Here is a 57,671-nt window from a genome sequence, read left to right as displayed (position 1 = left end):
CTATAGCCTTAAAATACTTTTAAGTGGTTTTTTCATCATTAAATATATTACGTTAAACTTAAAATGTGTTTTCATCATGGAAACTACAAAATCTATTTAATTTTACAAAGATACACTTTTGATTTGAATAGACAAATAGTTTTGTGAAAAATGTATGTGTTATCATTTATCATATCATCTTTGGCTCTACAGGAGAATTTGTTTTTTAAGCTACGTTATCTACGGTGTTGCTGAAATGCCTTTAAGTAAAGGGATTAATGCACAACAAGACTGTTTCTTTAGCTCCGGTAAGCTACGTATGCACTACGTCTTTTTTCACGTTTTACGATACGTCAAAGTGCAAATAGGCGAAAATAGACTGTAAATATTAACTATAAACTGGTCCCATTTTCAACTGTAATGTACAAAAAATGAGCAATATACTTTTCAATGTTATCCAAATACGGTCCAATCGTTATGCACTCCAATTTTCACCACTTTGCATTGCATTCCTTCGTAAAACGCAAGAAAAGACGTAGTGAATACGTAGCTTAACGCAGCTAGAATATGCAAAACGAGTTTGTAAAGCTTGATATACTTGCAGATAACAAGAGACGTAGCTGCGTAGCTATTTGTTTTATTAACGCTAGCGGTGCTTCCCCTATCTCCACCCACTGCATGGGTATCTTACTGCATATTTCGCCCAAGCATACAACGAGATAACGCCTGCTTATCATACAAAGTGGCACTAACAACGTTACGCCTATTTGCAGCCGTTCTGTGCACGTATAATTTGACCTAAGTAAGAATACCACATACGTATCTTTGCGCTCACCATCGGCACGTAATGCGGCGAATAAGCATTAACCACATGCTTTAGCTGTATCGCTTTGTATCAATATTGTCAAAGATCGAAAAACATGACTTCATTATACTGCTATTTTTGCACTAAATTTCCCTTTTTTGTCTTGTACAAAACCATGCTTTTGGATAATTATATCCACTCTTTCATTTTCACCTCACCGAAAGTCCATTAAAATGGCATTAAATCCGCATTTTTGATGATTATTTGCGTTTCTACGATAAAACGTTTGCGTTATTACGTGGAAACGTTTCTATTCCTACGATGTAAAGTTTCCATTTCTACGATGTAAAGTTTGCATTTCTATATAGAAACGCAAATACAAATTGACATTATGCCGACACTATGTTTTTGAAAAAACTGCATCTAACGTATTGATAGCCAGTAGATAGACACTTCGACACAAGTATATTTGCAAACCCTATGTAGAGTTTTCATGTTCTTTGCGATGTGAACACACAGACTTCGCCAGTCTAGTCTCCGCAGCTTAATGCCTCCGAGTCATTTATTGAAACCACCTTGCATTTGCGAACTCACTGTATCAGCAGTCTATCAGGCATCCCAAGACGTCTGCGTGCAAGCATTTCCTCTTCAAAATCCCAACAATCAGGAGCTACCCATTTATTGCGGATACAGCTCCAACGCCTAAATACAGTCTCCTGTGGGGGTGCAGACATGGGAACGGATTCTTTGCGTCGAGCATAGCGCACACCATTTACAACCGTCTCATATTCACTTGGTCCCGAAGTCTGTTCTTCTTGCGGATTCATCAGTTGTTTTCGCTTGACCCATTCAGCATGACGCCTCACGAGATCATTAAATTCATTCAGCGTCTTGCGTCCCGGCAGCAACAGATTGCGAAGATATTTCTTGGCGTCACGAGGCTTATAGCCCTGCTCTTCATCGCATGCGCTCATGATAAGCCGTTTGTCAAACCAACTAATGAGTTGCTTGCGTATATTCATGTCAGAAAACAGTTTAACCCCAGTCTGCCCTTCCAATGTTTTCAACCAGTTTTCATCATCGAAAATAGAATTCATCTTCGTCAGAAAGACTGATGGTGCTGCTGCCTTTACTACAGCGGTAGCAGTAGTTTCACTGTCGTTATCTTTATCTATATCTTTATCTATATCTTCGCGCGGTTGCGCATGCGTGTACGTATTATGCATATTAGCGTTTCGTTGATTTTGAAATGATTCATGATTCAATTTAGATTCATTTCTAATTGATTTGTGATTCATTTTAGAATCATTTTGCGTTGATTTTGAGTTAGGCTCAGAATCGTCTTCTGTCGACTCGGCAGCCACAGAATAATCAATGTGCATACTCTCGCAAAGTTGCGTACTAAAAAATCTGTTTCCCTCTACAACAAACAAACCATAGTTGTTGATAATCTTACTGATATAACTTGAAGACTTGTGGGCTTGAGCTGACAACACGCGTAGTTTATCTTTGCTGTAACGCCCCACACAGTCGGGACACTCTGTGAGATAAAGCAAAATCATGATGTAAGTTCCGAAGCCGGTACTACCCTCTTCAGCGAGTAAATCAGCTGTTTCTGGCAGTGTTGTGATATTACGTCGTACTTTGATGAATGGCGAATTCTGAGTTAGTTTGGTTGAATAACACATAGTTGGTCTTATTTAATGGTTTGTATAATATTCTTTCAATAAAATGTTTTGATTCACATCGTCACGTTTTCGTGTCACGTTAAGCGATAAAGTAACAGTAACGTAGCGAACAGCTCGGCAACTAAATCCGGATATTGCATCAAATAGGTGGTGCAACGGTTCAAGGATGATTTTACGTGAAATATTGAAATTGTTAATCAGTGTTTGATCAGGCATATTGTCAGTCGTGTGGTTGGCAGTAGTATCTGAAAGCATCGTTATATGATGAGAAAAGTACTTTAAAAGTAACTCGTCTCTTCTTGTTTTTAGTGTCATCTTATTTTCTTAAAAAGGCGAAGCAACCGCTGTAGTGATTAATTGCAAGTCATTAGAAAGCGGTAAATAACTAAGTCGTGGTTTATTTTTGTTTTGATACTTCAAGCATCGCTATATTTCTATTCATTATCTTTACCCCTACCTTTTGCAGTAGGGGTAAGTATAATCTTTCATAAGTTTTTGTTGTGCTATTAATCATATTTTACTGACTGTTTAGTTTGCATGTACAAAAGTACTAAAAAAATATGAAACATAAAAATATAATTTATTAATATGTAAAAATATATAGTGTTTTTTAAACTGTTTAACGGTTGAGCGTTTTATCAACAAACGCAATCTACATGCAATTATCACAAGCTACCTAAGATAAGATTTTATTGAGTAGCATCAACCTTAAATAGAAAGAGAAAATACTGTAAGTCAACCGCTTTTAGGATAATTTCCGCTAAAAATTTAATAATACGAATTATTTTACTTACCTTTGCACCCGTATTATAAAAAGAGGAAAATAAGAAATGATAACAGTTACAAATCTTGCGATCCAATTCGGAAAGAGAGTGCTTTACAAGGACGTAAACATTAAGTTTACACGCGGTAATATTTATGGAGTTATCGGTGCCAACGGTGCTGGAAAATCCACATTGCTACGTGCAATAAGCGGTGACTTGGAACCAAATCACGGCACCATTGAGTTAGGCCCTGGCGAGCGTTTGTCTGTATTGGAACAGGATCACTTCAAATACGATGAATTTCGTGTTATAGACACTGTACTAATGGGACATGAGCCTTTGTGGGATAATATGAACGAGCGTGACCGCTTGTACTCAAAGGCTGAAATGACCGAAGAAGACGGTAACCGTGCAGCTGAGCTTGAAGAAAAATTCGCAGAAATGAATGGTTGGGAGGCTGAAAGTAATGCCGCACAGCTATTGCAGAATCTTGGCATTCCTGATAAAATGCATCAGAAGATGATGTCTGAACTTAGCAATAATGAAAAGGTACGCGTAATGCTTGCCAAAGCTTTGTTTGGAAAGCCAGACAACCTCCTACTTGATGAGCCTACCAATGACTTGGACTTGGACACAGTAGAATGGTTGGAGGATTATCTTGGAGAGATAGATGAAAGTCAGACTGTACTTGTTGTAAGTCACGACCGTCACTTCCTTGACTCTGTTTCAACTCAGACTATAGATATAGACTTCGGAAAGGTAACAGTGTTCTCTGGTAACTACTCTTTCTGGTACGAAAGTTCACAGCTTGCATTACGTCAGGCACAGAACCAGAAGATGAAAGCTGATGAAAAGCGTAAGCAATTGGAAGAGTTCATTCGCAGATTCTCTGCCAATGTAGCAAAGAGCAAGCAGACAACCTCAAGAAAGAAAATGCTTAACAAGTTGAATGTTGAGGAAATACGCCCATCAAGCCGTAAATATCCAGGAATTATCTTCCAGATGGAACGTGAACCGGGTAACCAGATTTTGGGAGTTGAAAAGCTAAAAGCACAAGATCCAGACGGAACAGTTCTGTTTGATGACATAAACTTTAATATCGAGAAGGGACAGAAAGTTGTATTCTTGAGCCACAACCCTAAAGCAATGACTGCATTGTTTGATATTATCAATGGTAATCGCAAGGCTGATGCTGGAGAATATAAATGGGGCGTGACAATCACTACAGCCTATCTCCCACTTGACAATACAGACTTCTTCAAGAGTGACGAAAATCTTGTTGACTGGCTAGGAAAATATGGTACAGGCAATGAGGTTATGATGAAAGGATATCTTGGTAGAATGTTGTTCAGTGGTGAGGAAGTTCTTAAGAAGGTGAACATTCTTTCAGGAGGTGAAAAAATGAGATGTATGATTGCAAGAATGCAACTTCAAAATGCAAACTGTCTTATCCTTGACACTCCTACAAACCATTTGGACCTTGAAAGTATCCAAGCATTCAACAATAATCTTGTACAATTCCAAGGCAACATTTTATTCTCAAGTCATGACCACGAATTCATTGAGACTGTGGCTGATAGAATAATAGAATTGACACCAAACGGAACCATCGACAAGTTGATGCCTTATGATGAGTTTATTCATGACGAAGGTATCAAGGAACAGAGATTAAAAATGTATGGTGAGCAATAAAAATATTGCAAACATGAAATAAGCTAAAGGTCTTCTCCCATTTAAAAATAGAGAAGACCTTTTCCTATGGCATGATTATTGCACATACCATATAAAAAAATATTATTATTATGGCAAAACAAGAAAATAACGTAAATACAGAGAATTTGGACAAAGAAACTCTTGACGGTAATACGGCTTGTAACACACAAACTGACAACGATACTGCCAAAGAGACTGACAAAAATGCAGATTGCGCAGAAGATAATGACAAAGAAGAAGAAACAGAAACTGTTGAGGAAAAAGATCCTGTAGAGCTTCTTAAAGAGGAAAACGCAAAACTTAAAGATCAATTATTACGCACTATTGCTGAATTTGATAACTTTAGAAAGCGTACAGCAAAAGAAAAGTCAGAGCTGATACTTAATGGTGGTAAAAGAGTGATAAAAGAAATTCTTACTGTAGTTGACGACTTAGAGCGCGCTGCTATGGATAAGAGCGAGGATCCTACTGCCATAAAGGAAGGCGTAAAAATGATAGATAATAAATTCATTAAAACTCTTGAAAGTTTAGGCGTAAAGAAGATTGAAACAGAGGATGCTGATTTCAACACTGATTTTCATGAAGCTATTGCTATGGTTCCAGGAATGGGTGATGACAAGAAAGGTAAAGTCATTGACTGCGTTCAAAGTGGATATACAATGAATGACGAAGTTATCAGACATGCTAAAGTAGCCGTAGGACAGTAACATATAAACAGAAATAATCAATGGCACAAAAAAGAGATTATTACGAAGTTCTTGGCGTTCAAAAAACTGCCACAGATGATGAAATAAAAAAGGCATATCGAAAGATTGCTATCAAATATCACCCAGACAGAAATCCGGGAAATAAAGAGGCTGAAGAAAAGTTCAAAGAGGCAGCCGAGGCTTATGATATACTTCATGACCAGCAGAAGCGTTCTTCTTACGACCAATTCGGTTTCGACGGTCCACAAGGAGCTGGTGGATTTGGAGGTGGATTCAGTGGCGGAGGCATGGACATGGACGATATATTCTCTATGTTTGGTGACATATTCGGTGGACACGGCGGTGGATTCGGAGGTTTTGGTGGCTTTGGAGGAGGTCAGCAAGGTCACACAAGACAATATCGTGGTAACGACTTGAGATTGAAAGTAACTCTTTCTCTTCAGGAAATAGCTACAGGTGTAACTAAGAAATTCAAGCTAAGAAAGGATGTAGAATGCAGCCATTGCCATGGTACAGGTGCTGAAAACGGAAGTTCAAGCGAGACTTGTAAGACTTGTGGTGGACGTGGAGTCGTTATGAAGACTGTACGCACAATGCTAGGTATGATGCAGACACAGACTGAATGTCCTGAATGTCACGGAGAAGGCACTGTTATAAAGAACAAATGTAAAGAGTGTGGCGGTTCTGGCGTTGTAAAAGGTGAAGAAGTTGTTGAAATACAAATTCCAGCAGGCGTAGCTCAGGGTATGGTAGTAAATGTACCTGGCAAGGGAAATGCCGGTCCTCGCAACGGAGTAAACGGAAATATTCAAGTATATATAGAGGAACAAGATAACGATATATTTATTCGTGACGATAAAGACTTGATATACAACTTGTTGCTTGACTTCCCTACGGCAGCACTTGGAGGTGAAGTTGACATTCCTACCATTCAGGGAACAAATGTTAAAGTGAAGATTGACGCTGGAACACAACCAGGAAAGACTCTTAGATTAAGAGGAAAAGGTTTGCCAGCTGTACAAGGATATGGCAGCGGCATGGGAGACTTGGTAGTCAATATAAGTGTATATGTCCCTAAGACTCTTGAAAAAGAAGAAAGAAAAGAAATAGAAAAATTCAAGGATAGTGATAACTTTAAGGGTGATGCTAGCACAAAGCAAACTATCTTCCAAAAGTTTAAAAACTATTTCAATTGATTATGAATTATAAAGAAACTGTAAATTACCTATTTGATAGCACCCCTGTTTTTGAACATGTGGGTGCTTCTGCTTATAAGGAAGGCCTGTATAATACTATTGCGCTGGATGAACATTTCGGACATCCTCACAAGAAATTCAAGACTATTCATATAGCTGGAACAAATGGTAAAGGCTCTTGCTCACATTCATTGGCTGCAATGCTGCAATATAAGGGGTATAAAGTTGGACTTTACACATCACCACATATTGTTGACTTTCGTGAGCGCATAAAGGTTAACGGAGAATGTGTCAGCGAAGAATACGTGATTGACTTTGTAGAGAATGAACGTTCATTCTTCGAGCCACTCCACCCTAGTTTCTTTGAACTCACAACAGCGATGGCTTTCAAATACTTTGCACAGCAAAATGTAGACATCGCTGTAATTGAAGTTGGACTGGGAGGAAGACTTGACTGTACAAACATTATCAATCCGATATTGTCGATAATTACAAACATAAGTTTGGATCATACGCAATTTCTTGGAAACACATTGGCTAAGATAGCAGGAGAAAAAGCAGGAATAATAAAGCCGAATACTCCTGTTGTAATTGGAGAAGATGTGCCCGAAACGTATCCTGTATTTGAGAAGAAGGCTGCTGAAAACAATTCTCCAATAACATTTGCACAGAAATCAAATGAGATTATATCAAGTGAAGCCGACGAATTGGGTGGAAGAATATATGTAACAAAGCATTTTGGAACTTTTCATAGCGAACTCGGCGGTGACTATCAGGTCAGTAATATGAATACCATTCTTAACGCTATTAACATATTGAAAAATAACGGATTGGATATAACAGACTGCATTAAAGCTCTAGATAATATTGTTGAATCTACAGGTCTTATTGGTAGATGGATGGAGATAAACAAGGAGCCGTGTGCAATATGCGATACAGGGCATAATGTAGGTGGATGGCAATATCTCTCTAAGCAAATCAAAGCGCAGAAATGTGACAAATTGAGAATAGTGTTTGGAATGGTTGACGACAAGGATATTGACAGCGTAATGGATATGCTGCCACAAAACGCTGTATACTATTGGACGCAGACAAAAAACAAAAGAGCTATACCTGTTGAGACTGTTGCGAAAAAAGCTCTTATCCATCATTTAAACGGTAATATATATAATAATGTAAAAGAGGCATATAAAAATGCACTATCTGAATCAGGCAAAGATGACTTTATTTTCGTGGGAGGATCAAGTTATATCGTTGCCGACCTGTTAAGTTAGGTTTATACATTGCATAAAAAACTTAATACGGATGAACTTTTTTGGTGTATAATTTGGGTTATTCATTTTTTTTCAGTTACTTTGCAATATAAATATTGTAACTAAAAACTTAAAACATATTATGAACTCAGATCCAAATGAAAACGTCTGTGGCTTAAAGCGTGAAAACTTTCAAGCCACAATCAATGGAAAGGAAACTGACTTGTTCATCCTAAAGAATGCTAATGGAAATGAAGTAGCCATAACAAATTATGGTGGTGCTATCGTTGCTATTATGGTTCCTGACAAAAATGGCAATCATGCCAATGTAATTCAAGGACACGATAACATTCAGGATGTAATTAACTCTCCGGAACCTTATCTAAGTACTCTTATCGGTAGATACGGCAATCGTATTAACAAAGGTAAATTCCAGTTACATGGAAAAGAGTACCAGTTGGCAATCAACAACGGGCCAAATGCTCTTCATGGAGGACCAACAGGTTTTCACGCAAGAGTCTGGGACGCACAGTTGATGAATAGTCAGAGCCTTGTTCTACACTATGTAAGCGCATATGGTGAAGAAGGTTTCTCTGGAGAACTGAAAACAACCGTAATTTATACATTTAACAATAATGACGAGTTAGTAATTGACTATTTAGCATGCACTAACAAAAAGACCATTATCAATCTTACAAATCACGGTTTTTTCTCTTTGGCAGGTATCGCCAACCCAACCCCAACAATAGACAATATTATTTGCGAAATCAATGCTGATTATTATATACCTGTTGATAATACAAGCATTCCTACAGGTGAAATTTTGAAGGTAGATAACACACCTTTTGATTTCCGTACTCCAAAAGCTGTTGGTAAGGATATTAACGCAGACAATGAGCAAATAAAGAACGGTGCAGGATATGACCATTGCTTTGTACTTAATAAAAAGGAAGAAGCCGAACTAAGTTTTGCAGCCAGAATTGAAGAGCCAGTAAGCGGTAGAACAATGGAAGTTTATACCACAGAACCAGGAGTTCAGGTATATTCAGACAACTGGGCTGACGGATATAAGGGACAAAACGGGGCGACATTCCCTCGTAGAAGTGCAATATGCTTTGAGGCACAGCACTTCCCTGACAGTCCGAACAGATCTTACTTCCCATCGGTAATATTAAATCCTGGTGAACAGTACAAACAAGAAACAATTTATAAATTTGGAGTAAAAAAATAACTATAAAAAATGGAAAATAACAATACACAACACGGGAATATCATTGCAATCATAACAATGATGTTCTTGTTTGCAATGATCTCTTTCGTAACCAACTTAGCAGCACCTATCGGCGTAATCTGGAAAAATGTATTCAATGGCACAGGTAGTGCTAACATGATTGGTATGCTTGGTAATGCAATGAACTTCCTTGCATATTTGTTTATGGGCATCCCTGCTGGAAAACTACTCACAAAGATTGGTTATAAGAAAACTGCTCTTGCTGGTATCGCTACAGGTTTTGTAGGTGTTTTCATCCAGTTTGTTTCAGGAAGATTCGGCGCTGACATCAGTGGATTCGCTATATATTTATTTGGTGCATTCATCAGCGGTTTCGCTGTTTGTATTTTGAATACTGTTGTAAACCCAATGCTTAACCTTCTTGGTGGCGGTGGTAACAGAGGTAACCAGCTTAATTTGATTGGTGGTACTCTTAACTCACTTTCAGGTACATTGACTCCTATGCTTGTTGGTGCATTGATTGGAACTGTAACTGCTAACACAAAGATGGCAGATATCAACCTTGTTCTTTTCATCGCTTTGGGCGTATTTGCAATGGCATTCATCGTATTGCTGTTCATCCCTATTGCTGACCCAGAAATGGGTAAGACAACAAGTAATACTGTATTTGAACATAGTCCTTGGGCTTTCCGCCACTTTGTTTTGGGTACAATAGCAATCTTCGTATATGTTGGTGTTGAGGTTGGTATTCCAGGAACATTGAATTTCTATATTTCTGACGCTTCAGCAAAAGGTGCAGGCTTAGTTGGTAACGCAGCTGCTGTTGGTGGTTTCGTTGCTGGTACATATTGGTTGTTGATGCTTGTTGGTCGTTTCATCGGAAGTTTTATTGGTGGAAACGTATCAAGTCGCTCTATGATGATTGGTACAACAACTCTAGGTATGGTACTTATCATCGCAGCTATGATTCTTGGTAAGACAACAACCGTATCAATGCCTGTATTCACTGGTTCTTCATTCACATTGGTAACTGTTCCTATCGCAGCATTATTGCTCGTTCTTTGTGGTCTATGTACTTCAATTATGTGGAGTAGTATTTTTAATCTTGCAACAGAAGGATTAGGTAAATATTCAGCAGCAGCATCAGGAATTTTCATGATGATGGTTGTTGGTGGAGGCCTTCTTCCATTGGTACAGAATTTCATTGCTGACCACTCTAATTATATGGTTTCATATATTGTTCCATTGTTGGCTATAGCGTTCATGTTATACTACGCACTATTTGGAAGTAAGAATGTAAACAAGGATATTCCTATTGATTAAAACCTAAATAAATAAGCTCCAACCTGGATAAGGAAGGAGCTTTTTTATACATAATAACAACATTTATAACTATCAAGACTATGGATATTGAAAAAGTAAGAAGCCGTTTCATTAAACATTTCGACGGACAAACAGGTAACGTATATATGTCTCCTGGACGTATAAATTTGATTGGTGAACACACAGACTACAACGGTGGTTTTGTTTTCCCAGGTGCTGTAGATAAGGGTATTATGGCAGAAATCCGCCCTAACGATACCAATACAATACAACTATACTCTATCGACTTAAAGGATCGCGTTGAATTTGACATTGATGATCCAGAAGGTCCTAAGGCTAGCTGGGCACGCTATGTATATGGTGTAGCCAAAGAGATGAAGGCTTTAGGAGTAGATGTAAAAGGATTTAATGCTGCATTCTATGGCGATGTTCCATTGGGAGCAGGTATGTCTTCAAGTGCTGCTTTGGAAAGTTGTTTCGCTTTTGCAATCAACGATTTGTTTGGTGACAATAAGGTTGCTAAATGGGATCTTGTTCTTGCAGGTCAGGCAACAGAACATAAGTATATTGGTGTAAACTGTGGTATAATGGATCAGTTCGCAAGTGTTTTCGGTCAGGAAGGCAAATTGATGCGCCTTGATTGCCGTAGCCGCGAATTTGCTTATTTCCCATTTAATCCAGAAGGATATAAATTGGTTCTTATAAATTCAAAAGTTAAGCATGAGTTAGCTGGTAGCCCATACAACGACCGTCGTAATAGTTGCGAGAATGTTGTTAAGCAGATTGCAGCAAAACATCCTGAAAATAAATATGAGACTCTTCGTGATTGCACATGGGAAGAACTTGAAGAAGTTAAGGCAATCGTTGGCGAAGAAGATTATAACAGAGCTCACTTCGTTCTTGGAGAGAAAGATCGTGTACTTGCAGTTTGTGACGCTTTGGAAAAGGGCGACTACGAGACTGTTGGACAGAAGATGTTTGAGACTCACGAAGGTCTAAGCAAGGAATATGAAGTTTCATGTGAAGAACTTGACTTCTTGAATTATATAGCACGCATCAATGGTGTAACAGGTAGCCGTATCATGGGCGGTGGCTTTGGTGGATGTACAATAAACCTCGTTAAAGATGAGATTTATAACAAATTCATTGCCGACGCAAAAGTTAAGTTTGCCGCTAAATACGGTCATGAACCTGAGGTTTATCCTGTAGTTATCAGTGAGGGTTCACACAAGGTTTGCTAATATTCTGACATAGAATAGATAATACATATTCCCCATAATCAGCTGAGAAATACTGATTATGGGGATATATTTTATAGGTTTACTCCACTTGTAATTCACGAAGTATTGTAAAGTATTTAGCGTTTATATGTTGATTGACATAAATCAACTGCTTAAAAGTGTTAATTTTACACTTTAGCTAAAAAAAAGAGTCCGCAAACGATACGAGTTATTACAAAAAGTAGTAAATTTACACCCATAATATTAATTTACCTAATAATCACTCAGTTATGAGAACCCTAAAAGGAATTTTATTGGGAGCAGGAATGGCGAGCATTCTTCTCTCAGCTTGTGGCACAAACAAAGGTGCACAAATGACAGTATCTGGTCTTAAACCTACTAACTTCGATTCAATCATTGGTGGAAAAAAGACAGAGTTGATTACTATCAAAAATCATGCAGGTATGGAAGTATGCTTGACCAACTATGGTGGCCGCGTTGTTTCTCTATCTGTACCTGACAAGAGCGGCAAGCCTACGGATGTCGTTCTAGGATATGACAATATCTCACAATATGCTGATACAGCAAGAACTCCGTCAGATTACGGTTCTTCTGTTGGCCGTTATGCTAACAGAATTAAGAATGCTACAATAAATGTAGAAGGCAAAACTTACAAATTGAGAGCTAACGATATGATGAACTGCCTTCATGGTGGTGGCAATACAGGTTGGTTGCACAAGATATATGACGTGAAATCAAAGAATGATTCATCTGTTGTATTTGCAATTACTGCTAAAGACGGCGAAAACGGTTTCCCAGGAACTGTAAAAGCAACTGCTACATATACAGTAAAGAGCAATAATACTCTTGATATTGTTTTCCAAGCAACAACAGATAAGGAAACTGTCATTAATATGACAAACCACTCTTACTTTAATTTGAATGGAGATCCTTCAAAACAAGGTTACGATCAGGTGATGTATGTTAATGCAGACAAATTTACCCCTAGCGATAGATTCTATATTCCAACAGGCGAAATAAAGGACGTTGCAGGAACTCCAATGGATTTCCGTGTAGCAACAGCTATTGCAAACAAATATGATCCATCTTACGATCAGATAAAGAATGCTACAGGTTATGATCATAACTGGTGTCTTAATACATTCAAGGATGGTAAGGGTGATGACAAGACTGTTGCTGCAAGTTTGTATTCTCCAAAGACAGGAATCTTCATGGAAGTATTTACAAACGAGCCAGGCATTCAAGTATATACTGGTAATTTCCAAGGAACTGGTATCAGCTGCAAGCATGGTATAAAGTATCCAAAACATGTTAGCGTATGTTTTGAGAGCCAGAAATATCCAGATTCACCAACAAAATTTGTTGCAAAGACAAAGGGATGGGAAATATCTAACCCATATCTTAAACCAGGTGAGAAATATTATAGCCATCTTGCTTACAAATTCTCAGTAAAGAAGTAATTAAACTTAATCAAAACATATAAAACTATTAACAAAATGAATTGGAATGCACATGAATTCGTATGGCAAGACTGGTCTATCCTAGCAGTTGGCTTCGTACTCATCGTATGGTACGTTTGGCGTACTTTAAAGAAAGATAAGGAAAAAATGAAAGGCGCAGATAGTCAAGACTATCTGTTTGGCAAGGGCGAACCTTGGTATATTATCGGTGCAGCTATCTTTGCAGCGAATATCGGTTCAGAACATCTTGTTGGTCTAGCAGGTACAGGTGCCAAAGACGGTGTCGGAATGGCTCACTGGGAGATGCAAGGATGGATGATTTTGCTATTAGGTTGGCTTTTCGTACCTTTCTATCAGCTACTGAATAATAAACTGGGCAAGATTATAACCATGCCTGACTTCCTGAAATATAGATATACAAAAAGAACAGGTTCATGGCTAAGTATCATTACATTAATTGCCTATATACTAACTAAAGTAAGCGTAACAGCATTTACAGGTGGTATATTCTTTGAGTATCTGTTGGGACTACCTTTCTGGTATGGTGCACTAGGTCTTATTGCTATCACTGCGATATTCACTGTATTCGGTGGTATGAAGGGTGTAATGACAATGTCTGCAATCCAGACCCCTATACTAATTATCGGTTCATTCTTAGTTTTATTTCTAGGACTTTCAGCACTTGGTGACGGAAGCATAACTGCTGGTTGGTCTAACATGATGACATATTGCGGACATCTGCATAACGGATATGGAACTACTCACATGTTCCACTTGAAAACAGGTGATCCTATGTATCATGAATATCCAGGATTCGTAGTATTCCTTGGTGCTTCTATTATCGGCTTCTGGTATTGGTGTACTGACCAACACATTGTTCAACGTGTACTTGGTCAGACTCGTGGAGAAGACAATGTAACTGTCATGAAGCGCGCACGTCGTGGAACTATCGCAGCAGGTTATTTCAAACTTCTTCCTGTATTCATGTTCCTTATCCCTGGTATGATTGCAATTGCACTTTCTAGTAAAACAGGAAGTGGTATCACTATGGATATAACAAACCAGCATGATACAGACGGAGCATTTGCTATGATGGTAAAGAACATTCTTCCTGTCGGTGTTAAGGGATTTGTAACAATCGGTTTCGTTTGTGCACTTGTAACATCACTAGCAGCATTCTTCAACAGTTGTGCTACCCTATTTACAGAAGACTTCTACAAGCCAATGAAAAAAGGTATGAGCGAGTCTCATTATGTATTTGTTGGTCGTGTTGCAACAGTTGTTGTTGTTCTTCTCGGCCTACTTTGGCTTCCTGTAATGATGAACATGGGTAACCTATATAGCTATCTACAAGGAATCCAGTCATTACTTGCTCCTTCTATGGTTGCTGTATTTACATTGGGTATATTCTCAAAGAAAATCACTCCTAAAGCTGGAGAATGGGGACTTATCGGTGGTTTCATCATTGGTATGCTCAGACTGTTGACAAACGTCATAACAGATTCTGGAAATTCAGTAATGAATGGTTCATTCTGGAATTCAACAGCATGGTTCTGGCAGACAAACTGGCTAATTTTCGAGTGCTGGCTCTTAGTATTCATCATTGCCATGATGATTGTTGTATCAATCTTCACTCCTGCACCAAGCAAGGAACAAGTTGAAGCTATCACATTTACAGGCGACTATAAGAAGCAAATAAAAGAAAGCTTCAATATATGGGATATTGTTGCAACTCTAGGAGTTGTAGCACTCTGCGCAGCATTCTATATCTACTTCTGGTAAAATATGTTGGAGAGTTTCATCAATCAAAATGAAGCTCTCCACATTACATATTGAAAGCATATAACATATATAAACTATGACACAATTTTATGGCGAACACACAAGGCTGTTGGTTTCTGTGGACTGTATCGTATTTGGATTTGAGGAAGATAAGCTGAAATTACTTATCGGTAAACGAAAAATGGATCCAGGACGTGGAGAGTTTTCACTATATGGTGGATTCGTCGGCATAGACGAAAGTCTTCCTGATGCAGCAAACAGAGTGCTGAGAGATTTGACCGGATTGGACAAATTATACATTAAGCAAGTTGGTGCATTTGGAAATATTGACCGTGACCCAGGAGAACGAGTTATATCAATCGCATATTGCGCACTGATAAACGTCAAGGATTACGATGATAATATAAGAAAACAACATGGTTTGGAATGGGTTAACTTGGAAGATATGCCGCAGTTATATTCTGACCATAACATAATGGTTAGTAAAGCCATAAATATGTTGCGTAGACGTATTAACACGGAGCCTTTAAGCTTCAATCTGCTACCAGACTTGTTTACACTTACTCAGTTACAACATGTTTACGAAGCAATACTTGGAGAAGAAATAGACAAGCGTAACTTTAGAAAACGCATAAAGACTATAGATTTTATTGAAAAGACTGAACTTGTAGATAAAATTACATCTAAGCGTGGAGCTGCTCTTTTCAGATTCAACAAACGCGCTTACGAGGATGATCCTAATTTCAAACTATAAACAACAAACATAATTATGCTGGAAGAATTAAAGGAAAAAGTATTCAAGGCTAATATTGATCTTGTAAAACATAATCTTGTTATCTTTACTTGGGGCAATGTTTCAGGTATAGATCGCGAAAAGGGATTAGTTGTTATCAAGCCATCAGGTGTTAGCTATGATAACATGAAGGCTTCTGATATGGTAGTAGTTGATTTGACAACTGGCAAAGTTGTAGAAGGTGACTTGAATCCATCATCAGATACTCCTACACATTTGGAACTGTATCGCAATTTCCCAGAAATAGGCGGAGTGGTACATACACATTCTACTTATGCTACAGCTTGGGCACAGGCTGGATGCGATATTCCAAATATCGGTACTACTCATGCTGATTATTTCCATGATGCTATTCCATGTACAGATGACATGGTAGAATCACAAATGGCTGAATATGAGTTGAACACTGGTGTAGTAATAGTAGACAAATTCAAAAAGAACAATATCAACTATGTTCACACTCCAGGTGTACTAGTAAAGAATCATGGACCTTTCTCTTGGGGTAAGGATGCAGATAATGCTGTATATAACGCCGTGGTGATGGAACAAGTAGCCAAGATGGCATTTATTTCATTCAGCGTTAATCCACAAACAAAAATGAATCCTTTACTAGTAGAAAAGCACTTCAACCGTAAACACGGTCCTAACGCTTATTACGGACAAAAAAAGAAATAACTATATTTAAATAATAATTAAAAACATAAAACTATGATCAAAGCATTTGAAAATTTCGAAGTATGGTTTGTAACAGGTGCACAACTTCTTTATGGAGGTGATGCAGTTGTTCAGGTAGACGGTCACTCAAAGGAAATGGTTGAAGGACTTAACAATTCTGGTAACCTTCCTGTAAAAGTTGTTTATAAGGGCACAGCTAACAGTTCTGCAGAAGTTGCTGACGTTATGGCTAAAGCTAATAATGACAAGAAATGTATCGGTGTAATCACTTGGATGCATACATTCTCACCTGCAAAGATGTGGATTCACGGACTTCAGATTCTAAGAAAGCCTCTACTCCACCTTCATACACAATATAATCAGCAGATTCCTTACGACACAATGGATATGGATTTCATGAATCTTAACCAGAGTGCTCATGGTGACCGCGAATATGCTCACATTCTTTCTCGTTTACGTAAGCCACGTAAGACCGTTATCGGTTATTGGAAAGACGAGAAGACTCAGGGCCATATCGCAGTTTGGGAAAGAGTATGTGCTGGTTGGGCAGACTCTCAGGACATGCTTATCCTTCGCTTTGGCGACCAGATGAACAATGTTGCTGTAACTGATGGTGACAAGGTTGCTGCAGAGCAAGTTCTTGGCTATCACGTAGACTACATGCCTTTCTCAGAGGTTATGCCTTTCTTTGACGCTATCAAAGATGAGGAAGTAACAGCATTGGTTAAGAATACATATTTCAACGATTATCAGGTTGATGCCACAATTAAGGATGAAAAATCAGAAGCATATAAGAAAGTATGGAATGCTGCAAAAGCAGAACTTACACTTCGTGCTGTAATGAAGGCTAAGGGTGCTAAGGCATTCACAACAAACTTTGATGATCTTGGCGACGTAAACGTTGAAGAGACAGGCAGAGGTTTCGATCAGATCCCTGGTTTGGCTTCACAGCGCATGATGCATGACGGATTCGGATTCGGTGCTGAAGGTGACTGGAAGAGCGCAGCTTTATATCGTACAGTATGGTTCATGAGTCAGGGACTTGAAGGTGGTACATCTTTCCTTGAGGACTACACATTGAACTTTGATGGCGAGAATACATCTATTCTTGAATCACATATGCTTGAGGTTTGCCCAGACATCGCTGAAGAGAAGCCACGTCTTGAGGTTCACTTCCTCGGTATAGGTATTCGTAAGTCAGAGACAGCTCGCTTGGTATTCACAACAAAACAGGGTCATGGTATTACTGCTACTGTTGTTGATATGGGTAACCGTTTCCGTCTTATCGCAAACGATGTTAACTTGATTAAGAGTAAGCCACTTCCAAAGTTGCCAGTTGCATCAGCATTATGGATACCAGAGCCTACATTTGAGGTTGGTGTTGGTTGCTGGATGAACGCAGGTGGTACACACCACTCTTGCTTCAGCTTTGGCTTGACAGATGAGTACTGGCGTGATTATGCAGAAATCGCTGATATCGAGTGCTGCATCATCAACAAAGATACTGATATTGAGCGTTTCCGTCAGGATCTTAGAGTTAATGAGATTTATTACATGTTGAATAAGGCACTTAGATAATTATGGCAAAATACGTAATCGGACTTGATTATGGATCTGATTCAGCACGCGCGTTGATCGTTAATGCTGAAAACGGAGAAACACTTGCTACAAGTGTTAAGTATTATCCTCGCTGGAAAGAAGGATTATATTGTAATCCTAAGATTAACCAATGGAGACAGCATCCAAAAGATTATCTTGAGGTCCTAGAGAATTCTGTAAAAGAAGCATTGTCTAAATGCGATAAAGAAGTAGCCAAGAATGTTGTTGGTATCGCCTTCGACACAACTGGTTCTACGCCTGCATTTACAGACGAAAACGGAACACCACTTGCTATGCTTCCTGAATTTGAGGAAAACCCAAATGCAATGTTTGTATTGTGGAAAGACCACACTGCAATAAAGGAAGCTGAAGAAGTGAACCAAAAAGTTGCATTAGAACCAACTAATTATATTAAATATGAAGGTGGTATCTATTCTGCAGAATGGTTCTGGGCAAAAGCAATGCACGTAATCCGTCAGGATGCTGAAGTTGCAAAGAAAGCATATTCTATCGTTGAATATTGCGAATGGTTGCCAGCTGTACTGACAGGAACTACCGGACTTGACAAACTAGTTCGCTCTCGTTGTGCAGAAGGTCACAAGGCTATGTGGAATGAAGAATGGGGAGGTTTACCACCTGTTGACTTCATTGAGCGTCTTGAACCAAAACTTAAGAGTGTTCGCGAACATCTTGGTAACAATGCAGAAACAGCAGAAAAGCCAATCGGTCATTTGTGTAAAGAATGGGCTGAGAAACTTGGACTATCTGAAAATGTAGTTGTTGCTGGTGGTGCTTACGATTGCCACATGGGTGCTGTAGGTGCAGGTGTTACTCCTCATACATTGGTTAGAGTTATCGGTACATCTACTTGTGATGTAATGGTAGCGAACTACAATGAAGTTGGTGACAAGTGCATTAAAGGTATTTGTGGTCAGGTTGATGGAAGCGTTATACCAGGAATGGTTGGACTCGAAGCAGGTCAATCTTCATTTGGTGACGTATATGCAATGTTCCGTAGAATATTGGAGTGGCCATTGCGTACATTGATACCTGGAGAGCACAATCAAGATGCTATTGATGCAGCTTGTGACAAGATAATTCCTGAACTAACAAAAGAAGCTGAGAAGATACCTGTATCTGAGTCTACTGTTCTTGCAACAGACTGGATTAATGGTCGTCGTACTCCTGATGCAAACCAATTGTTGAAGGGAACGATTGCCGGTTTTACTTTGGGCACTACTGCTCCACAGGTATTCCGTGCTCTTGTTGAAGCAACAGCTTATGGAACAAAAGCAATCGTAGACCGTTTTGAAAACGAAGGTGTACGCATTGACGATGTTATCGGTATTGGTGGAATTGCACTTAAATCACCTTTCGTTATGCAAACAATGTGTGATGTAATCAACAAACCAATAAAGGTTTGCAAGACTGATCAGGCATGTGCTCTTGGTGCAGCAATGTTTGCAGCTACAGCAGCTGGAGTGTATGGCAAAGTAGAAGATGCTATCGCAGCAATGAATAGCGGATTCGCAAAGACATATGTACCTAATCCTGAAAATGTAGAAGCTTACAGTGAAATTTACAAATCATATATCAAATTGGGTAAATTCACTGAAACTGAACTATATAAGGATTAAACGCCTATTTTATAATATGTATTGCGTGGGGGATTTCCCTGCGCAATCGTATTATATATAAAGTAAACTGCTAATCACCAAAAGTAACAGTAATGAAAAAACTTATTATCTCAACTGTTTTTTCTGCCGCATGCGTATTTATGGCATCAGCACAGAATACAACAGTAACGATTCATGCCAATCAAGGTAAGAACAAAATTAATAAAGAAATATATGGGCAATTTGCTGAACATCTCGGCTCATGTATCTATGGTGGTCTTTGGGTAGGTCCACAATCAAATATACCAAATACCGATGGATACCGCAATGACGTACTAAAGGCATTGATAGATTTAAAAGTCCCAGTACTTAGATGGCCTGGAGGTTGCTTTGCTGACGAATATCATTGGATGGATGGTATTGGACCTAGAAACAAGCGACCAAAAATGCAGAATAACAACTGGGGTGGCACTATTGAGGATAACTCTTTTGGTACACATGAATTCTTAAATCTTTGCGAAAAAATAGGTGCAGAACCATACATTAGTGGTAACGTTGGTTCTGGTTCTGTTGAAGAACTTGCAAAATGGGTTGAATATATGACCAGTGATGGTGACACTCCTATGGCTAACCTACGTCGTAAAAATGGACGTGAGAAATCCTGGAACGTTAAATATCTTGGTGTAGGAAACGAAAGCTGGGGTTGTGGTGGAAACATGAGACCTGAATATTACAGCGATTTGTTCCGTAGATATTCTACTTACTGCAGAAATTACGACAATCATAAATTGTTTAAGATTGCATCTGGTGCAAGCGATTATGATTATGATTGGACGAAAGTGTTGATGAATAATGTTGGCAACCGTATGAATGGCTTGTCATTACATTATTACACTGTAACAGGTTGGAATGGAAGCAAAGGATCTGCTACTAAATTCTCTAATGATGATTATTATTGGACTTTAGGCAAGTGCCTCGAAATAGAAGACGTCATAAAGAAACATAGTGCAATTATGGATGAAAAAGATCCAAAACAGCATATCGGACTTCTTGTTGATGAATGGGGTACTTGGTGGGACGAAGAACCAGGGACAATTAAAGGACACCTATTCCAACAGAATACAATGCGTGATGCCTTTGTTGCAGCCCTATCTCTAAACGTTTTCCATCGTCATTCCGACAGAGTACGTATGGCTAATATAGCTCAAATAGCAAACGTTCTACAGAGCATGATTCTTACTGACACAACTGGTAATGGGCACATGGTACTTACTCCTACATATCATGTTTTCAGAATGTATCAGCCATTCCAGGATGCTACATACCTTCCACTTGATATAAAGTGTGATTCTATGAAAGTTCGTGATAACAGAACTATTCCTATGGTATCAGCAAGTGCAGCTAAGACTAAAGATGGTAACATTGTAATCTCGCTAGCAAACGTAAGTCTTGATAAAGCACAGAATATTGATGTTGACATCGAGGATGCTGGTATTAAAAATATTACTGGAGAAATTCTTACAAGTAAGAATATAAGTGACTATAATGATTTCAACAATCCTGATGTGGTAAAACCAACTGCTTTCAAGGATGTTAAGATCAAGAGAAACACTTTAAAAGTTAAAATTCCAGCTAAATCAATTGTAGTTTTAAATATTAAATAGTATATTTGTAAAATCAATAATACAACAATGAACGATATTAAAGTAATGAACCACGCAGCTGACAACATTCGTATTCTTGCTGCTTCAATGGTAGAGAAAGCCAATTCTGGTCATCCTGGAGGTGCTATGGGTGGTGCAGATTTCATTAATGTACTTTTTTCAGAATTTCTAGTATTTGATCCTGAAAATCCTTCATGGGAAGGACGTGACCGTTTCTTCTTGGATCCTGGTCATATGGCTCCAATGCTTTATTCACAACTTGCATTAATCGGAAAATTCACATTAGAGGATCTACAACAACTTCGTCAATGGGGTTCAGTAACTCCTGGTCACCCAGAGCGTGAAATTGCACGTGGAATAGAAAACACATCAGGACCTTTAGGACAGGGACACACCTTTGCTGTAGGTGCTGCTATCGCTGCAAAATTCTTGAAAGCACGTCTTGGAGATGTTATGAATCAGACGATTTATACATATATATCAGATGGTGGTGTGCAAGAAGAAATTTCTCAAGGTGCTGGTCGTATAGCCGGAACATTAGGACTAGACAATCTAATCATGTTCTATGATGCTAATGACATTCAGCTTTCTACAGAAACTAAGGTTGTTACAATAGAAGATACAGCCAAGAAGTACGAAGCTTGGGGATGGAAAGTTATTAAGATTGATGGCAACGATTGCGAACAAATCCGCAAAGCAATAAACGAGGCTAAAGCCGAAACAGAACGCCCTACCCTTATTATAGGTCATTGCGTTATGGGTAAAGGCGCTCGTAAGGATGATGGTTCTAGCTATGAGCATAACTGCAAGACACATGGTGCACCTTTAGGTGGTGATGCATTTGTTAATACAGTAAAGAACCTTGGTGGCGATCCAACAGATCCATTCAAGATTTTCCCTGATGTTCAGAAACTTTATGCTGATCGTCTTGCTGAACTTAAAAATATTGTTGCTAAACGTTATGCTGAAAAAGAGAGTTGGTCTAAGGCTAATCCTGAAAAGGCAGAACTCTTGAAAGTATGGTTTAGCGGTAAAGCTCCTAAGATTGATTGGTCAAAGGTTGAACAGAAGGCTGGTGCCGCTACACGTGGTGCATCTGCTACTATTCTTAGTGTACTTGCAGAGCAAGTTCCTAATATGATCTGTGCTTCAGCTGACCTTTCAAATTCTGATAAGACAGACGGATTCCTGAAGAAGACACATAACTTGGAGCGTGGTGATTTCAGCGGCGCATTCTTCCAGGCAGGTGTTTCAGAACTTACAATGGCTTGCTGCTGTATTGGTATGTCACTTCACGGTGGCGTTATCCCAGCATGTGGTACATTCTTTGTATTCTCTGATTACATGAAACCAGCAGTTCGTATGGCTGCATTAATGGAAGTTCCTATTAAATTTATTTGGACCCACGATGCATTCCGCGTTGGTGAAGACGGACCTACACATGAGCCAGTTGAGCAGGAAGCTCAGATCAGACTTATGGAGAAGTTGAAGAATCACCATGGCAAAGACAGTGTAAGGGTTCTACGTCCTGCTGATGCAGAAGAAACAACTGTATGCTGGAGAATGGCTATGGAAAATACTTCTACACCAACAGCACTTATTTTCTCTAGACAAAATATCGAAATGCTTCCAGAGGGTAACGACTACAATCAAGCTGAAAAGGGCGCATACATTGTTGCTGGTTCAGATGAAGACTTCGATGTAATTTTACTTGCATCTGGTTCAGAGGTTTCTACCCTTGAGGCTGGTAAAAAGTTACTTAATAATGATGGCATCAAAGTTCGTATATTAAGCGTACCTTCAGAAGGCTTGTTCAGAAGTCAACCTAAGGAATATCAAGAGAGCATTCTACCAAGAAACGCCAAGGTATTCGGTATGACAGCAGGATTGCCTGTAACACTTGAAGGTTTAGTAGGTGCTTACGGTAAGGTTTGGGGTATGGAAAGCTTTGGCTTCTCTGCACCATACAAAGTACTTGATGAGAAACTTGGTTACACAGGTCAAAATGTGTACAATCAGGTTAAGGAACTACTTGCAGAAAAGTAATAGTTAACATATTTGGGGAGTGACTGTAATTCAGTCGTTCCCCTTTAACATCTTAAATTTATATGCCTATGGAAGTTAAAACTGTTGGAATAGCTTGCGATCACGCAGGTTTCCCTTTGAAACAATTTGTTTTAGAGTATCTTGATAAAAAAGGATACGCTGTGAAAGATTTTGGAACATATAGTGATGAGAGCGTTGACTATCCTGATTTTGCACACCCATTAGCAGAGGCTATTGAAAGTGGAGAAGTTTATCCAGGTATCGGTATTTGTGGAAGTGGTGAGGGTATGGCAATTACTCTTAACAAGCATCAAGGTGTACGTGCCGGACTTGTTTGGAATAAAGAAATAGCTCAATTGATTCGTCAGCATAATAATGCAAATGTTATTGTACTTCCTGGTCGTTTTATCGATAACAAAACAGCTGAAACTATTTTAGATGAATTTTTCAAAACAACATTTGAAGGCGGACGCCATGAGCGTCGCGTAAAAAAGATAGCAATACCAAAATAATAAATTAATTATTAAAGCTTTATTTAGGAGAAGACTGGTAATAGTCTTCTCTTTTTTATATAACTGAATACGATAAAATAGACTTAGGTATTTGAATAAAATATTGCATAAACTTATTGATCGCAATCAATATAATATCATGCTAGAATATTTAAGCTGTATAATAGAAATTAGCACAGAGCCATTTTTATATAAACATCAGAACTAAAAGGGCTCAGTTTAGTCAACCATAAAAAGGCTATAAAAGATGAAAGGAATCTGTCTCACGACAAATTCCTTCCACATACTTACTAAAACTAAATTAACCACTAAAAAAACTAATCTTATTTAAAGTTATTGTCTTTAATCTTTTTTTATAGCCAAACACATTACGCATTTAGGTAACTGCAAAAGTAATATATATTTTTGAACTACCAAAAATTTAAACGCATTTTTTTCATAATTTAATTACTTTTCTAACTTGAATATCAGATAATTAAAATCTGTAACCAAAGGTCAACTGTAATTGGCTATGCTTATTACTAACCTTTGTTGCAGAAACTGCATTATCTTCTGCAGATGGAGTTTGACCTTCATAATAGTTCATAAAAGGATAGAAATCTCCATTCTGTGCTGAATATTGGTAAGCCAAATCAATATTAAATTTATCAATTGAATAGCCTAAACCACAAGTAAATCTATTTGTATTTTTCCAGTTTACGAAACTTGTTTCACTTGCATAATATGAACCTGGAGATGAAATTGTTCCATCCTTATATCCATTTTTGTCATACATTGCACTAAGATAATTATAACCTACACGAACAGCAAGTTGCGGAGTAACCTTTACTTCTGCACCAACTTTAAAGGTATGAACACCTTTAAGAGTATTCTCTGTGTGGTGATTCATATTCTTATCACTACTACTTGTTTCATAATATGAATTATACCATGAATCATAATATCCACCATCATTAACTCTTGTATCCATACTTCCATAGTCTGCATACTCATAAGTAGCACCAAGTGCGATAAAATTATCAATAGTATGTCCAAGACTTAAACCAAATTTCCAAGGAGTATAAAGCTTAAAGTCATAAGACTCGCCTACGCTTGATGCCTTGTTACCAGCAATCAGAGCTGTAGAATTAGAAGTTGTCAAGTCATACCAAGTCGGTGTGTTAATATACATACCGATTCTAAATGGACTACCCTCTATTGGACGGAATATAGCACCGACTTTGATATCATAACCAGTACCTGTTATTTCACGATTATCAGCTAGCAAAGAACCTGGAATATGATCAATGTTTGCTGCGTAATGCTCAGAATATTCAGAGTATCCTTTATAATGAACATCATGAATACCAAATGTCAAACCTAAATAAATACGGTCCTGAATGTTTCCACTGACATTAAAATCATATTCACCGATATATCCTTTAGACTGCTGGTTAAACGTATAATCAGTTGCAGGGTAGTTATAATAGGTCTTATCTGTTGAATTATATATAAGATTATTATAATAAAGATTATCTACCTGACTATAAGTCATATCGGTACTTTGAGTGATGACATTGTTACGAAACTTCTGATACGTAAGTTTGTTTTGTGATGCATTAGACAATGCACCAGATGCATTTAAGATCTGATCAAAGTTACGGCTCTTGTGATAATTAAATCCAAAGTTCAGAAAAGAATTTCTTCCATTACGTAAACTATAAATAAATCCAGCCTGATCAAAGCTAGCATTAGTCTTACCTAATGAGCTAAACTTACTTGCATCTTGTTGACTTACAAGTCCAAAAGAAGTTTCGGCTTTAGATTTACGAAACAATCCAATACCAGCAGGGTTAGTACTCATTGTAGAAAGGTCAGCACCTAAAGCCTCCATAGCACCACCCATACCTACGTAACGGGCGGTACCATTAAGGTCGTTATCTATCAACTTCGTATTCTCATATGTTTCCTGAGCACTTATAGGAAGTGCAGCAAATGCCATAAAGGCAATTGAATAATATATCTTTTTCATATTCTTGTGAATTTCAGTTTGTTATTTTTATCTATGTCCACCAAAACTACCACCTGAGTGACCTCCGCCGCCACCAAAGCCACCAGAACGGCCACCGCCAAAACCGCCACCACCGCCGAAGCTGCCTGAACCATAAGAAGGCGAAGGAGTTCTATCGAATGAGCGTGAATTATCAAATGTACGTGTGTTGTTGTTCTGATTGTTTACAGCGCGTGAACCACCAAAACGTCCAGAGTTGTTTTGCGTTCCAAAACTTCTGTTACCAGAACCTTGGAATCCAGAAGATCTACTTCCATTTCCGCGTGCGCCTCCAAAGGTACCCTGTGCAAAAGAGCCAGAATAATTACCATTTACAAAAGAATGATTTCTAGTCCCTGTCGGACGATCATAAGAAACATATCCTCCACCGTAATATGGATATCCATAATAACCTGAATACCAAGGATCATACCAACCGCCATAGCGATAACCATAATAGCCTGTGTACCATGGATCATACCAAGAATCGTAGAATGGATCATAGAAGCCATAACTCCAGCGAGGACCATAGCCCCAATATGGACCGAATCCATAGCTCCAGCTATAATACCATGGGTCATAGAAACCATCCCAACGACTCATACGTTGGCTATATCTATAATCATCATCATTATTGTCTGCCATTTGAGAATAATAATTACCTACAAATGTAGTATCTACATTGGTTGAATCTGGATATAATCCATTACCTTGTGAAAATTGTATTATATCATTCCCTTTATTATCTGTGCCAATTTTTTGGTAATGGCTCCAGAACTTACCATGACGATTATATTCATCAACATTTCTGTTGCTTCCTGAATAATTGTCATTTCTATAGGAGTTTGTTGCGGCATCCTTCTTCGGTGTGAAGTAGAGGTCGTCGTCCTGAGCCATCATAGACAATGGTAGAACTCCAGCAAGGACTGAGATGAGAATAAATTTCTTCATTTTCTTGTCTCTTTATTTGTTTACACTATATTTCAATTACAAAAATATATATTATTTTAGTGCAAATGTAAGGAAAATCCCTAATCCGTGATAGGTTTTTCCCTATTTTTTATATATTTGCATTCAAATTTAACAACATTATGAAATATTTTGAAATTAGTTATAGTATAAAGAGCAGTATAGATGTTTTTCAAACAGCTCGAGACTTGCTAGCTGACGCCGCTGGTGAAGCAGGTTGTGAATCATTTGAAGAAACATCTGATGGTCTTATTGCATACTGTCAGGTAGACAATTGGGATGAGGACTTAATGAAGAAGTCTATTGAGGATTTTATCATCCCAAATGTTGAGATATCTTATAATGTCAAATATGCAGATGATAAAGATTGGAATCAAGAATGGGAAGAAAAAGGATTTGAGCCAATTAACATAGACAATAAGATCATAGTATGTGATGCGAAGAAGCCCTTACCAAAGGGAATGCCATCAAATACAGAACATATTTTCATTGACGCAAAACTAGCTTTTGGAACAGGTACACACGAAACAACAAGGATGATTGTTTCTACCCTCTTACATCTTGATCTAAAAGATAAAATGGTATTGGATTGTGGATGTGGTACAGGAATATTAGGTTTAGCAGCAGCAAAACTTGGTGCAAGCAATGTCGTTGCATATGACATAGATGAATGGAGCGTGAATAATGCAAGACACAATGCAGAGATCAACGCTATTGGAAACATCAGCGTATATCAAGGTGATTCGAATGTACTCAACCATATCTCTGGTATTTTTGATATAGTCATGGCAAACATCAATAGGAACATTCTCTTAAACGACATGCCTACTTTTAAAAGTTTAATGACTACAGGTTCTCTACTTATTTTAAGTGGGTTCTATCAGAGTGACATTCCTGTACTTTTAGATAAGGCAAAAGAGCTTGGTCTTGAAGAATATGGCAGAAAGCAAGATGGAGAATGGGCTTGTTTGGTATTGTTGTTGAACCAATAATTTAGCAATATCTACCAATTATCATTTCCAATGGTAAGTTTCTTTAAATCATAATAACTACCATTGTAAATATTAAAGTCTACATATCCTTTTATACCTGGAAGTCTTCCGGCATCAGTATGTTGCCAGAACTTCCACGGTCCTTTATATTCCACCTTTTCTACATAGTAGTGGGCTATCCAATATGGATAATCATCAAAGACTGGAGCTGCAAGATAATTTTGCTTAAACTTATAGTATGTATATATAATGGGCTTAACATGATATTTATCTTCCACAATATGGAGCCATGTTAAAACATCACGTTGAAAATCCTCTGTACTTTCGCCTTTTGGCTTATGTTCAACATCAAGTATTGGTGGAAGGTCACCTTCATTAAGATGCACTTTATCAAGAAAATAATAAGCCTGTTCACGAGCCGATGAATTATTGCTCCAAAAATGATAAGCTCCTCTTATAAAACCATAATCACCAGCACTTTGATAATTTTCATAAAAAGTCTCATCAAGATTATTAACACCTTCAGTACTTTTCATGATTATGAATCTCACAGGGCAGCCTTTAATCATTGCATTTGACAGTGCGTCCCAATCAATGTTATCTTGATAATGCGAAATATCAATACCATGTATCTCATAACCTTCTGGATATTTAGCATCACCATATAGCGCACGCCATCTGAATCCTGTTGGACTGACAAAAAAATAGTAAAAACACCAAACGTACAAAGCAATTATACCTATTGCCCCGAGCATTACTGCCCATCTAGGGTACTTATGAAATGGGTATGACAGTTTATGTTGCGTGGTATGCCCTTTACGCTTACTTTTGGTCTGCGTAGAACGACTTTTCCCACTGCTTATACTTTTTTTACTATTTGTCATACCTGATTTATGAAAAAAGGATAGGGTTGTCATTATCTTTTCAAACGACTACCCTATCCCTGATATATCACTTAATATTAATCTTGTTCAAGTTTCAGAGTCTTTGTAGTCTGATCACAAACTTCAGTTGGACCCCAATATTGAATAGGACCTGGGTAAACATAGGCTGTATTCTTAGCCCATTCGTCACGCTTTGCAGCAAATGCCTTAAATGGTTTACCATCTAGTTCAACGAGAGCCTTACGGATAACTGGTTTCATTTCTCCGTTACGCTTCTCCATATTCATCATCATTGTGATTGGAACACCACCAGCTTTCCACTCATTAGCGTTTGCTGTAGTATTCTTTACGATAGCCATGTAACCAGTCTTTCCTGCTGCAACAAGTTGTGCTGCGCTAGTTCCGAGAGCATAGCAATAGTCAGCGTCGAAGTTAGAAGGAGCTGCACAACGTCCTTCGTAACCGAAGAAGTGATGCTGAGCTGCGAACTTACCATCGAATTTACCTTCTTTAGCCCATTTTGCAAGAAGAGAACCAACCATATCGCTAAGAAGTTTTTCAGTCTCAATGAGAGAAACCTGAACATTTCCATGAGGGTCACGATCAAGACTCAACTGTCTTGCAACACCTTCTGGAAGAGTTTCGAATGTAGCTGCATTTTCCTTTGAAAGATGAGCGATAATATATTTACGCTGAGCATCTTTATCCAAATCCTTATAGTCTGCACCATGAGCAGCCAACAAGTCATTCAATTCCTGAATCAGTCTACCGATAGCAGGAATAAATTCGATAAGACCTTCTGGAATAAGTACAACACCGAAGTTATTACCCTGCTTTGCACGATATGCAACAACCTTAGCGATGTCCTCTACTACTTGATTAAGAGTCATATCCTTTGCCTCAATCTCTTCAGAAATCAAGCAGATATTTGGCTGAGTCTCCAAAGCACATTCAAGTGCGATATGAGAAGCTGAACGACCCATCAATTTAATGAAGTGCCAGTATTTACGTGCTGAGTTACAGTCACGCTCGATGTTACCGATAAGTTCAGAATATGTTTTAGTAGCTGTATCGAAACCAAAACTTGTTTCAATCTGCTCATTCTTAAGGTCACCATCAATAGTCTTAGGGCAACCGATAACCTGTACACCATATTTCTTGGCAGCATAATATTCAGCCAAAACACAAGCGTTGGTATTTGAATCATCACCACCGATTATAACAATAGCGTTAATATCTAGTTCGCGAATAATCTTCAAGCCCTTTTCAAACTGATTTTCTTCCTCCAATTTTGTACGACCAGAACCAATCATATCAAAACCACCTGTGTTACGATACTGGTTCAAGAATTCTGCTGTAATCTCAATATAGTTATGATCAACAAGACCACCAGGACCCATTAGGAAACCATAAAGACGGTTTTCAGAATTGAGCTTCTTTACGGCGTCAAACAAACCACTGATAACGTTGTGACCACCAGGAGCCTGACCACCAGAAAGAATAACACCGATGTTAATCTTCTTTTTGTCAGCGTTCTCACCTGGTACAAACTCAATAAGAGGCATACCATAAGTGTTTGGGAATAATTTTTTAATTTCTTCCTGATTGTCCACACTCTTGGTAGAAGCACCTTCTTTAACTTTTACGGCACCTTGAAGAGCCTTAGGCAGCTTTGGCTGATATGCAGCTCTTTCTTTTTGCAATGCGCTAATTTCCATAATTGCTTTTAGTTTTTATAATCAACGAATAATTGAATTTCCAATAAGACACATGCAAAAATAAGACTTTTCCATGAAATAATGAAAGAAAAAATGATAAAACCGAAAATTAGAAACATTTTTTTGATTTAAAGTATTGCTTTTCCTATTTTTTTTCTATCTTTGGCAAGTAAAAGACAATAATAAAGGAATAATTATGGCAAACAAGAGAATTTTAAAACGAACTATAAACTATATTTGTAGCGACTTATTTGCTGAAGCTGTAGCAGCTTCTTTGTATGGTGAAAAGCCGAATAAGGATAATATAGATGCACTGTTGACATCAATAATCATTATACATAATGACTTCATAAGCCGCATTTCGCACCCAGAACCTGGTATGAAAACAAAGACTTATTACAAAGCCATTATTGAGGATTTCAATAAACAGGCTAGTGAGATGGTAGACCAAATACAGAATCTTTAAATTCATGCGATGATAAATAGAATCTGTAATTGGATATTGTATAATAAAATGGGATGGACAAAAAATATTACTGTTGACCACCCTGATAAGTTTATAATCTGTCTTGCACCACATACTAGTAATTGGGATTTTGTCATAGGACAGCTTTACACACATGCAGAATGTTTAAAAACTAATTTCCTAATGAAGAAAGAATGGTTTTTCTGGCCATTTGGTAAGATGTTCCATAAGTTAGGAGGAATCCCAGTTTGGAGATCAAAGCATACGAGTATGACAGATAATTTGGCAGAGACAGCCCTTAAAGCTAAATCATTCAAGTTGTGTATAACACCTGAAGGAACTCGTTCCCCTAACCCAGACTGGAAAAAGGGATTTTATTTTATTGCGCTAAAAGCCAATATACCTATCCTTCTTTATGGTGTAGACTACGAAAAAAAGACTATTACTTGTACAGAATCATTTATTCCTACAGGTGATATAGATAAAGACATGCCTATTATAAAGGCATATTTCAAAAATTTCAAAGGCAAAAAGCCTAAGAATTTTGCATACTAATTACGTTAAGATATGAATAGAATAATAGTTACTGTTTTCACCCTTTGTTTATCAACATCTTTACTGGCATTGCCACCAAATGATAAATTAGCTATCCAAAGGGAAATTAGCAACTATTTCTTAAGATATGATAATGGGAAAAACTCTCTACCAGAACAAATTAGAATCCTAAATTTCGATATAGATGACAATGCTAAGACTATTAAATTAGAAATTAGCAATTCTTTTGCCGCACAAGAACTCACACAGAAATCGGTAAAGAAAATATATAAAAAGATTAGCAATATTTTTCCTTCTCAATACAATCAGTATAAGATGATAATAATATCTTGTGGCATGCCGATAGAGCAACTTGCCACAGATGCTACTATTGCTGATAATGAGAGTAATAAGTTCTGGGGAGATATAGATTATCATGATCAGCCTTGGGTTACAAATGCATCCCTACCATACAGTATTACACATGGACTCTATGACCGCCACATCACTCTATGGGCGAGTCATGGACGATATTATGACAACGACAAAAGAGAATGGAAATGGCAGCGTCCTAATATGTTTGGCACTACCGAAGATTTGTTCACCCAAACTATCGTTATACCCTATCTTATTCCAATGCTGCAAAATGCCGGAGCTTGCGTATTTACCCCAAGGGAACGTGATTGGCAGAAAAATGAATATATAGTTGATAACGATATTTCTAAGGCTCCAAACTATCTTGAAGTCAATGTTAAAGGCGAATGGAAAGAGTTTGAAGGTAAGGGATTCTCGTTCCATGAAGGAACATATAAGGATGGAGAAAATCCTTTTGAGCAAGGTACTGCCAGAATGATAAAGGCTACCAAAAGCAAAAAGAAGTTTTCTCTAATTTCATACCAACCTACATTTGCATCTTCAGGAAGATATGCTGTATATGTAAGTTATCAGACAACTGAAAACAGTGTTCCTGATGCTGAATATATCGTTTACCATAATGGAAGTGAAACCCATTTCAGAGTCAATCAGACTATGGGTGGCGGAACTTGGGTGTATCTCGGAACATTTGACTTTGCCTCAGGAAATAATCAATACAATCGTGTCGTAATAACAAATAATTCTCACAACCATGGAGTCGTAACAGCCGATGCCGTTAGATTTGGTGGTGGTATGGGAAACATTGAACGTGGTGGAAGCGTAAGCGGATTTCCTCGTTGCCTTGAGGGTGCACGCTATTCTGCACAATGGGCAGGAGCACCAACGAGTGTTTATGACAGCAAGGAAAACGGCAATGACTACGGCGATGATATCAATGCAAGACCCTACATGAGCAATTGGCTTGCTGGCGGTTCATGTTATGTCCCTACGATCGAGGGAAAAAAGGTACCTATAGAATTGTCTCTAGCTGTGCATAGTGATGCTGGATTTGACAAAATCGGAAATAGCATTATCGGTTCACTCGCTATATGCACAACAAACTTTAATGAAGGCAGGCTTAATTCTGGAGTTTCAAGAATGACATCACATGATTTTGCCAAGTCACTTCTTGATGGATTCGATCGTGACTTAGGAGCTTTTGTCGGTAAATGGAGCCGCAGATATCTATGGGATAAGAATTATTCAGAGACTAAGAATCCTGAAGTTCCTTCGGCAATTATTGAGACCTTATCACATCAAAGTTTTCCTGACATGGAATTGGGACAGGATCCTAATTTCAAATTTTGCATGGCCAGATCATTATATAAATCAATTGTCAGATATATTAATAACGCACATGGCAAACCAACTGTAATTCAACCACTTGCACCTAATGGATTCAAGATTGAGTTTATAGATGGGGATGAAGTTAAATTGTCATGGAAGGCAACAGAAGATAAATTAGAACCTTCCGCCTATCCTACCGCTTACAATGTATATACAGCTACTGGAGAATCTGATTTCGATAATGGTTCGTTAGTATTAAAGAACTACACCATCCTGCATATAACACCTGGTATCCAATATAATTTCAAGGTTACAGCTGTTAATCGTGGCGGTGAGAGTTTCCCCACAGAAGTTTTATCAGCCCTTTATCAACCGTCTGCAACAAAAACAGTACTTGTCGTAAATGGCTTTGACCGTCTTTCAGCTCCTGCCGTCATTGACAATGATAGCATTCAAGGTTTCGATTTCAACAAAGATCCAGGTGTGTCTTATGGTCTTACAGCAGGTTGGAACGGTAAGCAAATATGTTTTGATAAAAAGAAAATCGGCATAGAAGGTCCTGGTGGACTTGGATATTGTGGAGATGAACTGGCTGGTAGTTTCATAGCTGGTAACAGCTTTGATTATGTTAAAGAGCATACTCAGGCTATAGCTACTGCTGGGAAATATAATGTAGTAAGTTGTTCGGCTGATGCAATAGAAAGCGGCGACATCAAACTATCGAATTATACTGCAGTAGACTTGATACTTGGTCTCCAGAAATATGATGTACATTCTTTGAAATATTACAAGACATTTACTTCTGAAATGCAGAACGCTTTGCAAACCTATTCACAAAATCACGGTAATATCATCGTCAGTGGAAGTTATATTGCAAGTGATATGACTACAGACAGCGAAAAGATGTTCTTGAAAAATATATTGAAAGTAACAACTGCTGGGACGGATTCTGTAAATAGTGACATGCAGATTAACGGACTTGGTAAGCAGTTCTATCTATTCAGAGCTCTTAACGATGCACATTATGCAGCAACATCATCAGACGAAATAACACCTGCATCGGGAGCTATATGCGCTATGCAATACAACAACGGTAGCGGTGCAGCTGTTGGTTATCAAGGTAAAGACTACAATAGCTTTACCGTTGCATTCCCGTTAGAGTGCATTGCATCAAAGAAAGAGCGCAACGACATCATAAGAGGTATTCTCAACTATGTCATGCCTGACAAAGTGAAATCTAAGTAGAAAATACAGTTAAATATATGTTTAATCTTTAAATAAATAAAACCATGTATAAAATTCAAGCAAATCAGTCTGGTACACGTTCAATAGAAATCACTGACCAGCATTTGGAGACTATCGACAAATATCAGTTAATGCGCAATCTTGTCGACAGTAATGGCATCATTGACGAGATTGTACTTGATAAGTTGAAATTCAATGTGCGCTCACTCATTGAGAGTGAAAACGGCAACGACAAGAATCTTCTTGATTTATGTCTTGACGTAATCTATAACGCTAATATGAAGGCAGTTGGACTACACAATTTCGTATTGTTGTATGCTGACTGGAAGAGCAAGCGCAAAGAACTCGAAGTGGATAGTCCACAAGAAGCATAGTTAATAATATGGCTTGACATGTTTCGGCATGTCAAGCATTAAAATTTAAAGATAAGATTGGATTCAGAACAATACAAATTGACAGATTTTCTTCCAACTACAAAGAAAGAGTGTGAACTCCGTGGTTGGGACGAACTTGATGTTATTTTATTTTCGGGTGATGCGTATGTTGATCACCCATCTTTTGGCGCTGCTGTTATCGGCAGAGCCCTTGAAGCAGCAGGCTATCGTGTAGCAATTGTTCCACAGCCTGACTGGCATGGCGATTTCAGAGATTTCAAAAAATTAGGACGTCCAAAACTCTTCTTCGGTATTTCACCGGGATGCATGGACTCTATGGTAAACAAATATACAGCCAACAAACGATTACGTTCTGTTGACGAGTATAGTCCGGACGGTCGTCACGACTGCCGTCCTGAGTATCCAACTGTTGTATATTCACAGATATTAAAGAAAATATATCCTGACGTACCAGTCATTCTTGGAGGAATAGAGGCCTCAATGCGCCGCCTCACACATTATGACTATTGGCAGGACAAACTACGCCGTTGCATTCTTTGTGACAGTGGCGCAGATATGATATTATATGGTTCAGGTACCAAATCAATTATTCAGGTAAGCAAAGATATTGAGTCTGGAATGTCTATCAATGACATGCACAACATTCCTCAAACTGTCTATCTCGCAAAAGAGGGCGATATCTATGGCGGAATAAAAGAAGACGACATCATTCTTCATTCTCATGAAGAGTGTCTAGCTAACAAGAAAGCTGAAGCAGAAAACTACAGACATATTGAGGAAGAATCAAATAAGATTCATGCACAAAGATTGCTCCAGCAGACTGGTAAAGTATATGCTGTTGTAAATCCTCCTTATCCCACAATGACAACCGAGGAACTTGATGCTTCTTTCGATTTGCCATATACCCGACTACCACATCCTAAATATAAAGGCAAGAAGATACCGGCTTTCGAAATGATAAAGTTCTCTATCAACATGCATCATGGCTGTTTTGGTGGTTGCGCTTTCTGTACAATATCTGCACATCAAGGTAAATTTGTTGTGTGCAGAAGTAAGGAAAGCATCTTGCGCGAAGTCAAGAAAGTAATCAGCATGCCAGACTTTAAGGGCTATCTGTCCGATCTTGGAGGACCGTCCGCCAACATGTATGGTATGCATGGGAAAAATCATAAAGCTTGTGAGCTTTGCAAACGTCCGTCGTGTATCAATCCTCAGGTGTGTCCTAATCTTGATACCGATCACTCACATCTGCTTGACATCTATCATGCCGTAGACGCATTACCTGGAATAAAGAAAAGTTTTATAGGAAGTGGTGTTCGCTATGATTTGCTTTTGCATAAGGGCAAAGATGAAAAAGCAAATGCTTCAGCACGTGAATACACTCGTGAACTGATAGAACATCATGTAAGCGGAAGGTTGAAGGTTGCTCCGGAACATACTCAGGATGATGTCTTGAGGCTTATGCGCAAACCCTCTTTTAACCAGTTCTATGAATTTAAGAAGATATTCGATCGCATAAACAAGGAAGCAGGATTGAAGCAGCAGATTATACCATATTTCATTAGTTCGCATCCAGGATGCAAGGAAGAAGATATGGCAGAGTTAGCTGTACAAACTAAGGATCTTGATTTTCATCTTGAGCAAGTACAGGATTTTACTCCTACCCCAATGACTATTTCCACAGAGACATGGTACACTGGCTACGATCCTTATACATTGGAACCGGTGTTCAGTGCCAAGACTCCAAGAGAAAAGCTTGCACAACGCCAGTTCTTCTTCTGGTATAAGCCAGAGGAAAGAAGGAATATAGAACAAGAACTGCGTCGTATCGGCAGAGATGATCTTATAAAGAAGCTATATCCTAGCGGTCCTGCACGCACAGAAAAATTCCATTCTGATGTTGACAGAAACAATCACAAACCCGCTCGCAGTCGCAATTCAAAATATGAAGACCGTCCTGTAGGCAGCACCTACGATAATCCTGGTGTTGGTTCTTATGACAAGACTTCAAAATCTAAAGGTTATAAAGGTAAGAACAAAAAGAGTTATAATCCAAACTTCAGCAGTAATAATCATCGAAAATAAGGTCATAGCATCATAATTTCTAGGTATTTTAATGGCAAATAAATAAATATTTGTTTATATTGCACTTATTTTTAGTACTTTTGCAAATAGAAAATAGCAGGTATAAAATATGAAATTATCAGATTTAAAAACCGGGGAACATGGTGTTATTGTAAAAGTAACAGGTCATGGAGGTTTCCGAAAGCGCATAGTTGAAATGGGCTTTATCAAGGGAAAGAAGGTTGATGTATTATTAAATGCACCTCTTCAGGATCCAGTGAAATACAAGATAATGGGCTACGAAGTATCTTTACGTCGTACTGAAGCTGAGATGATTGAGGTTATATCAGAATCTGAAGCCAAGGAAATGAGCAGAGTTTCAAGGCATGAATATAAAACTGCTGAGATTATAGATAGCACTGATGTTGATGAGCAACCGCTAACTGATGAACAGTTGGAAGAAGCTGCAAACAAACGCAGACATACTATCAATGTCGCCCTTGTTGGAAATCCAAACTGTGGTAAGACATCACTTTTTAATTTTGCTTCAGGAGCTCATGAGCGTGTAGGTAACTATTCTGGCGTAACAGTTGATGCGAAGGTTGGGCACACAGAATATGAAGGTTATGAGTTTAATCTTGTCGACCTTCCTGGCACTTACAGTCTTTCGGCTTACTCGCCTGAAGAACTATATGTTCGCAAGCAGATCATCGAAAAGACGCCTGATGTTATTATAAACGTCATTGATGCAAGTAACCTTGAGCGTAACCTTTATCTCACAACGCAACTCATTGATATGCACCTTCGTATGGTGTGTGCGTTAAACATGTTTGACGAGACTCAGAAGCGTGGAGATAATGTTGATTACAACAAACTTTCTGAGCTATTTGGTGTTCCAATGGTTCCTACAGTTTTCAAGGATGGAACCGGAGTTAACGAAATGTTTCATCAGATAATAGAGTTATATGAAAGTAATGAGGATGACAAGCCACATTTCCGCCATATACATATCAATCATGGACACGAAATAGAAAACGGAATTAGTCACATACAGGAATATCTAAAGAAAGACGAAGCTTTGCGCCAAAGATATTCTACACGTTATCTAGCAATAAAACTTCTTGAAAACGATTCTGAAGCAGAAAAGAAAATAAGGGCTTTGCCTACAGCTGATGCCATATTGAAGGCTCGTGATGCAGCCGCTCAGAGAGTATTGGATGAAACTGGAGACGACAGTGAAACCGCTGTCATGGATGCAAAATACGGTTTTATTCATGGAGCACTTCAAGAAGCAGAATATGAGACTGGAAAGAAAAAAGATACTTATCAGATGACTCATTACCTTGATAATATCATCACAAATAAGTATCTGGGATTCCCTATCTTTATTCTCATGCTGTTTATCATGTTCACCGCAACATTCATTATTGGTCAATATCCAATGGATGCCATTGAAGCATGTGTATCATGGTTGGGAGATTTAATAACCAACAGCATTCCTGATGGTCCAGTGAAAGCAATGCTTGTAGATGGAATTATAGGTGGTGTAGGAGCCGTAATCGTATTCCTTCCACAGATCCTCATTCTCTACTTCTTCATCAGCTTTATGGAAGATTCCGGATATATGGCACGTGCAGCATTTATCATGGATAAAATCATGCACAAGATGGGACTTCATGGCAAGTCGTTCATTCCTCTTATCATGGGCTTTGGATGTAATGTACCTGCTGTAATGGCAACCAGAACAATAGAGAGCAAGCGTTCACGCCTCATAACAATGCTCATTATTCCAATGATGAGTTGTTCTGCCCGCCTACCAATTTATGTAATGATCACCGGAACTTTCTTCGCTCTTAAATATCGTTCACTTATTATGTTGTCATTATATGTTATCGGCATCTTGATGGCAGTCATTATCAGTCGCATATTTAGTTCATTCCTTGTTAAGGGAGAAGATACACCATTCGTAATGGAACTTCCACCCTACCGTTTTCCTACATGGAAAGCCATGGGCAGACACACTTGGGAGAAGGGAAAACAGTATTTAAAGAAGATGGGTGGTATCATTCTCGTTGCTAGTATCATCGTATGGGCATTGGGATATTTCCCTCATGACGAACATCTATCAAAACAGCAGCAACAGGAACAAAGTTATATCGGTAAAATTGGAAAGACAATAGAGCCAGTATTCAAGCCTATGGGCTTTGACTGGAAACTTGATGTTGGTCTTGTTGCTGGTGTTGGAGCTAAGGAAATTGTAGCAAGTACACTCGGCGTACTTTATAGCAATGATGAAAGCGTAGCTGATAATTCTGATTCTGGTAGCAAATATCAAGCTTTACATCGACAGATGACATCGGATATTGCCAGAGTACATAACATAAACTATGATGAAGCCCAACCAATTGCGACGCTCACAGCCTATTGCTTCTTATTATTTGTGCTACTCTATTTTCCTTGTATCGCTACAATAGCGGCAATAAAGGGAGAAACCGGAAGTTGGAAATGGGCTTTGTTTGCTGCGGGCTACACCACCTTTCTTGCGTGGACAGTAAGTACAATCGTATTCCAGATAGGAATGGCTTTAATATAAAAACGTATGCATAAATTGAAGTTGTCATTATTGTCATTATTATCATTATTAATGCTGTCAATGCCTTATCAGGCTATGTCACAGCGCAATGAGATATTAGATGATAATATCGCGTCACTCCAAGTGATGAATGGAACCGACTGGCAGAGTCTGTTACCTATCATCACCCTCAACAGTAGTGATGTAGTAAATATCAGCTTCGACAACTTCAATCAGCAATATCATAGATATACCTACAAGATTGAGCATTGCGAATCAGACTGGTCTGTTTCCACCCAACTGTTTTCAAGTGATTATGTCACTGGATTTTCTGAAGGAATTCCAATAGAAGACATTTCGCAGTCGGTAAACACCAATGTAGAATACAGTCATCTCTCATTCTCAATACCTAACGAGAAGTGCAACATAAAGTTGAGTGGCAACTATCAGGTTACAGTTGTTGACGAAGACGATAACAATCGCCCTATTCTTGTTGCACATTTCATGGTTGCAGAGCCACTTATGAATATCGGCATGTCATATAGAACCAATACTGATATCGACATCAATAGCACGCATCAGCAAGTTGACCTATCATTATCTTACAACAATGTATCTGTTACAAATCCTGATACACAAATCAAAACTATTGTCATGCAGAATGGTCGTTGGGATGATGCCCGCATCAATGCCCGACCAGACAACATTATGCCAAGAGGAATGCAATGGACACATTGCAAGAATTATATCTTTGATGCAGGAAACGAATATAGAAAGTTTGAGATACTTGATGTTTCGCATCCTACAATGGGTATTGAAACAACAGATTGGGACGGAAAGAATTACAATGCGTATATCTGGCGTGACGAACCACGCATAAACTATTTATACGATGAAGATGCAAACGGTGCATATTGCATAAGAAATAGCGACAACAACGATAATGATCGCCTTTGTCAATATGTAATCACTCATTTCACATTGAAAACCACTCCAACAGACAATGATATATACATTGATGGAGCATTCACTAACAATAGTTTTCTCCCAAAATACAAGATGACTTATAATCCTTCTTCTGGATTTTATGAAGCATCTATATTGTTGAAGCAAGGATATTATTCATATAAATATCTAGTGGTAGAAAACAATGGTAAAGCTCACGATTTGCAATCAGAAGGCAACTTTTTCCAGACAGAGAATGCCTATCAATGCTTAGTTTATTATAGAGGAAACGGAGAACGCACTGATAGACTCGTTGGCTTTAGCAATCTAAAGCAACAATAAATTCCTTATAGATAAAAAAAGGATTGAATTCACATGTTGTAAATTCAACCCCTTTAGTGTTGTTATCGGAAAAACTTATTTAAAGAATCGCTTGTATAGACCTGCGAAACCTGCTGCATGACGAGCCTCGTCTTTAGCCATTTCATGAATTGTGTCATGAAGAGTATCGTTACCTTCAGCCTTTGCCATCTTTGCAAATTCAAACTTCTCAGCGCATGCGCCCTTCTCTGCTGAGATACGAGCCTCAAGGTTAGCCTTTGTATCAGCCAAAACCTCACCTAGAAGTTCAGCGTAGCGACTTGCGTGATTAGCCTCTTCGTAAGCATAGTGTTCAAAAGCTCTTGCAATTTCTGGATAGCCTTCACGATCAGCCTGTCGAGCCATCGCAAGATACATACCCACTTCACTGCACTCACCAGCGAATGTCTCTTTACAGTGCTGAATCAATTCCTTTGATACACCCTCCTTATAAGCTGCACCTAGGTAATGAACAGTTGCGAAAGTCAAGTCATCGTCAACAGATTCCATTTCTTTAAACTTGCTCTTATCAGCTTTACAAATTGGACATTGGTCTGGAGCTTCTGTGCCTTCATAGATATATCCACATACAGTACAAATAAATTTCTTTTTCATAATCGTTTAATTATTTAGTTTATTACTTATTGTTATTTTTTTTGTATTGCAAAGATAGAATAAAAACATTCAACCTACAAAAATAACCCCATAGAATTTATGAATGCCAAAATAAGCTTTATCTATTTATTGCCTATTCTTTAGTGTTATTAGCTCATTTACAGCCGATTGAGATTCCTTATCAAACATTTGTATATGATAGAGGAAACAGACAACGGCTCCATAAACTTTTTTGATTTATCCTAATAGTAAAGTAATGACGAGAATTGCGGAACATTCCAACACAAAAAAAAGGATTGAATTCACATGATGTAAATCCAATCCTTCCAGCTATTGCTATAGAAATCTTATTTAAAGAATCGCTTATAGAGACCTGCGAAACCTGCCGCATGACGGGCCTCGTCTTTAGCCATTTCATGAATTGTGTCATGAAGAGTATCGTTACCTTCAGCCTTTGCCATCTTTGCAAATTCAAACTTTTCAGCGCATGCACCCTTCTCAGCAGAGATACGAGCCTCAAGGTTAGCCTTTGTATCAGCCAAAACCTCACCTAGAAGTTCAGCGTAGCGACTTGCGTGATTAGCTTCTTCGTAAGCATAGTGTTCAAAAGCTCTTGCAATTTCTGGATAGCCTTCACGATCTGCCTGTCGGGCCATCGCTAGATACATTCCCACTTCACTGCACTCACCAGCGAATGTCTCTTTACAGTGCTGAATCAGTTCCTTTGATACACCTTCCTTATATGCTGCACCTAGGTAATGAACTGTAGCGAATGTCAAATCATCGTCAACAGATTCCATTTCTTTAAACTTGCTCTTATCAGCTTTACAAATTGGACATTGGTCTGGAGCTTCTGTGCCTTCATAGATGTATCCACATACTGTACAAATAAATTTCTTTTTCATAATCGTTTTTGTATTAAGTCTATTATTATTATTTTTGTATTGCAAAGATAGAATTAATACTTTCAAATTACAAAAATAACCCCATAGAATTTATGAATATAGAAATAAGATTTATCTATTTAACTTCAAATTCGTATTGTCATTATCTCATTTATATCTGATATATAGTTACCACTTCTGTGCTCACTTCTTGAATGCCATGCCTCTTTATCAGCGCCTTCCACGGCTAGTTTAATACTTTTCAGCCCATAGCGATGATTTAGTTTGTCTATTGTATTCATAAGTTTAAATCTTTGTGGACGATTCTTTATATCATCAAATAGATTCTGCTCAACAGCGGTGTCTTTTGTTATATCACTTAATATCACTCCGGCTTTCTTGTAACAGATTCCTTTCATATATATGTCGTCAACAATTTGCAATGCAGCTTTTGTTATCTCTATGGTGTCAGAAGTTGGAACAGGCAATGTCTGTGTCAATCCATTTTTGTATTGTTGCAAGTCGTCACGGAAACGATTACTCATAATAAATACCGTTACAGCACTCGCCACACAATGTTGCCCACGCAATTTGTTTGCACTGCTCGCTGCAAAGTTTGCCACAGCTGCTCTTAGCGGATCTATTTCTGTCACGTATTCTCCAAAACTTTTACTGGTGCATATTGACTGCTTGTTTGCTATCTCTGATGTATCAATACATGAGATTCCATTTAGTTCTTTCCATGTCTGCACCATCGGAAGACTAAATCTGCTTTTAATCCATGTTTCTTTCTTATCTGCCAGTTCCAAAGGAGTATGCACACCATAGTATTCCAGTTTAGGCAATGTTCGTCTGCCGATTCCCCACACGTCAGAAAGTTCCATCATGGAAAGCGCTTTTCTTCGTTTCTCGTCTGTGTCTATCATGCAAACAGAATTATATCCCCTATAATTCTTGGCAAACTTACTTCCCATCTTCGCTAAAGTCCTTGATTGAGCTATCCCCACCGACACAGGAATGTCTGTATATAGTTTCACTTTCTCAACGACCATTTTCATATAATCCTCCATATTATAGAGCTTCTCGTAACCATCAAGAAAACAGAAACTCTCGTCAATACTGTAATTCTCGACATGGTTGACAAATGAGCGAAGAATATTTGTTACTCTTCTGGACATCGCTGCATACAGAAGCATATTCGTTGAAAAGATGGCAACATTGTTATACTTCACAAGATCGCGTACCTTATATATAGGATCACCACGATGCAGTCCTATTGCCTTAGCTTCAGGGGTCAAGGCAATGATGCACCCGTCATTAGATGACAACACGCATACAGGCTTACCATTCAATCCCGGATGAAAAGCTTTCTCTACAGAACAGAAAAAAGAATTGCAATCAACAAGTGCGATCATATATTCTCAATATTTCGGTTTGCTAATGATATAGGTAACAACACCCCACACGCTGAATGAATCGTCATCATTCAACTTTATATTTGGATATTCAGGATTAGCGGGCACGAGCCATCGTTGTCCGGCAATCTCCTTAACACGTTTCACTGTATATTCGCCATTCAGTTCACAAACAGCAATTTGTTTTTCTGTTGGTTGTCTATTACTCTTATCAACTATCAGAATATCGCCATCGTTAACTCCTGCATCAATCATCGAGTTTCCTGTCACTCTTATCAAGTAAGAAGAATTTGGATTAGGACAAAGCATCTTCAGTAGTTCTATGTCCTGAGCCATTTCGTCATTATTGAGTGGAATAGGAAAACCAGCTACAATCTTCACATCAAAGAAAGGAACAGAAAGTGGCTTCACCCTATTTGCCGAAATCACTTCGCCCAGAGCATTAATCTTGGTTTTCTCAACAGCCGTTTGTCGTGCCTGCAAAATACAGTCACGTATAAACTCCGTCTTATTATCGTGAGCATCTATAAAATCGGCGACATCTTTATCTGCCCGAAAGGCATACAGTTTGTTATTGCCTTTCGGTCTACCGGCTCCTTCACGTCTGCCCCCACGCTTCTCTTTCTTTTCTTCGTTCATCGTTCAAACAATTAATGCTACAAAGATACAAAGATATTTTGAATTCTGTTATACAGTTATCAAAAAACATAGAAACGTAAGAGACGTGGCAGACTTAGTTTATTCTCACACTCTTTACTAGAACCCTTTTGCCTTTTACAATTTTATAAGTGCTTTTATATACCCCATTAACAACTAAGAATGGTTTTTTAGTCATGGGTTTCATTATTGGGTAACTTTTCTCAAGAGATTTATGTGTCTTTCTATCACATATTTCTCCATCAATAACCTCATATTTTGGATTATGAGCATCTATATGAATTTTGACGTTTGGGCAATTTCTTGTGATAGACACTCCTATCTGTGTCGCTGATGCCGGAATATACAAGTTTTCAAGACGAGAACATCTTTCAAATACAGAAACACCTATAGTATCAATTGTAGAGGGAAGTTGCACGTTCGTGAGATATGAGCAGCCAATAAAACTATAGCTCAATATATTTGAGACACCTTCTGGAATCTTGATATCAAGCAGTTGAGAGCAAAAAGCAAAAGCATTCAACCTGATTTTCTTGACTGTTGGCGGTATGTCTACCTGATTGATATCACTATCATAATTAAAAGCAAATTTGCCTATCGTCTCCAATTTTTCTGGTAGTTTAATGTAAGTAAGCCTCTTGCAGTAGATAAATGCACTGTCAGGCAGATAAGTCATATCCGTGGCACTGAGATCAAGCGTTCTCAGGTGATTATACTGTTTTTTATCTTTATCATACTTCGCCATTGTTCTCAGCCAACGTATATCGTCATCATTGATTGAGCCCATAATACAAAGATGGCGTATCTGTCTCCAAGGTCTATTCTGCATCATCGTCTGTAGTGTTCCTGCCTGTTTTACAGTAATCGTATCAGCACGAGGCACATAAGTGGAATCACCAATATCTATGATAGCTACATTCTTTTGAGGATATTCATAAAGGCTGTCCAAGGGATAATAACCGTCACGATGTCCGTACCAACCAAAGTTCACATGTACTAGATTATCTTTTAAACCATCCAAAATAAATGTATGCCTGCTTTTTTCCGACTTACCAGAAATGATAACGGCCCTACCTTGTCGGAGTTCATTCGTTATCAAGCTGTTCCACTCCTGTTTTCCCTCTTCACCAAGATAATCATTACGTTCCACTATGTTCATATAGGGACTGCAATGAAACAATTTCTTCATGGCATTCATACCCTGCATGATAAATGTACCACTGTTATCCTTGCCATATTGTGTAAAAGCAGAGATACCACAATCCCGAATAAGTTCAGGCACAGAATTACTTTTCACACCAAGATAATTTAATACCTGAGCCATAGCAATAGGGCCACATCCCGCAAGCGTACGATTACCTGTACTGTCTAGAGGGCACAAAGCATTATATGGATCATTTTGTCCCCACTGTGTCTGTATCATTGGGTCTACATCCTGAGCATGTATGTGAATGTTTGCAAGCAGTAAAGCGATAATAAGGTAAATATGTTTATTCATTGTCATTTATGAATTATATTTAGTGGTTATTTTTATAAGTAGTGCAAAGGTACAAAAACATTCTAAGCTAGACAAATTTAGTGTTGGATATTGAGATAATAGATGTTTGATTAAAGTCTCTGGTCCCAATATCATGAATTATTTTGGGTATAATAATTCTTTTTCTTTTCTTCGTTCAAGTGATTAAGGTTACAAAGATATATTGATATCTAACTTACAGCTTCCAAATAAAGTGTAAATTGAGAAGAGATTTATAAATACTATAGCAAATAATATCAATAAACATTTTATTTTGCAATTTTTCAAAAAATTATCACGACTAATCTCATTTATTAAAGATAAATTATGTAACTTTGTGAAGAAATAGGAACTATGAAAAGCTTCTACTTTAAAATAGACAAAATGATCAAACAGTCTAAAAAGCTGTGACTACTGTGATTATAATGCCACATAAAAACAAGAAAGAACTCTCATGTTTAGAGACCTCTCTTATTATATAGAAAAAAGGACACCATGCTGAATATAAATATAACGGCCATAAATCAAGTATTAACTGATTGGAATAGAATCATTGATTCGCATATTAGCTCTATATCTGAGTTATCTTCATCCGATAAGATGAAACAAATTATAGATGAATATAATGTTCAAAAAGCAGACAAAGAAGATATTGGATTTAATTTATTCACAATAATATCCGATACTTTTTATAGAGAAAATTTTCACCGTGATATTATATATGAATTTCTTAACCCACAAGGAAGTCATAAAGAAGGGAATAAATACCTAATGCTATTTTTGGATATGCTTAACATTAGCAGATCCTTATTTAAGGATGCAATAGTAGAGAAAGAATATACCATTGAAAATAACAGAAGAATTGATACTCTTATAACTGACAAAACAACAATGAAGGCTATTATTATTGAAAACAAAATGAATAATGCCTGTGATATGGATCGTCAGTTGCCAGATTATTACAATTATATTCGTAAATTGGAATATGATATAATCAGTATTGTTTACATCCCATTATTAAATAACAAAGTTCCAAACACAACTAATTGGAAAGAATTTGAAAAAACTTCGATAAAAAAATGTTTCAAAATAGTTCCTGCCTTTTCAAATAATAAAGAAAGAAATCTTTGTGATAATTGGCTAAAAAAATGCATTAACAGTAGTGATAATATTGATTGCATATCTGGACTAAGACAATATGTAAAATTGATTAAATTTTTAAATATAAATAATATGGATAATGTAATTCTTGAAAAGTTCTATGAGAATTTGAAAATAGGTGAAAACTTGAATACCGCAATCTCTATTCGCAATATGCTGAATGAGTTACCAGAATATCTTGCTTCTAGAATTCATAATCGATATATGACCAATCATTCTCCTTTTACAGCATTCTGTCACTATAAAGAATCTATCATTATATTTGATGGATTTGCTTTGAATAGAGAAAAAAATTCTTATAAATTGGATGTAGAATGTTATGAGTCTGGATATGATTTATATTTCAGATCTAATCGAGATTGCCCAAATAGCGAAAAAAATATCAAAGCTATATTCCCAAATTTTGAATCCTTAAAAGATTTTCAGTCTGAAGATGAAAATGATATAAGTGATTTATTTCTCCACTTAGGTTTTAACGAAGAGGAAAAAGTAATTCATATCATTGATACTTTACTTAAAGAATTAAGTATGAAGAAACTCGAAAAATAAAGTTTATAGTTTAAGTAATTTTATCCAAAAAATCTAGAACAGAAAGAGTATTAGGAAATATAAAATTACGACATCTATGGCGAGATTATCCTTAACAAAAGCATTATAAAATATATGGATACAAAAATAACACAGTTAACAAGACGAGACATATTTAACGTATTCATCAATGGATTCGATATAGATTATATATTTGAGAATATCAAACAAACCTATTATCCATATTATGGCTCGTTGACGGAGATTGATTTTTTAAATCGTCTATACAAACTCAAAGAAATGAGATCGACCGACATAAGATATGAAAATGCCGAAATAGATATTTACCAACATACAGTAAATAATTTAGATTATGAATACGGATGGGTATTTAACGATGAACGTTTCCTTTTAAAAAAAGGCAATGATGATAAACTACTAAATTTCCTGTGTGAAGTCTTTCATCCTGAGGTGAGAGATGAAAAACAATCTTGGAAAGAATGTTTAGATGAAGTAAATCGTTTACTAGCAAATGATGATTTTGAATTATATCCTATAGATAAAATCTCTAATCATGATGTCTATGGATGGAGAATAAAAAGTAAGGCTGAGTCAACATTCATACCTTTCTCATTAAAAAACAAGAAATATATTGATACTACACAAATCAAATTTTCAATAAAAAGAGATTGTCGAGAACAAATAATAAAAGCAATAGAAGCATTTGATCAAACATTCGAATCGACAACAGAAACAGGTCTTACTAATTATTCAAAGTTTAGCGAAGAAGCTTTTAAAGAATTATCATCATATTACGAACCAAAATGTTATAAGGAAAACAGCAATGATAAATCAAAATTTACAAAGGCTGAGAATATATATGAATTCATAAAAGGCACACGACCTTATTGCATATTCGATGCTATTGAAATATTCTCTAATGATTCTATTGAACCTGAATTTAGCAAGCGAATCAATGAGATTTTATTACGTAACAAACTACCTTATTTTCTAAAGGATAGAATCGTTCAAGCTAATACAGCCATAAATATTCCAGACAATCTAATTGGCTTAGCTCCGGAAGTTGGTGTAAAAGAATTACTTCAAAATGCTCAAACGTGTTATATCAATGGTGATAAAGAAAATGCTGTTGAGAAATTATGGGATGCTTATGAACGTTTAAAAACAATTTACAACAATACTGACTGTGACAAGAGGCAGTCTATATCAAAAATAATTGACATAGTTTCAAAAGGGGATGTAAACTATAGAAATGTTATTAATTCAGAATTATTAGCTCTTACAGATATCGGCAATAAATTTAGGATAAGACACCATGAAACTGATAAAATTGATATTAATGATGAAAGGTATTACAACTATTTTTACACTAGATGTGTTTCTTCAATTTCACTAATCCTAGATTTCATAAATAAAGAAATTTGATGGAGTATCCACTTGAGATTGTTATTTGTATAATGCTAATCAGAGGTTCAGTCCGATTACAGCAGTTGTCTTATCTAAGTTAAATTAGATAAAACAACAATATAGTTTTACTGTATGGTTATATTGTCCTGCATAACATAGAAAGAAGCATTATAATATTACAGATAATAGAGAGATAACACTAACGGAACTGGAACCTTTGGAAGAACTTAGTGTATCTGGCATACCGAAATATAAAGAAGAAATGGATAAGACCATTGGTAAATTGGGGACAGAGTGCGCAACAACTAGCTATAAAATTTGGTGATAGGTTTCAGATTATGTAACTTTGCTGCCGTGATTTTCTCCTCATCTGTGAAATGCGATTAAAAATCGCATCCCCCATCTGAGGTTAAGGACTAAAGGAATCAGATACTATGACACAGTTCAGTTGACGTAACCTCAATTATATTTAAATATCACTGTACCTTTTATTAATTCTATTAATCAAGTCTTCAGTTATTTCAATAAATTGCCCATTTACATCATGAGCAGAAAAACCATTTTGTTCTAACAAATTTACGATTATACCTTTTTTACGAGAATCGGATAAATTATTAAATTGTGTCCATCTTCCTCTTTCAAAATAAATATCTGTAATTTCATAAAAGTACTTATTAACATCTAATTTACTGATAAGATAAATATCTAACATTTCTATAAATTTATGTACTGCACGAATAATAGAAGTGACTTCTTTAAAAGTAGGAGAATTTCCTGCATTAAAATTATTCAGCATTTCTTTAACTTTTAAGCCACAAAAATTTTCACATATATATTTTTCATTTTCTTCATTATCAAAGTTTTTACATAAAATATTATCAAACTCATTATGCGCCCCATAATGTGTTATATTATTTCTCCACTGAATTCCAAGGGCAACAATTGACGATATAATAGAAAACTCACGATTATCTTCACTCTTCATATTATCATAAGAAGAAATAAATTTTTCATATACAGATCTATGGCTACCATCTATATCATTTTTAAGCTTACTATCTTGAATTAAAAACGGCTTCTTATTAATTTCTATTAGATAAGCATCTAAACTATCAATAATAAACACCAAAGCTGAATCCAAAATATATTTGATACTTCTTTTAACAGAACTAGGAATATCTTTAGGATTCCAAGATGTGCTAAATTTTTCACTTTTGGTTATTTCCAATTTTTCAAAACTATCCAAAGCTACAAGAGTTGTTATAAGATAGTGATTTTGTTGACCAAAACGTTTCTTTATACGCTTACGCTTTATGCTGGTATTTAAATAAAGTTTATTCATAAGTAGATTAAAGAGGACTCGAACCTCTACCCCATACTTTAAGTGCACTATAAAAATGCTTTGAAGGTATATATGCTGACCAGTAACACCCTTAATCTAATTTTGTCTAACAAAAATACAAATAAAAATCATGAATTAAAGCAAATAGAGAAATAATCAACTAGTTTTTTAAACAGTTTAACTTCTGGTGTTTAGATATAAAAACTTCATAAGTATTTATACTATTATTCTGACTATGTTGGTATATTCATTTTAATTTTCAACCTATTTTAATTGAAATTCAACTGGTTGCCTACCATTCCATATAATCAAACATTTGCATAGTGCTGCCATAAAAGAATTCAGCTGGTCTAAATCCTCAATTATACATTCCTTACCAGTTGTATTATAATTAGATTTTGCATGTACAATACTGTTACGTGTTGCATATAAAATACTACCAATTTTCTTTTTAACTTCAATTACTTGCATAGGTTTAAGCATTCGTATATTTTTAATTTCAAATTTGCATTCTTTGGTAATTTTCTTTTTGATATTTTCGGGTAGAAGACCGAATATAGTCAAAATATCAATACATTCAGCGAGTACAGTAAAAGCTAATTCGCTATCTTTAAGAGATACTTCATACTGTTTAGTAAGTTGAAATATCGAATCTAAATATTCATGAGTTCTAACGCCAATATGAATAGTATCTAATCGTTGATTGAGCTGTTCATAGGAATATTTTTTAGAAACAATTGGAGAAAAATATTCTATAATCTTATAAAAATAAAGATATTGAACATCTACATTTTCTATAGTTAAAGCCTTCACATATAAATCCATAGCTGAGGTATATGGCAACAAATCTCTTTCATAAACAACATCTCTCCCTGAGGGTTCTTTACCAGTTATATCATCCCATGATCTAAATTCTCCTATTGAAACCGGAACGCCGTATTCTGCTGCAATGTAATATAAGCCCTGCTTTATAAACTCTATACTTTGATCTTCACTATTTGGTAATTGCTTATATCTAATTTCTACAGCCATATAATCAGAACAAGGAAATACTCCAAAATCTTCATTATATATTCCTTCCTTTGATGCTATAATTCCAATAAGGAATGGATAATGGATTATTTTCATTGTCAAATTATCCGTTTCAAATTCTATCTGAGGAACAAGATTATCATAGTAATAGTCATTTACCTCAATAATTGTCTGACTGATTTTACCACAAATGACGCTATGATTGGATACAACTTTTATATTATTCAAATCATCAGTATAATCTAAAAAATCTTCAATAGAATAATCTAAGTTATCTTCATCCCATTCATTAGGAAAGCCAATGAAAATAGAATCATCTCCTATTTTGACTTCATCAACTGCTTCGCCAATATTAAAATTTCTATATAGAATATTTAAACGATACTTTATCTCTTTTATGTTTTTTGTTGAAACTTTCATGATAAATAAGTATTTATATTATTACTAGCATTTGTGTTGTACTATAAGACCTTCTGCTTCTCTGCATTATCTATACTGATTCCCCAAAATACTCATATAGGAACAACGGGAAAGAGTTCAATATAGAAACTTCAGACGGTTCATTTGACACATACTTTGAGAGTTGATGTTCAAATATTTCTTTTTGTGAAATATCTTCTATAGTTGGTGCTTTTTCATTTATGTCACAAAGAAAAGATGCTTTGGCTACATTTTGAGCATTAATCAAAGTCCAATTAATTCGAATCTTCGCTTCGCTTTCTAGTGATTGAATTTTGATATTTCCATCCTGATCAAGTTGAAACACTGCAAAATCAAGATTCTTATAGAAAGGGAACTTCTTCGTCACATAGTTCTTAAAGTCACAACATTCTTTACGAGTAACGACATACGAGTTATAATCTGCATCTTGCAATTCGTTTGTACAGCGCAATGACTCTACCATAGGATAATTTATGAAGAGTTTGCCATTATCCGTTTCATCGTTGAAGAATGCAAGCATATCCTTAACGTGCTGATTCATCACATCCAAATCAACGGTCTTTTCCTGAAAGTCGTAGTCAAAGAAAAGATAGATCTCTGAAACATCAGAAGACGTTGTTATTTCATCAAGTGAATGATCATCACGCAGTAATGCACTCTCACGAAGTACAGATACGATATCACCGTCTCCCTCAAAGACATCGTGTAGCTCTTTATAGAGGTTGTGTATATTATTGCAGAACGAAAAGATTAGTTGATCATTCTCCGTGAAATATAACCACTGAATTGTTTTGAATATACGTGGTTCGCGTTTCTTTCCTTCAAATATAAATAGTTTCATACCTGAAATGCGTTACCGCGAAAAAGTTTCTCTATGTTATGACCAAAGCGAAGTTCCTTGCTCGTACAGTCACATAAAGGTTTGATTACGCCCTCGTTCAAAATGAAGTTACAATCAGGACGTAACAATTCGTTTGTCATTAAATAGGTGTTATGTGATGATGTGAACACCTGTGTATCAAGATTAAACAGTCGCTTACAAACCTGAAAAGCAAGACGAAAATGATAGAATGCATCAAACTCATCAATAAAGACAAACTTAGCCTGCCCCATCTGCTTAATCCAGAAATATAGAAGTTCCAATGACTGTGTTCCTGTTGACGCTAAAGTGATGAAGGGAATATAAGAACCATCTATAACACAATATAAATGCTTATCATCTTTCTCACTCAACGCAAAAGTAAAACTCTGATCGCTTATTTCTTTTAAGAACTTAGCAAAGTCATCTACATAATTATTATTGATAATATATTCCTCAATATTCGTTGTAGCACTATTACTTAGACCAATAAAATCTCTTTGATCCAAACATTTATACCAAAGCATGGAATTAACAAAATTCTGAAGCTGTAGTAAGAAGTGCTCTTGAGGTAATGGTAATGAAGTCAGAAGAAGATTTGCAATTGAAACATTATTCGCATTTTCTTTCAGACTTAACTTTAAATTATCATTAATGGGAAATTCAGACTCATCAATAATAAAAGAACCTGGTTGACGATTAAACACCATATTACCATCAACAGACATTGCCTCACTAAACAAAATTCCAGTAGCATTCTTCTGATAGGCATACTTTACAACAGAAGAACCAAATTTGAAATCATATTCAAAAGAAACTAGCTCATTTGTCTTATTGGCATATACATAATTGGCATAATAATCCATCTTCTTCCATTTCTGAGAAAGATGATTAACAATGTCAAAAAGAGCCAAAGCAAAGTTTGACTTACCAGAACCATTAGGACCATAGATGATACCATTCTTGATAACTCCTTCCAGAACTGCATTCTCATTGAATGTATAATTCTTAGGATGAGATAAATCCCATTCAATACGGTCTCTAAAACCTCTATAATTGGTTACTGCAAATCTTAAAAGCATACTCTTTATTTATTAATGATAGTGCAAATATAAACATAACATCTTAATATCCGTAATTTTCTTACGGATAATTAACTTTGCTTCTGTAATTTTCTTACGGAAATATATAATAAGACGTAATATTAAATACAAACAATACCTCAGAACGAGTTATCGCATAAACGATTAATAAGCCCAATATCCGAAATAGCCTTTTCGTAATGGGACGGCTATAGTCGATTTATGAGAATAGTCTTTTTTGTATAGCTCATCATGAAGAAGTAAGCAAATAGTATCATTAGAAGCAGCATCGTAAATATAGACGTATTTTGCTACACTTTTATGGGAAGAGAAGCTATATCGACTGCGTGTATAAGTCACTGTACTATCCATACTAATTATCGGATATTTCTTTTTTATACATAAAAATACTTGCTAAAATCTAGCTAATTGTTTCAAAATATAGGATACAAGCACTATTATTTGTTTCAAAATGGAGGATACAAACGCCTTTTTTTGTTTCAAAACATAGGATACCACCATAAAGTTTGTTTTAAAATAAACTTACGAGGGCCCCTACTAGCGTTTTTTGAAGTGTTTAGCTACGCAGCTACGTTATCTCTTGTAACGCCTATATACAAAGGATTTCAAGAACGTTTACTTTTAAATTTAGCTGTGGTAAGCTACGTTTTAGCTACGTCATAAATTGCGTTATAACGATGAAACGCAAAATCAGAAGTAATATAATGATTAATAAATATGAAAAATAGAGACTTATTTTATACATTAGAAAGCACATAACTGATTTGGCGTTAATGCTATTTCCCCGACAGTTCTTTTGTCAATAAGAACTTCAACTTGATTAACTTTATTCATTTTTCTTCCCTCGCTTTCTATTGCTAATTTTATTTGAATTGATGACTTCTTCTATTGAATTATATTTCCTCTGCGAGAATAGACGGATTATATCATCAGTCATTCCCAACACTGAAGCTATCTTTACAAGATTAAGAAATGCAATTTCACCTGTTGTTTCAAAGCGTCTATAGGTATTAATATTAACTCCGGAACGCTGTGCCATACCAGTTTGAGTGAGATTCATCTCTAATCGGCGCAGCCTTACTTTGTTTGCAACTTGCATGCAAAGTTTATCGGCAGTTAATTCATTAACTGATAATATATTATTAATATCTATCATTTTACACTATTTACTATTAAAATATTATCAGTTACAAAGATAATATATATATTTGAATTAATCAACTAAACTAAGCTATATTTTACAATTACATGAAAAATAAGACGAGTCTAATATAAAAAAATAAATCTATGAATATTGTTCGCATTGATAACGGTTTATTTGGATACTTGTATAAATTACAGTTGAAAAAGGGGCCACAGATAATAATAATTATTAGCTAACTTCCTAAGAAGAAACATATAAACCCTTATTGACCTTAACTAAAGAACAGACGACTTGATTCTGCGTTAATTTTTTAATGAGTAAATTCATATCGTATTAATCTGCAGAAAAATGTAAAGCAAAACCGTATGATACTAACCATAGACTTATGTATGAAATAATAGGATTGGAAATGATTGAAAATGAGATGCGTTTCTATATAGAAACGGAAACGTTTGATCGTAGAAACGCAAACGTTATGTCGATGAAACGCAAACGTTTGATCGTTAAAACAGAAACGTTTCTATATAGAAACGCAAGCTAGTTTGTGTAAAAATAAAAAAGTTTTCTGATTATACGAGGAATTAGACTCAATATAATGGGGTTATCCAACATATCTGTTGTTGGATATAACTGATTGCAGCCACTAACAACTTATTGTAATAATAAACAGGTGATATTTATGTTGAGACACAACATTTTCATGATCTATTACATGATAAAATATTCTATGTTATTTAAGTAACAACTTGTTGCTTTATGCCATATTATATATGAGATAAGGCATCATACATAATGCTGAGTGATTAGGCCCTTATCACTCTATTGTTCTACGTACCTTACTGAGTGATAAGACCCTTATTACTCAATAGCCCTACAAGAAAATGAAAATTCATCGCACAACGACTTCCGAAATATGATGCAAAACTCTGTTCTATACTCTTATTGGGATCACTGTATGCCCCTGAATTCACAGTTTCTACATAGGGTTTACAAAATCGGAAGCGTCTAAGCGTCTAATAACAGACTATCAACAAGTTAGCATACCATTTTTCATTTATAGAGTGTCGCAAACATGTCGTATTGAATAAAATCGCCTTTTTAAAAATCAATTTTTGCGTTATATCGTAGAAACGTCGAAAAAAACGACTATATGATGACACTTCATATTTTTAAAAGTACGTCCTAACTAATTGGAAATCAGCGAGTCGACACTTAGACGCTAGGAAAAACAAAAAAGTATATGTGCGCGCGTGTACGACCGCGTACATTATATAGGAAAAAAGTACATTTTTATGTCCGTTTATTTTTGACAAATATAGAATCACCTTTTTTTCAACTTCAAACATGCATTATATCGTAGAAACGCCCTATTTTGACGTAGTGGGAACGTAGCTTGCCACAGCTAAATTTATAAACAAACGTTCGTTAAATCCCTTTGTTTATAGGCGTTTCAAGAGATAACGTAGCTGCGTAGCTAGAAAAAATCAAAAGTATAGGGCATCCCAAGCAACCTCGAACGTTTTGTATTGTCTTCGGCTTCTTACTTTAACTACGTTGAAGGTAAGGCTGCACTCGGGAGAACCCAAATTAAAACTAGTTTTAATTTGGACTTTCCACTCGTTTGCACTACCTTTAAATAAGGTAGGCTACGCCGAAACAATAAAAATAAAAAAGCTTTTTTATTTTGTATTGTCTTCGGCTTGCACTACCTTTGTCAGAAAAAGAAGGAATATGAAATATAAAATGATTGTACTCGACTTGGACGGTACTTTGACTAACGAGAAAAAGAAGATTACTCCAAAGACAAAGGAAGCTCTGATGCGTGCACAAGAATACGGAATAAAAGTTGTTTTGGCTTCAGGAAGACCTACTTATGGTATTACTGCCATTGCAGAAGAACTGAACTTGAAAAAATATGGTGGCTACATATTGGCTTTCAATGGTGGAAAAATTATAAGTTGCAAAGATATGAATGTTGTCTTTGAACAGATCCTTGATGAAAATCTTGTTCCAAAGCTATATGAATCTGCCAGGGACAATGATATGCCTATTCTTACTTATCAAGGCGAAAGTATCGCTACAACAAGTAAAGATGATAAATACGTGTCGTATGAGGCTTTTATAAACCAAATGCCTGTTGTGCAATATGATGACTTTATGGGACAGATTGTTTACCCTATAAACAAATGCCTAATCGTGGGAGATCCTGCCCCACTTCACCAACTTGAACTAAAACTGGCTAAGGAACTAGAAGGTAAGATGAACTTGTATCGTTCGGCTGCTTTCTTCCTTGAATGTGTACCTCTCGGAATAGACAAAGCTAAATCTCTTGACAGACTCATCAAAACGCTTGATATAAAAAAAGAAGAGATTATTGCTTGCGGTGACGGATATAACGACCTTAGCATGATTGAATTTGCTGGTTTAGGTGTAGCCATGGCAAATGCAGCTGAAGATATACAAGAGAAAGCCGACTTTATCACATATTCTAATGAGGAAGACGGCGTAGCACACGTCATTGACAAATTCATCTTTGGTGAATAAAAACGCATCACTATATATAAAAAGGCGAGTTACACACTCGCCTTTTTTAGTTTATTGAATTTCAACAGAACTGTATTTATC

Annotated in this window: 44 protein-coding genes (1 of these 44 only partly in view); 27 read left to right on the top strand and 17 right to left on the bottom strand. The window is 36.8% G+C overall.

Going from position 1 to position 57,671, the window contains the following annotated elements; genetic code table 11:
* Positions 1-1,374 precede the first annotated feature (1,374 nt).
* The gene (locus B045_RS0112765; protein WP_018464654.1) at positions 1,375-2,472 is read right to left on the bottom strand and encodes a DUF4373 domain-containing protein; all 1,098 of its coding nucleotides are present in this window, start codon (positions 2,470-2,472) and stop codon (positions 1,375-1,377) included.
* A 12-nt stretch (positions 2,473-2,484) separates the two neighbouring features.
* Positions 2,485-2,787, bottom strand: coding sequence for a hypothetical protein (locus B045_RS15375; RefSeq protein WP_154650174.1), 303 nt, complete (start codon positions 2,785-2,787; stop codon positions 2,485-2,487).
* 515 nt (positions 2,788-3,302) lie between these two features.
* On the opposite strand from B045_RS15375, the gene B045_RS0112755 reads away from it, so the two are divergent.
* The 16 genes from B045_RS0112755 to rpiB all read left to right on the top strand — a co-directional run bounded on the left by B045_RS0112755 (position 3,303) and on the right by rpiB (position 24,047).
* Entirely contained in the window at positions 3,303-4,928 is a 1,626-nt protein-coding gene (locus B045_RS0112755) for an ABC-F family ATP-binding cassette domain-containing protein (protein ID WP_018464652.1), read from the top strand.
* 110 nt (positions 4,929-5,038) lie between these two features.
* On the top strand, positions 5,039-5,656 hold the full coding sequence (locus tag B045_RS0112750) for a nucleotide exchange factor GrpE (RefSeq protein ID WP_018464651.1): 618 nt from the start codon (positions 5,039-5,041) through the stop codon (positions 5,654-5,656).
* 20 nt (positions 5,657-5,676) lie between these two features.
* Positions 5,677-6,852 carry a molecular chaperone DnaJ gene (dnaJ, locus tag B045_RS0112745; RefSeq protein WP_018464650.1) on the top strand — a complete coding sequence of 392 codons (1,176 nt, stop codon included), beginning with the start codon at positions 5,677-5,679 and terminating at the stop codon, positions 6,850-6,852.
* A gap of 2 nt (positions 6,853-6,854) precedes the next feature.
* Positions 6,855-8,126 (top strand): bifunctional folylpolyglutamate synthase/dihydrofolate synthase, encoded by a 1,272-nt coding sequence (locus B045_RS0112740; RefSeq protein ID WP_018464649.1) that lies wholly within the window; start codon positions 6,855-6,857, stop codon positions 8,124-8,126.
* Between the two features lie 121 nt (positions 8,127-8,247).
* A complete protein-coding gene (locus B045_RS0112735; RefSeq protein WP_018464648.1) occupies positions 8,248-9,336 on the top strand; it encodes an aldose epimerase family protein in 1,089 nt (362 codons plus the stop codon).
* 9 nt (positions 9,337-9,345) lie between these two features.
* Positions 9,346-10,659 (top strand): MFS transporter, encoded by a 1,314-nt coding sequence (locus tag B045_RS0112730; RefSeq protein WP_018464647.1) that lies wholly within the window; start codon positions 9,346-9,348, stop codon positions 10,657-10,659.
* An 80-nt stretch (positions 10,660-10,739) separates the two neighbouring features.
* Positions 10,740-11,900: a galactokinase gene (gene galK / locus B045_RS0112725; protein ID WP_018464646.1), complete on the top strand. Its 1,161-nt coding sequence runs from the start codon at positions 10,740-10,742 to the stop codon at positions 11,898-11,900.
* Positions 11,901-12,169: 269 nt separating this feature from the next.
* A complete protein-coding gene (locus B045_RS0112720; RefSeq protein ID WP_018464645.1) occupies positions 12,170-13,360 on the top strand; it encodes an aldose epimerase family protein in 1,191 nt (396 codons plus the stop codon).
* 36 nt (positions 13,361-13,396) lie between these two features.
* On the top strand, positions 13,397-15,142 hold the full coding sequence (locus tag B045_RS0112715; protein ID WP_018464644.1) for a sodium:solute symporter: 1,746 nt from the start codon (positions 13,397-13,399) through the stop codon (positions 15,140-15,142).
* A gap of 76 nt (positions 15,143-15,218) precedes the next feature.
* Positions 15,219-15,896 carry an NUDIX hydrolase gene (locus B045_RS0112710; RefSeq protein WP_018464643.1) on the top strand — a complete coding sequence of 226 codons (678 nt, stop codon included), beginning with the start codon at positions 15,219-15,221 and terminating at the stop codon, positions 15,894-15,896.
* Between the two features lie 15 nt (positions 15,897-15,911).
* On the top strand, positions 15,912-16,610 hold the full coding sequence (locus B045_RS0112705; protein WP_018464642.1) for an L-ribulose-5-phosphate 4-epimerase: 699 nt from the start codon (positions 15,912-15,914) through the stop codon (positions 16,608-16,610).
* Positions 16,611-16,643: 33 nt separating this feature from the next.
* Positions 16,644-18,188 (top strand): L-arabinose isomerase, encoded by a 1,545-nt coding sequence (gene araA / locus B045_RS0112700; RefSeq protein ID WP_018464641.1) that lies wholly within the window; start codon positions 16,644-16,646, stop codon positions 18,186-18,188.
* Between the two features lie 2 nt (positions 18,189-18,190).
* Positions 18,191-19,846 carry a ribulokinase gene (locus tag B045_RS0112695; RefSeq protein ID WP_018464640.1) on the top strand — a complete coding sequence of 552 codons (1,656 nt, stop codon included), beginning with the start codon at positions 18,191-18,193 and terminating at the stop codon, positions 19,844-19,846.
* Between the two features lie 140 nt (positions 19,847-19,986).
* Positions 19,987-21,489: an alpha-N-arabinofuranosidase gene (locus B045_RS0112690; RefSeq protein WP_018464639.1), complete on the top strand. Its 1,503-nt coding sequence runs from the start codon at positions 19,987-19,989 to the stop codon at positions 21,487-21,489.
* Between the two features lie 27 nt (positions 21,490-21,516).
* A complete protein-coding gene (locus B045_RS0112685) occupies positions 21,517-23,535 on the top strand; it encodes a transketolase family protein (protein ID WP_018464638.1) in 2,019 nt (672 codons plus the stop codon).
* Between the two features lie 68 nt (positions 23,536-23,603).
* Positions 23,604-24,047 carry a ribose 5-phosphate isomerase B gene (gene rpiB, locus B045_RS0112680; protein ID WP_018464637.1) on the top strand — a complete coding sequence of 148 codons (444 nt, stop codon included), beginning with the start codon at positions 23,604-23,606 and terminating at the stop codon, positions 24,045-24,047.
* Positions 24,048-24,522: 475 nt separating this feature from the next.
* Here rpiB and B045_RS0112675 read toward each other — a convergent pair whose 3' ends face one another.
* Both B045_RS0112675 and B045_RS0112670 read right to left on the bottom strand, forming a co-directional pair.
* Positions 24,523-26,058, bottom strand: coding sequence for an OmpP1/FadL family transporter (locus B045_RS0112675; RefSeq protein ID WP_025883343.1), 1,536 nt, complete (start codon positions 26,056-26,058; stop codon positions 24,523-24,525).
* A gap of 27 nt (positions 26,059-26,085) precedes the next feature.
* Entirely contained in the window at positions 26,086-27,027 is a 942-nt protein-coding gene (locus tag B045_RS0112670; RefSeq protein ID WP_018464635.1) for a hypothetical protein, read from the bottom strand.
* Positions 27,028-27,167: 140 nt separating this feature from the next.
* Here B045_RS0112670 and prmA point away from each other — a divergent pair, with 140 nt between their 5' ends.
* The gene (gene prmA, locus B045_RS0112665) at positions 27,168-28,037 is read left to right on the top strand and encodes a 50S ribosomal protein L11 methyltransferase (RefSeq protein WP_018464634.1); all 870 of its coding nucleotides are present in this window, start codon (positions 27,168-27,170) and stop codon (positions 28,035-28,037) included.
* 11 nt (positions 28,038-28,048) lie between these two features.
* Here prmA and B045_RS0112660 read toward each other — a convergent pair whose 3' ends face one another.
* Both B045_RS0112660 and B045_RS0112655 read right to left on the bottom strand, forming a co-directional pair.
* Positions 28,049-28,921 (bottom strand): glycoside hydrolase family 25 protein, encoded by an 873-nt coding sequence (locus tag B045_RS0112660; protein ID WP_025883342.1) that lies wholly within the window; start codon positions 28,919-28,921, stop codon positions 28,049-28,051.
* 77 nt (positions 28,922-28,998) lie between these two features.
* Positions 28,999-30,639, bottom strand: coding sequence for a diphosphate--fructose-6-phosphate 1-phosphotransferase (locus tag B045_RS0112655; RefSeq protein ID WP_018464632.1), 1,641 nt, complete (start codon positions 30,637-30,639; stop codon positions 28,999-29,001).
* Between the two features lie 196 nt (positions 30,640-30,835).
* On the opposite strand from B045_RS0112655, the gene B045_RS0112650 reads away from it, so the two are divergent.
* From B045_RS0112650 to B045_RS0112620, 7 genes are all read left to right on the top strand, one after another.
* Positions 30,836-31,105, top strand: a complete 270-nt coding sequence (locus B045_RS0112650; RefSeq protein ID WP_018464631.1) for a hypothetical protein — start codon at positions 30,836-30,838, stop codon at positions 31,103-31,105.
* A 48-nt stretch (positions 31,106-31,153) separates the two neighbouring features.
* Positions 31,154-31,660, top strand: a complete 507-nt coding sequence (locus B045_RS0112645; RefSeq protein ID WP_018464630.1) for a 1-acyl-sn-glycerol-3-phosphate acyltransferase — start codon at positions 31,154-31,156, stop codon at positions 31,658-31,660.
* A 12-nt stretch (positions 31,661-31,672) separates the two neighbouring features.
* Complete coding sequence (locus B045_RS0112640) at positions 31,673-34,585, top strand: golvesin C-terminal-like domain-containing protein (RefSeq protein ID WP_018464629.1); 2,913 nt, start codon at positions 31,673-31,675, stop codon at positions 34,583-34,585.
* Positions 34,586-34,629: 44 nt separating this feature from the next.
* Positions 34,630-34,959: a hypothetical protein gene (locus tag B045_RS0112635; protein ID WP_018464628.1), complete on the top strand. Its 330-nt coding sequence runs from the start codon at positions 34,630-34,632 to the stop codon at positions 34,957-34,959.
* 57 nt (positions 34,960-35,016) lie between these two features.
* A complete protein-coding gene (locus B045_RS0112630) occupies positions 35,017-37,065 on the top strand; it encodes a YgiQ family radical SAM protein (RefSeq protein ID WP_018464627.1) in 2,049 nt (682 codons plus the stop codon).
* Between the two features lie 109 nt (positions 37,066-37,174).
* On the top strand, positions 37,175-39,637 hold the full coding sequence (gene feoB, locus B045_RS0112625; RefSeq protein ID WP_018464626.1) for a ferrous iron transport protein B: 2,463 nt from the start codon (positions 37,175-37,177) through the stop codon (positions 39,635-39,637).
* A gap of 6 nt (positions 39,638-39,643) precedes the next feature.
* Positions 39,644-40,903 (top strand): type IX secretion system plug protein, encoded by a 1,260-nt coding sequence (locus tag B045_RS0112620; RefSeq protein WP_025883337.1) that lies wholly within the window; start codon positions 39,644-39,646, stop codon positions 40,901-40,903.
* 75 nt (positions 40,904-40,978) lie between these two features.
* On the opposite strand, the gene B045_RS0112615 is transcribed toward B045_RS0112620, so the two are convergent.
* From B045_RS0112615 to B045_RS0112595, 5 genes are all read right to left on the bottom strand, one after another.
* Positions 40,979-41,536: an NADH peroxidase gene (locus tag B045_RS0112615; protein WP_018464624.1), complete on the bottom strand. Its 558-nt coding sequence runs from the start codon at positions 41,534-41,536 to the stop codon at positions 40,979-40,981.
* Between the two features lie 347 nt (positions 41,537-41,883).
* Positions 41,884-42,441 (bottom strand): NADH peroxidase, encoded by a 558-nt coding sequence (locus tag B045_RS0112610; RefSeq protein WP_018464624.1) that lies wholly within the window; start codon positions 42,439-42,441, stop codon positions 41,884-41,886.
* A 125-nt stretch (positions 42,442-42,566) separates the two neighbouring features.
* Positions 42,567-43,835 (bottom strand): Y-family DNA polymerase, encoded by a 1,269-nt coding sequence (locus B045_RS0112605; RefSeq protein ID WP_018464622.1) that lies wholly within the window; start codon positions 43,833-43,835, stop codon positions 42,567-42,569.
* 6 nt (positions 43,836-43,841) lie between these two features.
* A complete protein-coding gene (locus B045_RS14730; RefSeq protein ID WP_018464621.1) occupies positions 43,842-44,474 on the bottom strand; it encodes a LexA family protein in 633 nt (210 codons plus the stop codon).
* Between the two features lie 94 nt (positions 44,475-44,568).
* Complete coding sequence (locus tag B045_RS0112595) at positions 44,569-45,990, bottom strand: C10 family peptidase (RefSeq protein WP_169400988.1); 1,422 nt, start codon at positions 45,988-45,990, stop codon at positions 44,569-44,571.
* Between the two features lie 618 nt (positions 45,991-46,608).
* On the opposite strand from B045_RS0112595, the gene B045_RS14980 reads away from it, so the two are divergent.
* On the top strand, positions 46,609-47,718 hold the full coding sequence (locus tag B045_RS14980) for a PDDEXK-like family protein (RefSeq protein ID WP_018464619.1): 1,110 nt from the start codon (positions 46,609-46,611) through the stop codon (positions 47,716-47,718).
* Between the two features lie 114 nt (positions 47,719-47,832).
* Positions 47,833-49,143: an AbiJ-related protein gene (locus B045_RS0112585; protein WP_018464618.1), complete on the top strand. Its 1,311-nt coding sequence runs from the start codon at positions 47,833-47,835 to the stop codon at positions 49,141-49,143.
* A 451-nt stretch (positions 49,144-49,594) separates the two neighbouring features.
* Here the strand turns inward: B045_RS0112585 and B045_RS0112580 are convergent, their stop codons facing one another.
* The 5 genes from B045_RS0112580 to B045_RS0112555 form a co-directional block, all read right to left on the bottom strand.
* Positions 49,595-50,467, bottom strand: a complete 873-nt coding sequence (locus tag B045_RS0112580; protein WP_025883325.1) for a hypothetical protein — start codon at positions 50,465-50,467, stop codon at positions 49,595-49,597.
* A 264-nt stretch (positions 50,468-50,731) separates the two neighbouring features.
* Positions 50,732-51,919: a hypothetical protein gene (locus B045_RS0112575; RefSeq protein ID WP_018464616.1), complete on the bottom strand. Its 1,188-nt coding sequence runs from the start codon at positions 51,917-51,919 to the stop codon at positions 50,732-50,734.
* Between the two features lie 70 nt (positions 51,920-51,989).
* Positions 51,990-52,781: a hypothetical protein gene (locus B045_RS0112570; protein WP_018464615.1), complete on the bottom strand. Its 792-nt coding sequence runs from the start codon at positions 52,779-52,781 to the stop codon at positions 51,990-51,992.
* Positions 52,778-53,881: an AAA family ATPase gene (locus B045_RS0112565; RefSeq protein WP_018464614.1), complete on the bottom strand. Its 1,104-nt coding sequence runs from the start codon at positions 53,879-53,881 to the stop codon at positions 52,778-52,780. The genes B045_RS0112570 and B045_RS0112565 overlap by 4 nt, the downstream gene beginning before the upstream one ends.
* A gap of 847 nt (positions 53,882-54,728) precedes the next feature.
* Positions 54,729-55,058, bottom strand: coding sequence for a helix-turn-helix domain-containing protein (locus B045_RS0112555; RefSeq protein ID WP_018464612.1), 330 nt, complete (start codon positions 55,056-55,058; stop codon positions 54,729-54,731).
* 1,719 nt (positions 55,059-56,777) lie between these two features.
* Between B045_RS0112555 and B045_RS0112545 the strand changes: the two genes are divergently transcribed.
* Complete coding sequence (locus B045_RS0112545) at positions 56,778-57,590, top strand: Cof-type HAD-IIB family hydrolase (protein ID WP_018464610.1); 813 nt, start codon at positions 56,778-56,780, stop codon at positions 57,588-57,590.
* A 51-nt stretch (positions 57,591-57,641) separates the two neighbouring features.
* Here B045_RS0112545 and B045_RS0112540 read toward each other — a convergent pair whose 3' ends face one another.
* On the bottom strand, positions 57,642-57,671 hold the final stretch of the coding sequence (locus tag B045_RS0112540; protein WP_025883319.1) for a rhamnogalacturonan acetylesterase. Its footprint extends 963 nt past the window's final position; 30 of the gene's 993 nt are visible here — the last part of the coding sequence; its start codon lies off the right edge, out of view; its stop codon occupies positions 57,642-57,644.

Source organism: Segatella paludivivens DSM 17968 = JCM 13650, assembly GCF_000373185.1.
Classification (GTDB): Bacteria; Bacteroidota; Bacteroidia; order Bacteroidales; family Bacteroidaceae; genus Prevotella; species Prevotella paludivivens.
The sequence above is the reverse complement of the archived record's forward strand: the minus strand, read 5'-3'. Positions and strand labels throughout refer to the sequence as shown.

Excerpts from the sequence above, each read along its gene's own strand:
- B045_RS0112765 (WP_018464654.1), bottom strand. The coding sequence starts at position 2,472 with ATGTGTTATTCAACCAAACTAACTCAGAATTCGCCATTCATCAAAGTA.
- B045_RS15375 (WP_154650174.1), bottom strand. The coding sequence starts at position 2,787 with ATGACACTAAAAACAAGAAGAGACGAGTTACTTTTAAAGTACTTTTCT.
- B045_RS0112755 (WP_018464652.1), top strand. The coding sequence starts at position 3,303 with ATGATAACAGTTACAAATCTTGCGATCCAATTCGGAAAGAGAGTGCTT.
- B045_RS0112750 (WP_018464651.1), top strand. The coding sequence starts at position 5,039 with ATGGCAAAACAAGAAAATAACGTAAATACAGAGAATTTGGACAAAGAA.
- dnaJ (WP_018464650.1), top strand. The coding sequence starts at position 5,677 with ATGGCACAAAAAAGAGATTATTACGAAGTTCTTGGCGTTCAAAAAACT.
- B045_RS0112740 (WP_018464649.1), top strand. The coding sequence starts at position 6,855 with ATGAATTATAAAGAAACTGTAAATTACCTATTTGATAGCACCCCTGTT.
- B045_RS0112735 (WP_018464648.1), top strand. The coding sequence starts at position 8,248 with ATGAACTCAGATCCAAATGAAAACGTCTGTGGCTTAAAGCGTGAAAAC.
- B045_RS0112730 (WP_018464647.1), top strand. The coding sequence starts at position 9,346 with ATGGAAAATAACAATACACAACACGGGAATATCATTGCAATCATAACA.
- galK (WP_018464646.1), top strand. The coding sequence starts at position 10,740 with ATGGATATTGAAAAAGTAAGAAGCCGTTTCATTAAACATTTCGACGGA.
- B045_RS0112720 (WP_018464645.1), top strand. The coding sequence starts at position 12,170 with ATGAGAACCCTAAAAGGAATTTTATTGGGAGCAGGAATGGCGAGCATT.
- B045_RS0112715 (WP_018464644.1), top strand. The coding sequence starts at position 13,397 with ATGAATTGGAATGCACATGAATTCGTATGGCAAGACTGGTCTATCCTA.
- B045_RS0112710 (WP_018464643.1), top strand. The coding sequence starts at position 15,219 with ATGACACAATTTTATGGCGAACACACAAGGCTGTTGGTTTCTGTGGAC.
- B045_RS0112705 (WP_018464642.1), top strand. The coding sequence starts at position 15,912 with ATGCTGGAAGAATTAAAGGAAAAAGTATTCAAGGCTAATATTGATCTT.
- araA (WP_018464641.1), top strand. The coding sequence starts at position 16,644 with ATGATCAAAGCATTTGAAAATTTCGAAGTATGGTTTGTAACAGGTGCA.
- B045_RS0112695 (WP_018464640.1), top strand. The coding sequence starts at position 18,191 with ATGGCAAAATACGTAATCGGACTTGATTATGGATCTGATTCAGCACGC.
- B045_RS0112690 (WP_018464639.1), top strand. The coding sequence starts at position 19,987 with ATGGCATCAGCACAGAATACAACAGTAACGATTCATGCCAATCAAGGT.
- B045_RS0112685 (WP_018464638.1), top strand. The coding sequence starts at position 21,517 with ATGAACGATATTAAAGTAATGAACCACGCAGCTGACAACATTCGTATT.
- rpiB (WP_018464637.1), top strand. The coding sequence starts at position 23,604 with ATGGAAGTTAAAACTGTTGGAATAGCTTGCGATCACGCAGGTTTCCCT.
- B045_RS0112675 (WP_025883343.1), bottom strand. The coding sequence starts at position 26,058 with ATGAAAAAGATATATTATTCAATTGCCTTTATGGCATTTGCTGCACTT.
- B045_RS0112670 (WP_018464635.1), bottom strand. The coding sequence starts at position 27,027 with ATGAAGAAATTTATTCTCATCTCAGTCCTTGCTGGAGTTCTACCATTG.
- prmA (WP_018464634.1), top strand. The coding sequence starts at position 27,168 with ATGAAATATTTTGAAATTAGTTATAGTATAAAGAGCAGTATAGATGTT.
- B045_RS0112660 (WP_025883342.1), bottom strand. The coding sequence starts at position 28,921 with ATGACAAATAGTAAAAAAAGTATAAGCAGTGGGAAAAGTCGTTCTACG.
- B045_RS0112655 (WP_018464632.1), bottom strand. The coding sequence starts at position 30,639 with ATGGAAATTAGCGCATTGCAAAAAGAAAGAGCTGCATATCAGCCAAAG.
- B045_RS0112650 (WP_018464631.1), top strand. The coding sequence starts at position 30,836 with ATGGCAAACAAGAGAATTTTAAAACGAACTATAAACTATATTTGTAGC.
- B045_RS0112645 (WP_018464630.1), top strand. The coding sequence starts at position 31,154 with ATGGGATGGACAAAAAATATTACTGTTGACCACCCTGATAAGTTTATA.
- B045_RS0112640 (WP_018464629.1), top strand. The coding sequence starts at position 31,673 with ATGAATAGAATAATAGTTACTGTTTTCACCCTTTGTTTATCAACATCT.
- B045_RS0112635 (WP_018464628.1), top strand. The coding sequence starts at position 34,630 with ATGTATAAAATTCAAGCAAATCAGTCTGGTACACGTTCAATAGAAATC.
- feoB (WP_018464626.1), top strand. The coding sequence starts at position 37,175 with ATGAAATTATCAGATTTAAAAACCGGGGAACATGGTGTTATTGTAAAA.
- B045_RS0112620 (WP_025883337.1), top strand. The coding sequence starts at position 39,644 with ATGCATAAATTGAAGTTGTCATTATTGTCATTATTATCATTATTAATG.
- B045_RS0112615 (WP_018464624.1), bottom strand. The coding sequence starts at position 41,536 with ATGAAAAAGAAATTTATTTGTACTGTATGTGGATATATCTATGAAGGC.
- B045_RS0112610 (WP_018464624.1), bottom strand. The coding sequence starts at position 42,441 with ATGAAAAAGAAATTTATTTGTACAGTATGTGGATACATCTATGAAGGC.
- B045_RS0112605 (WP_018464622.1), bottom strand. The coding sequence starts at position 43,835 with ATGATCGCACTTGTTGATTGCAATTCTTTTTTCTGTTCTGTAGAGAAA.
- B045_RS14730 (WP_018464621.1), bottom strand. The coding sequence starts at position 44,474 with ATGAACGAAGAAAAGAAAGAGAAGCGTGGGGGCAGACGTGAAGGAGCC.
- B045_RS0112595 (WP_169400988.1), bottom strand. The coding sequence starts at position 45,990 with ATGAATAAACATATTTACCTTATTATCGCTTTACTGCTTGCAAACATT.
- B045_RS14980 (WP_018464619.1), top strand. The coding sequence starts at position 46,609 with ATGAAACAAATTATAGATGAATATAATGTTCAAAAAGCAGACAAAGAA.
- B045_RS0112585 (WP_018464618.1), top strand. The coding sequence starts at position 47,833 with ATGGATACAAAAATAACACAGTTAACAAGACGAGACATATTTAACGTA.
- B045_RS0112580 (WP_025883325.1), bottom strand. The coding sequence starts at position 50,467 with ATGAATAAACTTTATTTAAATACCAGCATAAAGCGTAAGCGTATAAAG.
- B045_RS0112575 (WP_018464616.1), bottom strand. The coding sequence starts at position 51,919 with ATGAAAGTTTCAACAAAAAACATAAAAGAGATAAAGTATCGTTTAAAT.
- B045_RS0112570 (WP_018464615.1), bottom strand. The coding sequence starts at position 52,781 with ATGAAACTATTTATATTTGAAGGAAAGAAACGCGAACCACGTATATTC.
- B045_RS0112565 (WP_018464614.1), bottom strand. The coding sequence starts at position 53,881 with ATGCTTTTAAGATTTGCAGTAACCAATTATAGAGGTTTTAGAGACCGT.
- B045_RS0112555 (WP_018464612.1), bottom strand. The coding sequence starts at position 55,058 with ATGATAGATATTAATAATATATTATCAGTTAATGAATTAACTGCCGAT.
- B045_RS0112545 (WP_018464610.1), top strand. The coding sequence starts at position 56,778 with ATGAAATATAAAATGATTGTACTCGACTTGGACGGTACTTTGACTAAC.